Source organism: Bradyrhizobium australafricanum, assembly GCF_020329495.1.
Taxonomy (GTDB): Bacteria; Pseudomonadota; Alphaproteobacteria; order Rhizobiales; family Xanthobacteraceae; genus Bradyrhizobium; species Bradyrhizobium australafricanum.
On record NZ_JAGKJL010000063.1, the window covers coordinates 1 to 47915 of the forward strand.

The following is a 47915-nucleotide window of genomic DNA, read 5'->3' on the forward strand; positions in this document are numbered from 1 at the left end:
AGTGTCCCACCAGCTCCGTCGCTCAGCACCGGCATTGCAGAGAACGGCCCGGTCCCAGTCCCGCTCTCGTCCCATTCTCGGCCGCTGAAGGAGCCAGCGCTTCCGTCTTTATATGGCTTCGTGGTTGCTGCGCCGCTCATTATCGAACCCTGTGGTGATGAACAAAGCTATTGTAGAATTTTGCGAAGTCGTGGGAGTACGTGACCGCATCCGGATCATAGTTACCGGGCGTGTAGATCGTTCCGACCCGAATAGTTGTCGGCGGCTGACCACTGCTCGAGCCGATGTTGCCCGGCTCAAAGATTGAGTTGATACAATTATCCAAGGTTGGCATTTGCTGAAGGTCTCCTGATCTCAAACATGCAAAATTCCGTCTGCTCTATCGTCTGAATCATACGCTGAGCGGCTTTCACCAGCGGTTGCCGCGCCGATCGCCATGATCAGCGCATCAATGCCGTCGATTTTTTTCGGTGAGTCTTTGTGCTCTTTCTTCGGGAGGATCGAACCGTTCACGCGGCGATCGACGACACAGTTCGACGCCATCCAGGTCAGAACCGGATTGCCATCGAACCGGAATTTCTTGATCTCTACCCACGCCTCGAGCAGCTTCGCCGGCTCGCTATAGGTTTCTGGCTTCTTATGCACGATCTCGACCGGAAGACCGTCTTCCATGAGGTTTGCGGCGATCTGGGCGGAGCCGTAATGCTCCAGACGGATGTTCATCACCTGATGCGCCTCGCACAGCGCCCGGATCTCTTGCTCGATGGCGTTATGATCGATGAAATCGCCCTTAGTCGTGGTGATGAAGCCTTGATCGGCCCACACCTTGTAGTGCGTGGTTGTGCGATGGGCGCAGATCTCGACCAAATCTTCGGGCAGATAGAAGCGTGCGAATGCGTGATGGACGCCATCACGCTCGAAGACGATGACGAGAGCGGCGACGTCGTTAGTGTCGGCCAGGTCGACACCGATCCATGCGAGTTCGCCCGCGAAATCGTCAATCTTCAGCGTCGTGTCGCCGCAGGCCTTCCACTGCTCGATTGACAGCCAGGTGGAGTGCGAGTTCTGCCAGAGATTGAGCCGCTTGGTCCGGAATTCGCCCTCACTGGCCGGCGAGTTCTTCGCCTGCCGCGCATAGGCGCGCATCTTGTCGATGTCGACCGAGACGTTCAGATTGGGATTTGCCTTCGGCCAGGCGCTCTCATCGAACGGATTGTCGCCTTCGTCGAGCGTGTAGATGACGCCAAAATAGCTGTCGTCCTCGACCACACCCTCCAGAACCTTACACAGATAGTCCCGCTGCTCGTAGCAAACGCCAATCGTCGAATAACCGGCTGTCGTGATCATCCACATCAGCGGATTTTTTCGCGCTCCGGTGGCGGACCGAAGCACATCGAACAGCGATCGATCTTGGTGAGCGTGGAGCTCGTCGACCACCGTCAGATGCGGGTTTAAGCCATCCTGCGTCGACGACTTGGCATTGATCGGCTGAATGCTGCCGTTGTTCTGGTGGCAAACCACCGAATTCGCCATGACCTCGAGGCCGAACGCTTCCAGAAGATCCGGCGTTCCCTTGGCCATCTTGCTGGCGACATCGAACACGATGCGCGCCTGACCTCCGGTGGTCGCAGCGGTCTTGATCTGCGGTCCGATCTCGCCGTCACAGGTCAGGCAATACAGGGACACACCGGAGGTTAGCGCCGACTTGGCGTTCTTACGGGCCACCTCGACGTAGGACTGTTCGAAACGCCGGCCACCATCCGACTTGCGACGCCATCCGAAGACACACACCAGCAGCCAAACCTGCCACGGCTCCAGCGTGATTGTCGGGGACGCCCACTTACCCTCGACGTGCGGCAGCTTCTCGATGAAGTCGCACACGTCAGAGGCGTGCCACGCGCTAAACTTGTACCGGAACGCATCGTCACCAGAGCGCGCCAGATCCTGCAGGTGGCGTCGACATGCAAGCCGGGTCCACTTGCCGGCAACCAGCGCACCAGCGATGACGTCACGACAATACCGCTCCGCGATGCCCGGATAATCACGCATCGGGTTTCGTCTCAGGTTGAGACGCAAGTTCACCTTGCGGAGGCTGGCCGTTACCGGCGAACTTGCCGGCCTTGGGCTGCTTCGGCGAGCCGATTTGCGATGCCGGCGTGTCGAAGAATTCCGCCGCATAGGTGCGGTAGGCCGAGAGTTGGCTGGTCGGCGGGGTGAGCTTCTTGACGAACTGCTCGATCAGGGACGCTTCAAGCGAGCAGTATTGGGCCAGGGCGCTCTCGCAGCCGGTGACCGACTGCCCGCGATCGGCGTATGTCGCAACCTTCTCCGCCCACAGCTTGGCCGCGCGACCTTTGAGCCACGCGGGCTTGACGGGCTGGCCGTCAAGCACAGAGACCACCCTCTCCCGCCTCCTGACGGGCTGGTCAGTGCCGGAAATGACCTTCAGCTCGGGCGGCTTTCCCTTGGGGCCAGGCCGGCTCATGGCTGAATTTCCGTTTTCGTATCCTGCATGGCCGAAAATCCGCCCCCGGAACCGGTCCCAAGGCCCCCACGGAAAGTCTGCGAGGCCCCCCCCGGGGGGGCCATGACGCCGTCGCGGGCTGCCCGTTTCTCTTGGGACTGCTTGCGGCTGGCGTGGCAGGGAGACGACGCCATCGGCTGCCAGTTGCTGCGGCTCCAGAACAGACGCTGATCGCCACGGTGCGGGATCTTGTGGTCGACCATGTCTGCCAAGCGTCCGCAGCCGCAGGCGCAGCGCTGGTTCTCGGGCCGGACCAGGAACGCCTTGCTCTCACGTTCCCACTTGGTGGTGTAACCACGAGCGCGCGCTGATGGCCTGCGCTTGTCTGCCTCAGCCTTGCGTGCCTGCTGACATACGCACCGCGTGCCACCACTGACACGGCGGCCACACGTACAGACGCGGGGTGCTCGCATTGGCATGGCCACCTACCCCGTACAGCTCAGTTCGATACGGATGCACTCACCGCGGTCGAAGACCGGTTTGACGTTGGTGAGCGCTCTCTGCGGGCCACGCACGAAGATGGCATCGGAAGTGCGGGGAAAGCGCGGGTCGGTGGGAGCGATGATACCGGCCGTCTGCACTGCTGGAGTGAAGCCACCAGGCCATTGCTCACGGTCGAACAGATGCGTCGGTGAAACGATGATGAAGAGACTTTGCTGCGTGATGTTGCCGATCAACTGTTCCGCGGTCAGTGCGCGCACGATGGCTGGCACCTTGGCGCGGACGCTGGTGCCTGAGGTGGTGCGCTGCAGCCAGACAGGCTCGCCTCGCTTATCCAGCCACCGGTTCAGTTGGGACAGCAGCCGGTTCATTAGCGAACGCTGGCCCTCACGCTGAGTGCGGTGCTGCCGGCATACGTGCCCACGGTGGTGATCTTGGCGCGGAGCGCCGAGCCGAGAACGCCGTCCTGCGCCGTGTTGTCCGACATCGAACCGTCAGTCGGAACTATCGCCGTGGTTACCGGCGTCAGACCAGACAGATTGATGACCTTTACAGCGCTAGACGTCGTGAACGCAAAGCACGCGACATCCAGCCAGGTCTGGCCGGCGTCGAGCGTCGTCTGAATCCAGACCTTTGCGCTGGTGCCACCAGAGCCATAGGCGAACTGCGCCTCGATCGTCGCGGCATTCATCCCCTCAAGGTCTTGGATCGAGGTTTGCGCCTGCCCAGTCAGCGCCGTGGTGATGCCGAGCGCCGCAAGCGTGTAGTCGCCGGGATTAAGCATTTGAGAGCTTTCTGAAGGGTTCGAGCAGCGCCTCGACCTCGGGCGTGAAGCCGCCCGTGAATGGCGCGAAGTAGTCGGTGCTGCCGGCGCCCTCGACGGTCTCGCTACGGACGAGCGGATCGCGATCACCGGAGGAATAGAATTGCTTTACGAGCTCTATGGTGGCCCGCTCGACGGGTTCGGGCACGTCGGCCGGAAGATTGTAGCCGGCGCTATAGATCACCGTGACCTTGCCCTGAGGCCATCGCACTACGCATCCGGAACGCAGGCGCTCAATGATTCCTGCTTCTAGGTCAGCTTCGAAGTCGTCCGCAGACAGCTCAGTGTCGTTTTCGACGATCGAGCTAATCGCGGTGACAGGATAGCGCCCGGTGGTCAGGCCCTGAGTACCGCACCGAACGCGGAAGATCTCTTGCACGGTCTCCAGAGCAAATACCCTGTTGCAGTACGATGCGACGATGCCGCTCGCCTGGCTGATCAGCTTCTTCAGCTTATCGTCAGAGCCGCGGTCGACGATACCTAGCTCCGCCTTGACGGTATCGAGGCGGGTCAGGTTGATGTCGGTGGCAGCTACAGTGACCGTGATCATTATCTCGTTCCGAATGGACGGGGTGCGGCGTCGTTCGACATCGATCCGGCGGGGAAGACTTGAGCTTCACCGCACCCCTAGCCCCTGCCGACGCAGGGGCATTCGTTACTGCGGCGGGTTCGCAGTCGGCACGCTGGACGGCTTGCCGAGCACCCACATGCCACCGAGGAACAGGTTGCCCGTGTTGTTGGCCGGTGTGATCGTCGCCCGGATGTACCGCTTGGAGCCGATGTAACCGAGCTTCCGGACCTCGCCGTCATCGGCGAAAGTGAAGCCGGCCAATGCCTCGGTGCCGATCATGTCCTTATCGGCTACAGCAACGGCGCCGGACATGCCGGAATCGTTGCTTTCCTCGAGCAGCAGCGTGAAGGTCGCGTCTGCGTCCGACAGAGTGCCAGTGACGAAAGCCAGCGTCGCCGAGCCATAGCCGAGCACGTCGAGGATAGCGCTGACCTGGGCCGTGTTATCGGTGACGGCCGCAGCCGGCGCGAACGCCGTCTTGAGGTGGATGTTATTTGCCTGATCGCGCATTGCGTTCGTTCCTTAGCTCGTTGCGATTTTCAGCTTGCGGAGGGCTTCGGCCCTGCCGACGCCGCCAGCGACACGGCGCCGACCGTGGAAGCGGGTCATACCCTTGGTGGCTTGGCTGTACGGGTCGCGGAGGATCGACAGCGCGACGCGGTCGAAGATCCGATAGCCCTGCGTGAAGTCGCCGAAGATGATCGGATAGGCGTTGCCAGCGACGTCCGGCATGTCCGGCATCTCGACAACGGGACGGCCCAGGATGGTGGTCACCGGGGCGTTGTTGATGCCCTGCATCGCGGTCAGGTAGTTGCCCGCGGTATCCTTCAGCTTGCGGATGGCGCCCAGCGTGGCGCTGTTCATGCCCCAGACCGCATTCGCGCGGTAAGGCGACTTGAGCGCGTGGTAAAGATCGATCAGGCCATCAGCCTTGACGTTGCTGGCATCGGCGCCCGGCGTGTAGCTGAGGTTGGCGTCCTGCATGAAGCCGATCGGCGACAACTGCGAAGCACCATTGACGAAGGCCGTACCTTCCTTGGCGCCCATGTCCTCCGCGAATTCAAAGGCCAGCAGAGCACCGATGTCGAAGGTCGAGTCCTCGAGCATGGCGTTCGACACGTCGACATAGGCCGCGATCTCGCGGACCTCGTATCGATTCTCGCCGAACGTCACGGTCGTTTCCGGGCGGTCGTCGGTTTCCCCGACCCAGGCCGAAGTGAGGCCACCGGTACGCTTGGGCCAGCGGACGGCGCCGGAGCCGGTCGGCATGACGCGCGCGACGGAGCGAACGGGCGAAAACAGGACGATGTTACGGTCCAGCTCCTGCTGATAGGAATCCGGAGCCAGATAGCCGCCGGCAGTGTCGTCCGACACGCGCAGGGATTTGGCTTCATCAGCCGATAGCCCCTCGCGACCGCGTCGGATAAAGCTGTCCCAAGCCTTCTTCTCGACCTCGGCGTCCGGATTTTCGTCACCAGCGGTGGCGCCAGGCCGGTTCATCTTCGCTTCGAGCTTGTCGAGGCGGTCCTGCAGGTTCTTGTGGTCGATCGTCTTACCCTCGACCGCGGTGAAGCGATCGTTCACCGACTTGGTCAGGTCTTCGAGCGCCTTCTGCACGATCGCAGCAGGATGATCCTCGTCGCCGTCCTTCAGTTCGATTGCGCCGGACAGCATGGCGCTCTTGTGGGCGTGAAGCATTGGTTACCTATTTGAGTTTGAGGGCTGCGCTGGCCCGATGGATCGCGTCGGCCAGCGCAATGAGAGCCGCCGCGGATTTCGCCGATGTCACGCGCGCTCCCGGATGGGCCGGGACGGTGACCAATGAGACCTCGACCAGGTCGAGGGACTTGATGACGCGCCCGCCTCCACGGCGTGCACGGGCGGATTTGGTGATGAAGCCGATCGAAAGGCCGGTGACGGCGCCGGACCTCACCAAAGCCCGGACTTCCTTGGCCCGGGCGACGTCGTCGACCAGAAGCCTGCCCTTGACCTGGAGGCCCTTGGAAGTCTCCTGGAGCTCGTCCCACGCGCCCAGCGGCTGGGACGGGTCATGCGCGAACAGCAACGGCAACGGCGCCTTGGCCGACTTGAAGGCCCCCGGGGCGATCTCGTCACCTACCCGGTCCGGCGTCCCAAACGGCCAGGCGATGCCGCTGATTACCCCGGCGTCGTCAACCGCAATGTCGGCCTTGAATTCGAATTTGCCGTTCATGCGGCCACCTGCAGGTTGGGCTTGGGCGCCGGCTTGTTGTCCGGCGTGACGCCAACGGCATTTGCGGGCGGCCGGAGGGTCGCACCGCCCTCGATCGGTCCCCGGTTGTCGATCGCCCGGACCTCGTCAGGAGCCATCCACGGGCCGCCGCAGGCCTTGGCGAACGCCTCGAAGCGGGCAGCCAGGTCCGCCCGGACGAGCGTGTCGGTCAGGAATTCTGGGTAGAAGTTCTTTTGCTCGTCCTCGGTCAGGAGCCGGGAAATGGCGCCTTCCCAGAGCTTGCAGCGGCCGAGCATGGTGAAGCTGAGGAACGCCTGCCCCATCTCCTCGGCGTTCGCCCAAGTCGCCCGGCCGAGCTCGTAGAGCAGCGTCGGGGGAATACCCAAGGCGCGGCCAATCTCCAGGATCTGGAAATTCCGCATTTCCTGGAACTGCAGGTCGACCGACGAGAACGTCAGCGCCTCGAACTCGGCGCCGTCCTCGAGGATGGCGGTGCCGCCGGCCGCCTCTCCGGATTGTTCGTTGCGCCAGGATTTCTTGAGGCGGGCATAGGCGGTATCGCTGAGTTTGGTCTTGGCCTTGATGACGCCAGAAGGACGGGCACCGTTACCCAGTATCCGGGACGCATGCCGCTCCAGCGCGATTGCCAGGCCGATGGCCTCGGCGCAGTCGCGGACCGCGGACCGCTTATTCCAAGACGAGACGTGAAGGATGTCGCGCCAGCTATACTCACGCGCCGGACCAGCCGAGACTGTAACGCGGTAAGTCGGCTCCATGGTGATCAGGTCGAACGTGACGGCCACGGACGTGGGGTCGAGCCGGATCAGCTCAATGATCTTTCCGTTCACCCGATTGGCGAAGGCATACCCGTGACCATGATCGATGACGTCGTTCTCGAGCGTGGTGATGAATTCAGTGGCAGACGTCCAACCGTTCGGGCGGTCGTGCAAGAGCTGGTAGAGAGGATGATCGGTCGCTTCCTCGCTCGCGTCGCCATTGCGGCGGTAGAGCTTCAGCGACAACGTGGCCAGCGTTTCACAGCGGATGCGCTTGCCAGCGTGAACGGCCGGACAACGATCGGCAAGACGTGGAGATACGAGAATGCCCGCCGCAGTCTGCGCGCCAAAATCAATTAGCGCCTGCCAGCTTGCAGGGTCATAGAGGGACTTCGCGCCGAAGCCGAAGATGTTTTTCAGACGATCGAACAAACCAGCTATCTTCTCCGCCTACACAAGGTGTAAGGCGGAGCGACGCGTGATCGCTATTCCTGAAACCTGCCACTACCTGCCAAAACCTGACAGAACCTGACAGTCAGGCTTCCTTCTGACCCAGTCGCGCAGCTCACTCCTGAAAGCCTGGTATCTGCCGCACGGCTTATAGATCGGTGCATCCGGCTCCTCTGCTCGCCGATAAACGGTGCGAACAGAGCAGCCCATCTCGAACGCAATCGCCTTTGCGCCGATCACCTTATCGTCCTCACGCTGCATCGCGACCCCGCTTGATGCGGTTGCTGCGACGAGCCTTGCGCGCTGCCTGGCGAGCGACCTTGCGAGCCGCAGCAGCCTCGCGCTCCTCTTTCTCGATGGAGATCTGGTCGATTTGCGAGGTGTCTGGCCAAGTCGTCTTCGGACTCAGCGACAGCCAAAGCGGGGTTAACTGATCGAGGAAGCATGATCGTTTTCGTATCGATCCGTTGCTATCCACGAAAACGCAGGTTGCCGTTCCTCCGTCCTGTTCCACGATCAGCATCGGTGCTGAGTTGCCGGCGCGCACCATGTCTCCTTTCCGCATCAGTATCCCCACGTTTCAGGCACATCCGCCGACACCGAGTCGACGCGCGTCCCTTTGAAGACCGGCTCATCCAGTGATCGGTTGCGATGTCGAGAAAACATCCGGTCGTGTCGTCGAACGAACTCGCCGGCCAGCGAGGGCACGTTGCCGATCAGCACGCGACCTGAAATCACCTCTTCGACGATGTCGGAGATCACGTCTTCCCGATCGACGCGTTCAATGTGGCGAGGTAAGGCCTCATCAATGGTGCGGTAGATGTTGTTCGCGAGCAGCGATGTGCGATGAAGTTCGCCTGAGGTATCGACCCAAGCACTCACGGCGTTTTGGTAGCGCCGCAAAAGAGCTGGATCGCCTTCCGCTCGTCGCAATATCTGGCAGTAGTGGGGAAGCCCGCGCTGCGTGTGGGATTCCCGATACCGAGCATGCCCCTCAGTGCGAATGATGCCGATCGCCCGGTCGATCTGCGCGTCGGTATATGTTCTCGCGCGACCGCCCCACTTGCGATCTTTCATCGCAATTGTCAGCCGGCTTGCGAACGACGCATCACGAACCGCTCGGTACCGCAGGGCGTAATACGTTGGGCCATCCTCGAAATCCAAATCTTCTAGACGGACGGCGGGGTCACTGTTGTAGACTACCTCGAGCGACCGTTCGTATTTTTGCTCAGAGAAGGCGCGCGGCTTATACCGCCCAGCGGTTGCGGCCTTACCTGCCGCCTTCGCGACCTCAAGGCGAATTCGCCGCTCAGGATCACCACTGTCGTATACGAACCACTTGAAGGTCGGCTTAGGGGGAAACTCAGGACGGGATTTCAGAGCCTCCCGTATCGTCATCCCGCTGGCGACGAGAGCAAGGATCTCGTCAAAGCATGCCTCAACTCTGCTGACCATTAACGACGCTTCCGGCGACGAAAGCGCGGCGATCGCTTGGTCTGAATGTCCTGGTGCAACTGGTTGGTGATCTCGAAGACCGCAGCGGTGGCGTCCCGGATGTAGAGCTTGTGGACGTGGACCCTGACCGTCTGCTGCCCGTCGCCTTTCGGCCGCACGTAGACGGTCGAGTAGCAGTCTCCCCTCGTGCTCGACCATGTCCACGGGAATGCGCGCACCCAGCCGTTGCCGACGTTGGTGTAAGCGCTCGCGAGGAAGTTCGGCTTGCTGGCCGCTAGCGTGGTGCTAGCGCTGTCCACTGGACATTCCAGCGGACTGTCCGACAACGCGGCTGTTTCGATGCTCATGCTGCTTTCCTTTTGAGGTGGTCGAACCGAAGACCCACGAGAACCTGCTCACCCAGCGCGCCGCGGCTCTGCAGCACCACCAGGTTTCGGAGGTGGTCAGGATCGCGCTCATGGAGGTCCTGCACGATCAGCCAGCCATCCGGCAGCCCCAGCCGCTTCGCGATCTCGTCCAGGAGGACTTCGTCCCCCTTCATGGGCGCGTTGCTGGGTGCCGCCGCCCCGCTCGCTACGGCGCCGTGTGGGGGGCGCGCTTCGCGGGGCGGCTGTTTGGTACTCCCACCCCGAGATATAGAAGCTACGTCGGAGTTTCCGACGCGGGCTACTACGTCGGAGTTTCCGACCTGGATTTGTTCTGTTTCAGGTCGGACTTTCCGACCCGAAACCTGCGGAGACTCCGACCCGGTTTCCTGTTTTTGGCGGGCCTTCTTGGATCGCTCCACGGCCTCAACGCCTTTGGCCCGTCTGGCTTCGACGGCGACATTCTTGGCCTGTTCCTTGGTGGTGATCGATCGCCAATCGTGTGTCGGGTCGGCCCTGTCGGTGTGCAGGTAGGTCAGCCGATATTGGCTGGCCTCCCGGTATTCTCGGTTGCCACCCCGTCCTTGCTTGGTGATCTCGATTAGCTTCAACGCCGCCAGACACCGGATCGACGGCGCGACGGCTTCCCGGTCGACGCCGAAGTCGACGAACTGTTGATGGGTAACCACTAAGGCGCCGTTGCTCGTCCCGCCGTGGTGGGCGAGCTCGATTTCCAGCCGCATCAGCACACGGTGCTCAGACTGGTTAAGGACCCGCATGACGGGGGATTCCAGCATCTCGACGAGCCGCCCAATGAATTGGCCACCAATCGTCGTCTTGCGTCTCTTGCCCCGCGTCATGCCTGCTCCGGGGTACCGAATGTCAGGCGCCACATGACGGTCCGGATGGCCATCTCCATGGCCGCCAGCTCGCGCTTGATGGCAGCCGGACTGACACCGCGGCGGTGAAGAGCGTCGGCTTGGCATTGAAGCTGGCGATGGATGTGCTGCTCCGCCTTCTCAGGCTTGAGGCACAGGGCGTACTCGGCCTGTCGGTGGATGAGGTCTAGGCGCTTGGCTAAAGGAAATGGGATGACAGCCGCGCTCATGCCGCCGGCCTCGAACGGGCAGCGAACATATTCCCCGAGATTTCCCCCAGCTCTACGCTGACGTTCCAACTACGTTCACGCCCGAAGAGTGGGGGAACGTGGAGTGGTTGCGGAGCTAAGTATTGATAATGCTTGGGAAAGATGGTGCTGCCAGACAGGATTGAACTGTCGACCTCTCCATTACCAATGGAGTGCTCTACCACTGAGCTACGGCAGCATGCCCGGGAAAAATTGAATCGGCCCCGAGGGCCCGTCCAAGCGGGCGGTTCTTGCCACAGGCCTCCCTTTGGCGCAAGCGAAACAGCGCCCCTGTCGCCCTTGAAATCGGCAGAAATCGACCGCCTCGCCGATGATTCCGGCCAATCTGGCCGATTTCGGCCGGATTGGGTTCCCGATTGCGCCGAAACTATCCCGATCCGCGCTTGCCGCCGAATCATATCGCCGCAACTGGCCGACCGGGCAGGGTGCGCGGGCATCCGCCATTGGCTATGCTTGCCTCGCGCAGGGCGGCGGCGGTTCGAGAGTTTTGCAATGACAGGCGACCAGGACAGAGGCGGCGGGCAGGCCGGAGCCCGCGTGAAGGATTCACGACAGGATCGTCTCAAGCTCGCGCTGCGCGAAAACCTGAAGCGGCGGAAATCGCAGGCGCGCGGTCGCGAGGATGTGGCTTCCGAACCAGCCGATGGCTCGCTAGATGACGCCGGCGGAAACGAGCCGCGCCGTTAACCCAGTTCGTGCTGTCATAAGGAAGCGGGTCGCCGAGATGGCTGTAGATGAGACGACGATCGATCGGCTGAGCGCAACCGCCTACGCCTTCCCGCGCCATGAGCAGACCTTTCCGACCCTGACCGCGCACGAGATCGAGCGGATGCGCCGCTTCGGCGAGCCGCGCTCATACCAGGACGGCGAGGCGCTGTTCGAGACCGGCAAACCCGGGCCCGGCATGTTCGTGGTGCTATCGGGCAATGTCTCGATCACCCAGCGCGACGGCCTCGGCCATGTCGCGCCGATCATCGACCAGGGACCGGGCCAGTTTCTCGCCGAGATCGGCCAGCTCTCCGGCCGCCCGGCGCTGGTCGACGGCCATGCCGATGGGGTGGTCGAGACGCTGCTGCTGCCGCCCGACCGGCTGCGCGCGCTTTTGGTTGCAGAGGCCGATCTCGGCGAACGCATCATGCGCGCGCTGATCCTGCGCCGCGTCAGCCTGATCCAGGGCGGCGCCGGCGGGCCGGTGCTGATCGGCCCCGTCTCGGTCGGCAACATGGCCTCGCTGCAGAATTTTTTGGCGCGCAACGGCCAGCCGCACCACTTCCTCGACCCCGAGACCGACAAGGATGCCGCCGACCTCGTCGCGCGCTATTCGCCGACGCGCGCCGAGCTGCCGCTGGTGGTCTGTCCCAACGGCACGGTGCTGCGCAATCCGTCCGAGACCGCGCTTGCGATGGCGCTCGGCATGATCGGCAACAGCGCGCATGAAAAACTCTACGATGTTGCCGTGGTCGGCAGCGGCCCGGCCGGGCTTGCCACCGCGGTCTATGCGGCGTCGGAAGGCCTGTCGGTTGCGGTGTTCGATTCCCGCGCCTTCGGCGGCCAGGCCGGCGCCAGCATGCGCATCGAAAACTATCTGGGCTTTCCGACCGGCATCTCCGGCCAGGCGCTGGCCGGGCGCGCCTTCAACCAGGCGCAGAAATTCGGCGCCGAGATGCTGATCCCGGTCTCGATCAAATCGCTCGACTGCACGAAAGCGTCCGGCGCATTCGTGCTCGACACCGCCTGCGGGCATACGCTGCGCGCGAAATCCGTGGTGGTCGCCAGCGGGGCGCGCTATCGCCGGCCCGAGATCGACAATCTCGATGCGTTTGAAGGCCGCGGCGTCTGGTACTGGGCCTCGCCGATCGAGGCGCGGCTCTGCGCCAACCAGGATGTCGTGCTGGTCGGCGGCGGCAACTCCGCGGGGCAGGCGGCGGTGTTCCTGTCGGCGCATGCCCGCAAGGTCAACATGATGATCCGCGGCGGCGGGCTCGGTGCCAGCATGTCGCGCTATTTGATCGAGCGCATCGAGGCGACGCCGAATATCGAATTGATGTTCAACACCGAGGTGATCGGGCTCGACGGCGCGGAGACGCTGCAGCGGGTGCGCTGGCGCAGCCGGCTCGCGCCCGACCAGTTCACCATGGATATCCGCAATCTCTTTTTGTTTGTCGGCGCCGATCCGGCGACCGGCTGGCTTGAGGGCTGCGGCGTGCAGGTCGACCGCGGCGGCTTCGTGATGACCGGCGTGCAGACCGGCGAGGGCGCGCGCGCCGTGCCGCTGCTCGAGACCACGGTGCCCGGCGTGTTCGCGGTCGGCGACGTCCGCTCCGGATCAGTCAAGCGCGTCGGCGGCGCGATCGGCGAGGGCGCGCAGGTGGTGGCCGCCCTGCACGGCTATCTCGCTGATGCGGGTGATCACACGCTGTAGCAACGTCGATGCGACGCACGCAAACGTTTTCCCGTCATCCTGAGGAGCCGCGAAGCGGCGTCTCGAAGGATGAATCGGCCACAGTGTGGCCGTGCATCCTTCGAGGCTCGCAAGAGCTCGCACCTCAGGATGACGGATCAGATAGCTGCGACAGGTAAGGGCCGAAAAATGACGAAAGGCTGCACCCATATCGCCGGCATCCAGGATGTCACGCCGAGCGCGCTCGGCTGCGAGGAATGCCTGAAGAGCGGCAGCCGCTGGCTGCATTTGCGCATCTGCCGCACCTGCGGCCATGTCGGCTGCTGCGACGACTCGCCGAACCGGCATGCGACGGCGCATTTCCACGCCACCGGCCATCCCGTGATCGAGGGCTACGATCCGCCGGAAGGCTGGGGCTGGTGCTATGTTGACGAGGTGCTGTTCGATCTGTCGAAGCGCAAGACGCCGCATAACGGACCGATCCCGCGCTATGATTGATGAGGCTTCGCGCACGGCGCACGTGCCGCATCGTGTGACATGCGTGCGAAAACTTTCAGCAGTCGCCGGCGCCGGCAATTTTTGATGGGATGTCGGCCGTCCTGCCATCGAAGCATGTAGCAATTTTCCGTCACGCATCGTAACCTCGCACGCGGGTCTCAACGGGGAGTGCGCCACATGACGACATTGGTGCTTGTGCACGTCATTATCAGCCTGATTGCAATCGTCGCCGGCGTACTCGTGATGTTCGGGCTGCTCGGCTCGCGCGCGATGTCGGGGCTGACCGCGATCTTCCTCGTGCTCACGATCCTGACCAGCGCCACCGGCTTCGTGATCCCGCCTTTGGTGACCGAGAAGCTGCTGCCGTCGCACATCATCGGCGGGCTTTCGCTGGTGCTGCTCGCGATTGCCTGCATTGCGCTCTATGCGATGCAGCTCAAGGGCGCCTGGCGTCCGATCTATATCGTGACCGCGATGGTCTCGCTCTATCTCAACGTCTTCGTGCTGGTCATCCAGAGCTTCCTCAAGGTGCCGGCGTTGCAGGCGCTGGCGCCGGCCGTGCCGCCGAACCCGCCATCCGGGCCGGTCTTTGCCGTGGTGCAGGGCATCGTGCTGGTGTTCTTCGTCCTGGTGACCATCGGTGCCTGGCGCCGGTTCAGGCCGGTCACGTTCGCCTGATCCAATAGGACCTCGTCATTCCGGGGCGACGCGCAGCGTCGAACCCGGAATCTCGCAATCCAATATCTGGATTCGGGGTTCACGCTGCGCGTACCCCGGAATGACGAATACAGCAAGAGGAGCAATTCAAATGCCCACCATCACCACCAAAGACGGCGTCGAGATTTTCTACAAGGATTGGGGCTCGGGGCAGCCGATCGTGTTCAGCCATGGCTGGCCGCTGTCGTCGGACGACTGGGACGCGCAGATGCTTTTCTTCGTGGGTCACGGCTTTCGCGTCGTCGCCCATGACCGCCGCGGCCACGGCCGCTCCGCCCAGGTCGCCGACGGTCATGACATGGATCACTATGCCGACGACCTCGCGGCCGTCACCGCGCATCTCGACCTGAAGAACGCCGTCCATGTCGGCCATTCCACCGGCGGCGGCGAGGTGGTGCACTACATCGCCCGCCACGGCGAGAGCCGGGTGGCGAAGGCGGCGATCCTGAGCGCGGTGCCGCCGTTGATGGTGCAGACGGCGAATAATCCCGGCGGCTTGCCGAAGTCGGTATTCGACGGCTTGCAGGCGCAACTCGCCGCCAACCGCTCGCAATTCTACCGCGACCTGCCGGCCGGGCCGTTCTACGGCTACAACCGGCCCGGCGCAAAATCATCGGAAGCCGTGATCCAGAACTGGTGGCGGCAGGGCATGATGGGCGGCGCCAAGGCACATTACGACGGCATCGTCGCGTTCTCGCAGACCGACTTCACCGAGGATCTGAAGAAGATCAACGTGCCGGTGCTGGTGATGCATGGCGACGACGACCAGATCGTGCCCTACGCCGACTCCGCCCCGCTCTCGGCCAAGCTTCTGAAGAACGGCACGCTGAAGACCTACAAGGGTTTTCCGCACGGCATGCCGACGACGGAGGCCGAGACGATCAACGCCGACCTGCTGGCGTTCATCAAGGGCTGATGTGAGAGGGGTTGTGCTCTGCGCCGCGCGTCTCAACATTGCGCAGCCTCAATCCACCTCGCCCGGTGGCTTACTCCTCTCCCCACAAGGGGCAGGGCAATCGCATATGGAATGAACCGATTCTTCCGCGCCGTCATGGCCGGGCTTGTCCCGGCCATCCACGTCTTCTCTTCGCGTGGAAACGAAGACGTGGATGCCCGGGACAAGCCCGGGCATGACGCGTTTGTGGGAACTCCGATCGCCTCAAACGGCCATATGCGATTGCCCTACCACACGGGGGGAGGAGTCCGAAGCATGTGCTCGCCTTACGGAGACGATGTTTCGGAAGCGCCGTGATCGGCTCGCTCACTCAAAAACCGCGCGGATCGCGGCGAACAGGCGCTTGGCGACCAGGTCCGGCTTCTCGCGGGCGCCATCGTCGGCCCAGAGCTCGCTGCCGACGCGCATCGCGCCGGTCGTGATCATCGCGACCAGCCGGGCTTTCATCCGGTCGTTCTTGTGGTTGGCGCGCTTGAGCAACGCGTTGGCGAGCTCACGCTCAAGCCTTTCATATTTGGCCTGATCGCGCGCCTGCAGCGCTGGATTGTCGCGCTTCAGCCGCGCCAGCGCGACCGCCTCGCGCGGGTCGATCTGCTTGACCATGTCGGCGATGGCGTTCTCGGCGGCCTGCAGCATGGATTCAGTGGCCGGGCGCGCCGCAACGGCTGCGATCAGTGCCGCGGTACCGTCCTCCTGCCAGGCCAGCACCACGTCTTCCTTCGAGGCGAAATAGTGAAAGAAGGTGCGGCGCGAGACGTCGGCGGCGGCGACGATGTCGTCGAGCGTGGTCGCCTCGAAGCCGCGCTCGAGAAACAGCATCATCGCCGCCTTGGTCAGCCGCTCCCGGGTCTCCTGCCGCTTGCGTGCGCGCAGGCCCGCCGCCGGCGGCGCCGGATTCGCTTTGGATTGCATCGACTTGACCGGTCTCTTGGCCGATTTCTTGGCCGGTTTGCGCGCGGACGCCGGACGCTGCAATTTTTCACCTCTTGCAAAAATGCACTTAGTGCACATTTCGTCGGATGCGGCTGGACCCGCAAGAACCCGACAAGAACCCGAATCGTGTCGCAAGGAGATATAAGCATGACCGGCTGGAGCACTGCAGACATTCCGCGGCAGGGCGGCAGGACCGCCGTGATCACGGGCGCTACCGGCGGACTCGGCTACGAGACCGCGCTGGAACTGGCGCGCGCCGGCGCCAATGTCGTGCTCACCGGCCGCAACGGCGCCAAGGGGCAGGACGCGCTGGCGCGAATCCGCGCGCAGCTTCCCGATGCCGCGGTGACCTATGAAACGCTCGACCTCGCGAACCTCGCATCGGTTGCCGATTTCGCCGGGCGCTTCGCCGCCACGCATACCGCGCTCGATCTCCTGATCAACAATGCCGCCGTGATGTCGCTGCCGAAGCGGCAGGTGACCGCTGACGAGTTCGAGATGCAGTTCGGCACCAACTATCTCGGCCACTATGCGTTGACCGCGCTGCTGTTGCCGCAGCTCCGCCGCGGCCACAACACCCGCGTCGTCAATCTCTCCAGTCTTGCGCATCGCTCCGGCGTCATCAATTTCGACGATCTGCAGGCCCGCCGTTCCTACGCGCCGTGGCGCGCCTACTGCCAGTCGAAGCTTGCGATGCTGATGTTTGCGCTCGAATTGCAGCGTCGCAGTGCGATCAACGGCTGGGGACTGATGAGCAATGCCGCGCATCCCGGCTACGCGCGCACCGAGTTGATCCCGAACGGTCCCGGCACCGACAGCCTGTCGTGGCGGTTCGGTCGATATTTGCAGCCGATCATGAGCCACTCCGCGGCGGCGGGCGCGTTGCCGACGCTGTTCGCGGCGACGTCAGCCGCGGCCCAGCCGGGCGGCTATTACGGGCCCAACGGATTCTATGAGTTGAAGGGCCCACCTGCGCCGGCGCGCATCATGCCGCACGCCAGGGACGCCGCGGTAGCGGAGCGGCTATGGGATATCTCGGCGGCGCTGACCGGTGTATCGTTTGATCAGGTCGCAACCGCCGCCTGAACGGATCGGGCGGCAGCGGGGCAATCGAGATGAAGGTCATCCTGTTCGGCGCGACCGGCATGGTCGGGCAGGGCGTGCTGCGCGAATGCCTGCTCGATCCCGCTGTCGAGCGCGTGCTCGCGGTTGGGCGCAGCCCGACCGGGCAGCGCGATGCCAAGCTTGTCGAGTTGATCCACGACAATTTCGTCGATTACAGCGCGATCGAGCCGCAGCTTGCCGGCTACGACGCCTGCTTCTTCTGCCTCGGCGTCTCCTCGATCGGCATGGACGAGGCACGCTACCGCCATCTCACCTACGACATCACGCTGGCCGCGGCGACGCTGCTGGCGCGGCTCAATCCCGGCATGGTGTTCACCTATGTCACGGGGCGCAGCACCGATTCCACCGAGCGCGGCCCGTTGATGTGGGCGCGGGTGAAGGGCAAGACCGAGAACGATTTGCTCAAGCTGCCGTTCAAGGCCGCCTACATGTTCCGGCCCGCCGGGATCCAGCCGCTGCATGGCGTCCGCTCCAAGACCGGCTGGGTGCAGGCGATCTATCTCGCGACCTCGCCGCTGCTTTCCTTTCTGGTGCGGGTCGCCCCGAGCTACATGACGACATCGGAACAGCTCGGCCGCGCCATGCTGAAGGTCGCCCGCGACGGCTACCCAAAGCCGGTGCTGGAGAGCGAGGACATCAATCGCCTCTGAAGCGTGGTGGGCCGGTTCCCTCGAGCGGCGATTTCGCCAGGTCTCTTGGTACCCCCCGGGCCGCGAGGCGTTATAACCACCGTCATGTCCCCACCCGCGCCGCTGAAACTGATTGCCCTCGATGCCGATGACCTCGCGGTCATCTCGACCCATGTGCAGGACGCCCACGTCCAGCCCTCCGACATCGTCTGGCGCCAGGACGAGAAGCGGCTCGTGGTCGGCCTGAACCGGCTGGACTGGGAGCAGACCCTGTCGGGCGGCACCTGCTCGCGGCGGCTGATCGCCGCGCTCAGGTTCGACCGGGTGCTGGCATGCAAGTCGCGCAATATCGACCTGGAGGCCCCGGAAGCCACCCTGGAACTGCTCGGGATCGAGTTCTATGCCTCCGACCCGCCGGGCGGCAGCGCGCTCCTGATGTTCGGCCATGGCGGGGCGCTGCGGCTGGATGTCGAGTGCCTGGAGTGCGAATTGACTGATCTGGGCATCGACGATCTCGGCGTGGCGCCGGGGTGATTGGGCACGTCATTCCGGGGCGGTCCCAACGGGTCCGCGCAAAGCGCGGCCCGATGACAGGCTCCGGACCGAACCCGGAATCTCGAGATTCCGGGTCTGGTCCTTCGGACCATCCCGGAATGACATCCCCCAAGGGTTGACGGCCATTATCCGTCGCGCCATTGAGCAGGGACCCGAATTCCTCCTAAGAAAGCCGTCATGCCCGTTCGCCTGGACCGACAGAGCGCCGATTTCGAGCAGCGATTCCGCGATTTCCTGGCGGCCAAGCGCGAGGTATCGGCCGACGTCGAGCGCGCCACCCGCGCGATCGTCGACGACGTGGCGGCCCGCGGCGACGCGGCGCTGCTCGAGGCGACCAAAAAGTTCGACCGGCTCGATATCGAGGCGGCCGGCCTGCGCATTACCGCAGCCGAGATCGACGCCGCGGTTGCGGCCTGCGACCCCAAGACCGTCGAGGCCCTGAGGTTCGCGCGCGACCGGATCGAGACCTTTCACCGCCGCCAGTTGCCGAAGGATGAGCGCTTCACCGATGCCGCCGGCGTCGAGCTCGGCTGGCGGTGGAGCGCGGTCGATGCGGTCGGGCTCTATGTGCCCGGCGGCACCGCGGCCTATCCGTCCTCGGTGCTGATGAACGCGGTGCCGGCCAAGGTCGCCGGCGTGCCGCGGGTGGTGATGGTGGTGCCGGCGCCGGACGGCAAGCTCAACCCGCTGGTGCTCGCCGCCGCCCATCTCGGCGGCGTCTCGGAAATCTACCGGGTCGGCGGCGCCCAGGCGGTGGCGGCGCTGGCCTACGGCACCGCGACGATCGCGCCGGTCGCCAAGATCGTCGGCCCCGGCAACGCCTATGTCGCCGCGGCAAAGCGGCTGGTGTTCGGCAAGGTCGGCATCGACATGATCGCCGGCCCCTCCGAGGTGCTGGTCATCGCCGACGACACCGGCAGTGCCGACTGGATCGCGGCCGATCTCCTGGCGCAGGCCGAGCATGACGTCAGCGCGCAGTCGATCCTGATCACCGACAGTGCACGGCTTGCCGCCGACGTCGAGCGCGCGGTCGAGGCGCAGCTTGCGACCTTGCCGCGCGCCGAGATCGCCCGCACCTCGTGGAACGACTTCGGTGCCGTGATCAAGGTGGCAAAACTCGACGACGCGGTCGAGCTCGCCAATGCGATCGCGGCCGAGCATCTCGAGATCATGACCGCGGACGCCGAGGGCCTGTCGAACAAGGTCCGCAACGCCGGGGCGATCTTCCTCGGGGCCCATACCCCGGAGGCGATCGGCGATTATGTCGGCGGCTCCAACCATGTGCTGCCGACCGCGCGCTCGGCGCGGTTCTCCTCCGGCCTCGGGGTGCTTGACTTCATGAAGCGAACCTCGATCCTGCGGTGCGGGCCGGATCAACTCCGTGCACTCGGGCCCGCCGCGATGACGCTCGGCCAGGCCGAGGGTCTCGATGCCCATTCACGTTCCGTCGGATTGCGCCTCAACCTCTCATGAACAAGCCACCAGACGACGAGGATTCCAACAATCGCATCGTCGCGGTGACGCTCGACGAGGAATCGATCGGCCGTTCCGGGCCCGATATCGAGCATGAGCGGGCGATCGCGATCTACGATTTGATCGAGCAGAACCTGTTCGCGCCCGAGGGCGCCGCCGGGCCGGGGCCTTACACCCTGCATATCGCGATCACCGGCAACCGGCTGATGTTCGATATCCGCAAGGAGGACGGCGCGCCGGTGGTCGCACATCTGTTGTCGCTGACCCCGTTCCGCCGCGTCGTGAAGGACTACTTCATGATCTGCGACAGCTATTATCAGGCGATCCGGACCGCGACGCCGGACAAGATCGAGGCGATCGACATGGGCCGCCGCGGCATCCATGACGAGGGCTCGCGCACGCTGCAGGAGCGGCTCAAGGGCAAGGTGCGCGTCGATTTCGAGACCGCGCGGCGGCTGTTCACGCTGATCACTGTGCTGCACTGGAAGGGTGAAGGCGCATGATCCCGAAAAGTGGATACCGGTTTTCGGATCAGATTATGCGCCAATCGAAGTGGCGCATGATCGGTGAAGCGGTGATTGACGGGGGCGTACCCCGATCGAAAAAAGCCTGATCGCATGGAAGCGCCGCGCGCGCGCAATCCCCAGGCCGTGCTGTTCGCATGCGGCCTGAACAGCGTGCGGTCGCCGATGGCCGAAAGCCTGCTGCAGCAGATGTTTCCGCAAGGCCTCTATGTTCGCTCGGCCGGCGTCAAGAAGGGCGAGCTCGACCCGTTCGCCGTCTCGGTGATGGCCGAACTCGGCCAGGACATTTCCAGCCACAAGCCGCAAACCTTCGAGGAGCTCGAGGACTGGGAGGGGCTGAACTTCGATCTCATCATCACGCTGTCGCCGGAGGCGCACCACAGGGCGCTGGATCTCACCCGCACGCTCGCCGCCGATGTCGAATACTGGCCGACGCAGGATCCGACCGGCACCAGCGGCAACCGCGAGCAGAAGCTCGCCGCCTACCGCGAGGTCTGCGACGGCCTGTTGCTTCGCATCCGCCGCCGCTTTGCCAGGGCCGGCGCGGCAAACCTGTGAGGCTCGGCGAGGCGAGCGGACCAGCGTGTTCCGATTCGCAGAACCGCCGCTTGTCGCCAGACTGACAAACAGCTGTGCTTATGGGGCCTGGTCTCCAGGCGGGGGCGCGATTCGCAGCCGGTTCCAAGGTTGTGCATCCATGCCCCATCCGATAGGTTCCGCCCGCGTCCGTCCCCCCGATTCAGCCCAAAAGCCCGCATGCTAGGCCGTCCCAAATTCGTTCTTGCTTCCGGTTCGCCGCGGCGGCTGGCCCTGCTCAACCAGGCCGGCATCGAGCCCGATGCGCTGCGCCCGGCCGATGTCGACGAGACCCCGCGGCGGGGCGAGTTGCCGCGCGCCTGCGCCAACCGCCTGGCGCGCGCCAAGGCCGACGCGGCGCTGAAATCGGTGCATCTTGACGACGACCTGCGCGGCTCCTTCATCATTGCCGCCGACACCGTGGTCGCGGTCGGCCGCCGCATCCTGCCCAAGGCCAATCTGGTCGACGAGGCCGCGCAGTGCCTGCGGCTGCTGTCGGGCCGCAATCACCGCGTCTACACCGCGATCTGCGTGGTGACGCCGCGCGAGGCATTCCGTCAGCGCCTGGTCGAAACGCGCGTGCGCTTCAAGCGGCTCAGCGAGGACGACATCCAGGCCTATATCGGCTCCGGCGAATGGCGCGGCAAAGCCGGCGGCTACGCGGTGCAAGGCATTGCCGGATCGTTCGTGGTCAAGATGGTCGGCTCCTACACCAATGTGGTCGGGCTGCCGCTCTACGAGACCGTGACCTTGCTCGGCGGCGAGGGCTTCCCGATCCGTCACGGCTGGCTCAACTCCGTCGCGGTGTGAGGTATCCACTTTCGTGCATCGAAGATGCGATACGGGTGGGCTCTTTCCTCGTGAACGACTCGCGATGAGACCCCACCCCAACTGCTCCACATCGTCATGGCCGGGCTATGCAACGAGGCCGATAGCCGGACGCGATAGCTTGCCGCAGGGGCGCGCTGCCAAAATATCGAAAACAACCCCATGCAAAGTAGCCGGCGGCTGCCGGCGTTCGACACGACAACTTGACTCGTCGGGCAAATCAGCGGCATTCTTCCATTATCCAGAAATCGCGGAGACGCCCCTCGCTCCGAGGCTATCGCCCTGCGCTTGCGGGCGAGATCGCCGTGTCGAGCCACGAGGCCAAGCACCTGCGCGCCGGCGAAGACGCATATGCGATTGCCCTACCCGCAAGCGGAGAGGGAGCGCAGCGGAACATGCGGCAGATGATGTAAACTCCGGCCCAGCCATGACCGACCAAGCCCGAAGGCCCAAGGCCATACCCTCTGCCACCCCGCGCGCCTGCCCGATCTGCGGCAAGTCCGTCGAGCAGGCCTTCCGCCCGTTCTGCTCGGCGCGCTGCCGCGACGTCGACCTCAACCGCTGGCTGACCGGCCGCTATGTCGTCCCAGGCCGCGAGGACGACGCGGAGGACCCGGAATAGCCAAGAGTTCCCAACAAGTTGGGGAAAGGTCAAAAGCCGGGCTCGCCGCACCGAAGCCTTTGGCGAAGGCGGGTGGACACGACGCCCCGACCTCTCTATAAACCGCCCGCTCGCTCCGGCCTTTTCGGCCCCGCGGGTATGCCCAGGTAGCTCAGTTGGTAGAGCATGCGACTGAAAATCGCAGTGTCGGTGGTTCGATCCCGCCCCTGGGCACCAAATCTGCGCTTTTCCACGCTGGAACGCGATCTTGTACGATCGCGTTCGCTAGATGATCGGCGCGAAGGGCGCTCCCGCGGTTGCGGCGAAGTTCTCAAGCACATTTAGATAGCAACGTCGTTCATGTTTCGCTCCACGCTGATCCTGGTCTGCGAAGGAGACTCACCGAAGTGCTGCCGGTAGGACGAAGCGAACCGACCAAGGTGTGAGAAGCCGTTTTGGATCGCCAAGTCCGCAATCGTATCGTGGACGTTCGGATCGTTCAGCGCGGTGCGAATGTCGCAGAGCCGCTGATAGCGCAGGAACTCGATCGGCCCCATTCCAAGCACTTCGTGAAATGCGCGATGCAGCGTGCGCCGCGGAAGCTTGAGTTCTGCGCACAGGTGAGAGACATGCACCGGCTTGCCTTTCCTGCCCTCGAGAAACTCTTCCGCCCGCCGAACGACTCTCGCCGCCGATGTCAGCGGGCCTTCGGCCAGCGCCGGCTCTCCGTTCCGGATGCCGACGGTCATGTCCTCGATGATGGTCCGCTTCCAAAAGTCTAAGGTCTCAGCGCTCATTGGCGCTTTCTGCTTACCGAGCGCGACAAGCAGCGACTGCGCGTTTGACCCGATGCGTGCGGCGAGGGCCGAATCTCCTTTGAAGAGATTGCGTCGCCAGCCAGCAATGTGACCCCAGCGTCCTTCCGTGCCGAAAATCCCCGCCAGGTCGGCCTCCGAAAAGGAGATGGTCAGCAGCGAAGCGGCGCCGTGATAGTTGCCCTCGTGCTCGGAGCGCGGAGGCGTGATGAGCATATCGCCGGGGGTAGATTCGTATGAGGCGCGTATGACGCGGTCGCTCGAATCCATCAGCATACCGACGATCACGCGGCCATCCGCCGATCCGCCAGAAGTTCGAATCCCGAGATTGAAGGAAACGAAGTCCAGGGGCATGCCGGCAATCGATGCGTGAACCAGGACGCCACGGAGAAGACCACGCTCGATCTGGACGATGTGCCGGTTTGTGCCGGTGACCACCTCGTTCAGCTGCTCGAAGCCTTCAACGCGATGCTCCCGAAGCGCCACGAACTGCCCATGGCTCATGTCAGTGCAACCTCTAAGGGCAATTGCATAGACTTTCCCGAAATCGTAGCGCTAACTGCGGTGCAATTGTGACAGTTATAACTGGACCGCGCGGCCTGCGGCAAAACACAGCAACGGTCGAAGCTTATCGCCAAATTCCTCGACACATTGCGAGATGCCCTCCGGCTCTGGCCACGACGCTAGGCACCTTATTTGCACCTTCGTTTTTGGCACAAACTGGACATCACGTTTGGCGCGAAATCTCCTATCCTCCCAGTTCAACGAGAGATAGAGCGCTGCCAAGGCGACGAGACCGGACCAGCGGCATCGAGCCTATCGCCATTGATTGGTTGCAATCGGAATGGCAGCTCTCGCGTGAGAAGGGGCAGTACAATGTCGGGATTAACGAAGGATTTCAGAGGTTTCTTTCGATTTGCAATTGTCGCAATTGGCGCGTTGGCGCTGACCACAGATAACGCCGGCGCGATGAACCTCGGGGCCGCAGGGTTTCTCGCCCAGCAAAGCCAAATTCAGGACAGCAACATTGTCCAAGTCCGCGCGGTCGCACGCGGAGGGCGCGCTGTCGTCGGGCCGCGCGGTGGCGCGGTAGTTCACCGCGGCGGCGCGGTTGTGGGGCCACGTGGGGCTGCCTATCGCGGTGGCACGGCCGTCGTCGGTCCACGCGGCAATGTAGCCGTGCGTAGGACGACCGTTGTGGCGCCGGGACGATGGGCGCGACCGGGCTGGTATCGCTGGCCCCGAGGCGGCGCGATCGCCGCGGGGGCTGCTATCGGCTTTGTCACCGCTGCGACGGCGGCGGCCTGGGCGGGCGCAGCGCCAGCGCCGGGCATGTGCTGGTACTACACCGACGCGTCCCGCACCCAAGGATTCTGGGACTACTGCCCGTAAGGCTATCGCGCAGGCAGGAGCAGACTTATGCAGCGGGCGGACATCGCGTCGCGGACGGATGAGCGCCAGACCGGCGAGACGGTCTGGATTGAGGGTGGCACCTTCCGGATGGGATCGAACGATCACTATCCGGAGGAGGCACCTGCGCACCGCGTGGCCGTGGATGGATTCTGGATCGACCGCACGCCGGTGACCAACCGGCAGTTCAAGCAATTCGTCAAAGTGACAGGCTACGTCACCACAGCACAAATTCCGCCGGACCCGAAGGATTATCCCGGCGCACTGCCACACATGATCTATGCCGGCTCTCTGGTTTTCTCGCCGCCGCGCCGCGTCACCGACCTGCGTGACTGGAGTCAGTGGTGGACTTTCATGAAAGGCGCCGACTGGCGGCACCCTTACGGGCCGAAGAGCAACATCAATGTGCTCGACAACCATCCGGTCGCGCACGTCTCCTTTGTCGACGCGATGGCATACGCAAAATGGGTCGGCAAGGATCTGCCGACGGAAGCCGAGTGGGAATTCGCCGCGCGCGGCGGACTCGACGGCGAGGAATATGCCTGGGGCGATGCACTCGCGCCCGGCGGCAAACACATGGCCAACACCTGGCAGGGCAACTTCCCGGTCGAGAACCTGAGCGAGGACGGCTACGAACGCACCTCGCCGGTGACCGCGTTTCCGCCGAACGGCTACGGCGTGTGCGACATGATCGGCAACGTCTGGGAATGGACTTCCGATTGGTGGTCGAGCAAGCACGACGGCGACGCACCGAAAGCCTGCTGCGTGCCAAGCAACCCACGCGGTGGCCCGGAGAGCGCGAGCTACGACCCCTGCCAGCCCGCAATCAGGATCCCGCGCAAGGTATTGAAAGGCGGGTCGCACCTCTGTGCGCCGAACTATTGTCGCCGCTATCGCCCGGCCGCTCGGCATGCCGAGCCGGTCGATACGTCGACGAGCCACGTCGGATTCAGGTGCGTGATTAGAAATGGGAGTGAACGATGAGTAAGAAGGATCAACTATTTCCTGACCGCCGCAGCGTTCTCCTAAGTGGGACGGCGCTCGTTGCAGCCACGGCAACCGACGCGTTCGCGCAGGCGCAGAAGACGGCACCGGCGCCGGGCGCTCCGGCCGCTACCCCAGCTCCGTCCGGCCGCAGGCCAAACATTCTCGTGATCTTCGGCGACGACATCGGGCAGACCAACATCAGCGCCTATTCGTTTGGGCTGATGGGCTACCGCACGCCGAATATCGACCGGATCGCGCGGGAGGGCATGATGTTCACCGACTACTACGCTGAGCAGAGTTGCACTGCGGGGCGGTCGTCCTTCATCACCGGCCAGTGCACCTTACGCACAGGTCTATCGAAGGTGGGAATGCCGGGCGTAACTGTCGGTCTTCAAGCGAGAGATGCGACCATTGCCGAACTGCTCAAGCCGCTCGGCTATGCGACCGGTCAATTTGGCAAAAATCACCTTGGCGACCGCAACGAATATCTGCCAACGGTCCATGGCTTCGATGAGTTCTTCGGCAATCTCTATCATCTGAACGCCGAGGAAGACCCGGAGTCACGCACGTATCCGCGCGACCCCCGATTCCTTGCAACGCTTGGGCCGCGCGGCGTCCTGCGCTGCAAAGCCTCTGATCGAGACGATCCGACTGAGCAGCCGCGGTGGGGCCGAGTCGGGAGGCAGACCATTGAGGACACCGGCCCGCTCACCAAAAAGCGCATGGAGACGATCGACGACGAGACGTCGGCTGCTGCGATTGACTTCATCCAACGTCAGGCGCGCGCGAATACGCCATTCTTCTGCTGGTTCAATTCGACGCGCATGCATTTTCGCACGCATGTACGGGAGTCACATCGTGACCAACCCGGATTGGCGTCCAGGACGGAATACGCCGACGGCATGATCGAGCATGATGCGACGATCGGAACGATCCTCAAGGCAGTGGACGATCTCGGGATCGGCAACGACACCATCATGATCTACACCACGGACAACGGTCCGCATCAAAATTCATGGCCGGATGCCGGCACGACGCCGTTTCGCAGTGAAAAGAATACGAACTGGGAAGGCGCGTTCCGCGTGCCGTGCATGATCCGCTGGCCGGGCCGCATCCAGGCCGGTTCGATGTCAAACGACATCATCAGCGGCCTCGATTGGCTGCCGACGTTGATGGCAGCGGCCGGCGAGCCGGATATCAAGAACAAACTGCTTCAAGGTCATGAGGCTGGCAGCAAGAGGTTCAAGGTCCACCTCGACGGTTACAACCAGCTTCCTTATCTCACGGGGCAACAGCCGCTCAGTGCGCGCAAGGAGTTCATCTACTTTGATGATGACGGCGATCTCGTCGCCATGCGGTACGAAAACTGGAAGATCGTTTTTGAAGAGCAGCGCGCCACCGGCACCCTGCGGATCTGGGCCGAGCCGTTCACCAAGCTGCGCACACCGAAAATGTTCGACCTGCGGTCGGATCCTTATGAACGTGCCGACATCACGTCGAACTCTTACTACGACTGGTTCATGTCGAACCCGGCGCCGTTTCTGGCCTCTCAAGCCGTGGTCGCGCCATTTCTGGCGACGTTCAAGGACTATCCCCCGAGCCAGAGGCCGCCGAGCTTCAGCATCGACCAACTCGTTGAGAAGATGCAGCGGAGCCTTGAACCGCCACACTGATGTGCAGTGTCAGCCGGCGAGCGCGTCGCTGGCCTCAGCGGCTCGAAGTAACAAGCATCGAGGGAGACTGTCGTGAAGAGGATAGTGCTCATAACTCTCGCCCTGGTATGGTTCGCCACGCCTGGAGCCGGACAAACCTCCTCCGCCGCCGAACTGAACGATCGATTCATTCAGAGCCGCGCCGTCGAAGCGGTTATCTGGGGCATGCCGGCGGTCAACTACGACCTGATGTTGCAGGCGGCGCTCAAGATCGGCGGCAAGGAGAACCAAATCGTCTACCAAATCGTCTATTGGTCGAACCTTCTCGATTGGAAGAACCAGACGCTCCTAATCCGAACACGATCTACTTCATGCCCTTCATCAACATGAAGGATGTGGGACCGGCGGTGGTCGAAATTCCGGCCGCCGACGAAGGACAAATCACAGGCACGATCACGGATGCGTGGCAGGTGGCGCTGGAGGATGTCGGGCCGGCCGGGGCAGACAAGGGCAAGGGCGGCAGATACCTCATTCTGCCGCCCGGCTACAGCAAGAACGTGCCGGAAGGCTACATCGTGCTCCGATCGCCGACCAATGCGGTCACCGGACTTTTTCGCTCGAACATCGGCAGAGGCAGCGACGCCGATATCGCCAAGGCGGTCGACTACGGCAAGCGGATCAAACTCTATCCGCTCTCCGGCGCTGCCAGCCCGCCGCCGACGACTTTCATCGATGCGCTCGGTGTCGAGTATGACAGCACGATCCCCTACGACATTCGGTTCTTCGAGTCGCTCAACCGGTTCGTCCAAATGGAGCCATGGCTCGAACGGGACAAGGCGATGATCGACCAACTCAAATCGGTCGGCATCGAGCAGGGCAAGCCGTTCAACCCGAATACCAAAACGCGGAAGGTCCTTGAAGAGGCGGCGATCGAAGCCCGCTCCGTGCTGGATCTAAAATACGAGGCGCTCTTCACGCCCTACTATCAGGGAAGCCAGTGGGCTCTTCCGGTGGCCCCCGCGGTTGTGGAGGGTCTGGCCAATTCGTTCACGACACCCGACGTCTACCCCGTGGACGACCGCGGCACATTTTTCTCCTTCGCATTCTCGAGTGTTAAGAAGTTGGGGTCGGGCCAGTTCTATCTGGTGGCCCTCCGCGACAAAGCGGGTCAGCCGCTCGATGGTGCGGATACCTATCGGCTGACGGTGCCGGCGAACGCGCCCGTTCAACTCTACTGGTCGGCTACCGTTTACGACCGCATCACTCACGCCTTGATCCGGGACCAGAAATGGCCGAGTCGAGCCTCGACCTCGCCCGGTCTGCAGACCAATGCCGACGGCTCGGTCGATCTCTTCTTCGGACCCAAGCCGCCGGCGGGCAAGGAGTCCAATTGGGTGCCGACGCAATCCGGACGCGGATGGGAAATCATGCTCCGCTTTTACGGGCCGGAGAAACCTCTCTTCGACAAGACGTGGCGAGTGCCTGAAATCGAGAAAGTAGGATTGCGATGACCCGCATCAGGAAGCTGGCCTCGACCGCCACGCTCCTGTTGGCGTGCTTTGCGGCACCGACACTCGCGCAAACACCCGTGCAGGTGACGGTCGAGAACTTCGTGCGCGCCGAGACAGACCTCTACTTCGGCAATTCCGTGAGGGAAGGCGGGTTCAACGGCTGGCATCATATCCGAGAACTCCTCCCGATCGAACATCAGACTGTCATCCGCGGCAATCGGGACACACTGTACTCGACGCACGTATTCGATCTCGATGCCGGGCAGGCGACGATCACACTGCCGGATTCTGGACAGCGATTCATGTCGCTGCAGATCATCAGCGAGGACCAGTACACGACGACAGAATACGGCGCAGGACCGCATACGCTCGACAAGACAAAAATCGGCACGCGCTACGCGCTGGCCGGTATCCGCACCCTGGTTGACCCAAACGATCCCGACGATCTCAAGCGCGTCCATGCGCTGCAGGATGCCATTCAGGTTTCACAGCCGGGCGGTCCCGGCAAGTTCGAGACTCCGAACTGGGACAAGGTCAGCCAGAAGAAAGTGCGGGATGCCTTGCTGGTTTTGGCGAGCACGGTCATGGATACGCGGCGCGCCTTCGGCACAAAGGACGAGGTCGATCCGGTTCAGTATCTGATCGGCGCTGCTTCGGCCTGGGGCGCCAACGCACCGCGTGATGCGATCTATCTCAATGTCGTTCCGGCAAAGAACGACGGAGTCGTCAACTACAAGCTAACAGTCAAGGATGTGCCCGTCGATGGATTCTGGTCGATCAGCCTCTACAATGCGGAGGGCTACTACGAGAAAAATCTATTTGATGCCTACACGCTCAACAACATTACGGCCAAAAAGGACAAGGATGGCTCGATAACGGTCAGGTTCGGCGGCTGTGACGGCAAGGTTTCCAACTGTATGCCAATCATGAAGGGGTGGAACTACATGGTCCGGCTCTATCGACCGCGCGCGGAGATTCTCGATGGCAAGTGGAAGTTTCCGGAAGCCGAACAGGTGAACCGATGAGCGGCCTCGACATCTTCGCCTGGATCGTGCTGATCATCGTGCTCGCCGTCGCGGTCCTGGTGTTCTGGTTGATGGGCTCGCTGCCAGGCCACGTTGCGAGATCGAGGGGCCATCCCTGGGCTGACGCAGTGCAGGTCGCCGGATGGATCACGTTGATCTTCGGCTTTGCGCTGTGGCCTGTGGCGCTGATCTGGGCCTATGTCGACGTGCCCGCCCGACGAGTTGCGGAGCCACGGCCATGATGATCGCGTTGATGGCGCTGTATCTCGCGCTGCTCTTCACGCTGGTCTGGCTCGGCATCATCCGCCTCAATGCGTTCTGGAAGGCCTCACCGCTGATCGTGCTGCTCCTGCTCAATATCGGCCTGTTCATCCCGATGGGGTGGGGCGCGCCGCAGGGCTCGGCGCTCGTCGGTCGTAACGCTGTGTCGATCGTGCCCTCGGTCGCGGGCGAAGTGACCGACGTTCCCGTCATGGCGAATACGCCTCTGAAAGCGGGAGACGTGCTGTTCAGGATCGATCCCACGCCGTATGACGCCCAGGTCAAGGCGATCGAGGCGCAGCTCAAGCTCGCGAGCACGCGCCTGTCGCAGATGACGACGCTGTATGAGCGCGATGCCGGACGCGGCTTTGACGTCGAGCAGCGGCAGTCCGAGGTCGATCAGCTGAAGGCGCAATTGCAGACAGCGCAATGGAATCTCGACCACACGGCGGTCCGAGCGCCTGCCGATGGCTACGTCACCAACCTCGCGTTGCGCAAGGGCGCGCGAGTTGCCAACCTGCCGCTCTCGCCGGTAATGGCCTTTATCGACACCGCGGAAACCATCATCGCCGTCGAAATCGACCAGATCGACGCTCGCTATGTCGCGCCGGGACAAGAGGTCGAGATCGCATTCAAGTTCGCGCCTGGGCAGGTGCTCACCGGCAAGGTCGAGAGCATCCTGCAGGCGGTGGCAACCGGCCAGACCCAGGTCTCAGGCCAGGCTGTGGCCCCCAAGGAGATCGCTACCGTCCCCTTCGTCGTGCGCGTCAGGCTCGATGATGCGGAGTTCGCCAGGCGCCTGCCGGCAGGTGCGACCGGCACGGCCGCGATCTTCACCGATCATGTCAAGGTTGCGCACCTGATCCGGCGCGTGCTGCTGCGCCAGATCGCGATCCTGAACTACGTCGTTCCGTTTTGAGGCAGGGGAGCACATGAGAAGAACATCATCGTGTTTGGCGCTCGCATCGCTCGGATTTGCCGTTGCCGCCCAGCCCTCGCAAGCCCTGGCCGATGCCGGCGGTGTTGGCTTCTGGCTGCCGGGAATATTCGGCAGCCTTGCCGCGGCGCCGACCGTTCCAGGTTGGGCCTACGCGACCATCTATCTGCATCTACAGGCCAACGCCGGCGCAACGCAGAACTTCGTCACCAGTAGCGGCGCACGCGGCTCGGTGGTGACCGGTCTCAACGCGCATGGCGATGCGCTCGCTCTGGGCATCACCTACACCTCTCCGACTCCCGTGCTCGGCGGCCAGGCGGCGTTTACAGTGCTCACGGCCCCCGGCAATGTCGGTCTCGGCATCGACGCCACACTGACCGGCCCGCGAGGCAATGCCATCTCGGGCACCGCGACCGACAATCGAACCACGCTCTCGGACGTGTACTATCAAGGTACCTTGAAGTGGAATCAGGGTGTCAACAACGAGATGGTCTACATCACCGGCAACATCCCGAGCGGCACCTACGATCCAAACCGGCTCGCCAATCTCAACCTGGGCTTCGTCGCATGGGACGTTGGCGCCGGCTACACCTATTTCGACCCGAAGACCGGGCACGAGTTCTCCGTGGTCGGCGGCTTCACGTACAGCCTGCCCAACCCATTTCTGCAGTACCAGAACGGAATCGATTTCCATGTCGACTGGGCCGCTTCGCAGTTCGTAAGCAAGAACGTGCAGATCGGGTTGGCTGGATATTTGTACCAGCAGATCACGGATGACAGCGGCCCCGGCGCGAAGCTGGGCGGTTTCAGAGGACGCGCGATCGGTATCGGCCCGCAGATTGGGTTCATCATCCCGCTGTCCGAGGGCTACCAGGGATATCTCAATCTGAGGGGGTATAAGGACCTCGAGGTCGAGAACCGGGCCTCGACCTGGAGCACGTGGGTCACGTTCGCGGTATCCGCAGCGCCCCCTGAACCCGCGACGAAGCCGACCTTGCGCAAATGACCGCCCGGCATCGTGTTGCAGCAGATCGCGATTGACGAGATCACGCGCGTAATCAATCTGGCGACCGCGCTGGACCGGATGTTGTCATTTGAGCCGACGAGCCGGATATTGTCCTCCGACGCGATGATCGCGTCGACCACGCTTGCGAGATAGGCCTTCCGAGCAGCGACGTCGCCCGACACGAGTTGCTGACGCATCAGGCGGGTGAACCGATCGATAGCGATCGGGTCAATCTAGATGGGGGTTGCACTCGACTTCTTCGCATAATGGAGAGCCACAACGGCCCTACCCCGGCTTGCCATCAACGCGGCGATCCGGTTCTTGAGGGATCCGGATCCATCGGCACCGTCGATAGCGCCGGTCTCAATGGCCGCATAAAGGCGCTCCAGCCGTTCCTCGGCCTCGGAAGTTTGGCGTGCTAGCTAGAGCCTATCGCGCGAAAGGATCTTCATAAAGAGTCCGTCCAGCTGTCTCCGGCATGAAGCGCAGCGCGATCAGCCCAACAACGCATGTAGCCATCATGTAATAGGCCGGCATCAGCTCGTTCCCGGTAACAGAGATAAGGCCGCTGTTGATTGCCGGCGCCGTGCCGCCAAAAATGGATGTCGAAATGTTGTAAGCGCCGGCGAAGCCGGCGAAGCGCACATGGGTGGGAAACATGGCCGGGAAAGTCGCCGAAATGGTCGCGAGTTGCGGTACGTAGAGCAGCCCGAGCAGAATGAAGCCGACACAGGCGCCGACGAGGCCCGTGCCCATGAGCATGTAGAGAGGGGCCACCAGCAGAAACAACCCGATCAGGGAGAAGCTCCACATCGGACGGCGCCCGATTCGGTCCGAGAGCCGGCCAGCAAATGGCAGGAACAGCATCATGAACAGCATGCCGAGGAGCGGCACCGCAAGCGCCTCATCCGGCGACAGGCCGATGCGGCTCTGAAGATAGGTTGGCATGTAGCTGAGCAGCGTATAATTGACGACATTGAGCGCAACCACCAGGCCGCCGACGACGAGCATAGGACGCCGGTGACGTGCCAGAAGGGCGATCAGGCCTGGTGAGGATCGTGCCTGGCTTGCGGCTTCGTGGGCACGGAAGACCGGCGTATCTTCCATTCTCGCGCGCAGATACGCGCCGACGAGGCCCATTGGCGCGGCGACCAGAAACGGAACGCGCCATCCCCAGTCGTGCATCGCCTGATCACCCAGAAAGAGCGAGAAGGATAACATCAGAAATGCGCCCAGCGAGAAGCCGGCCAGCGTTCCGAACTCCAGGAAACTCCCATAAAAGCCGCGTCGGTCATCGGGAGCGTACTCGGCCATGAACGTCGCGGCGCCGCCGTATTCGCCACCGGTCGAAAAGCCCTGTACGATGCGGAGAAGAACGAGCGACAGTGGCGCCCAGAAGCCGACGCTGTTGTAGGGGGGAATAAGCCCGACGCACAGCGTCGCGCCCGACATCAGCAGTATCGTTAGCGCCAACACGGATTTTCGGCCCACCCGGTCTCCCAGCGATCCCCAGAATATCCCGCCTAGCGGCCGTATGAGGAAGGAGATCGCGAACGTGGCCAACGCAAAAAGCACCGCTTCCCCGACGTCGCCGGGAAACAGTGCCGCGGAAATGTACGTCACGCCATACGCATAAATGCCGTAGTCGAACCATTCCGTCGCATTGCCGACGGCAGAGGCGGCAATCGCACGGCGCAACGTGGCGCGATCAGCAGTTCGATCAGGTGCGGAAACGGGGGCATTCACGATTGCTGTTCTCCGATCACCGCTGCGTCGGGCGTATTGGGGTCAAGCAGCGATGCAATCGGCGTCGTGCGTGGAAGAATCTGAAAGTCCTGCTGCTCGGGTGCAGGAACAGGTGGGGTTGCCGTCTGCCGCCACATGCCGAACGCGGCCGCGCCGCCGGCGCAAAGGCCGATGAAAAGGAAAAGCCCGCCGCTGCTCCAGCCTGTCATGAATATCGCTCCACCGATCGGCCCGAGCGCGGCGCCGACGGAATACAACAGCACCAGCCGTCCGCTTGCGGCGATACGTTGTGCGGCGTGCAGACGGTCGTTGCAATGGGCCACGCAGAGTGGATAGAGCGCAAAGCTGAGGCCACCAAACATTGTTCCGAGGATCAGCAGCCACGGGCCGACCGACGAGAGAAAGGAGATGACCAAGCTGATACACAGGGTTGCCGCGAAACTGAGCACAATGACCTGGCGACGATCATAGCGGTCGGAAATGCGTCCGAGCGGCCATTGCAGGATCACGCCGCCAAGAATCACGATCATCATGAAGTGGGCTGTCTGCGATAAATCGAACCCTAGGCGTCGAACCTGCACTGCGGCCAATCCGTAAAATGCCCCTAACATCAAGCCGGTCGTCATTGCTCCGACAGCACCGAGGGGTGATGCGGCAAAGAGTGTTCGGGTTCCGAACGCCGCGGCTTCGGCAGGCGGCGGCGCCGAGTTGCGTGTGAGACAAAGTGGAATGATCGCGAGCGAGATTAGCATTGACGCTAGTTGAAACGGAACAGCAGGCAAATCACCGCTGGCTCCTAGCAGCAACTGTCCCACCGCCTGTCCGCAATATAGTGCAACCATGTAGGCCGCTAGAATGCTGCCGCGCGAGGCCGCGTCAGCGCGTTCGTTTAGCCAGCTCTCGAGACAGACGAAGACGCCGGCGACGCAGAAGCCGTCGATCAGCCGCAGTCCCGACCAGAGCAGAGGATGGATGATTTGCGCGTAGCCGAGCGTGCTCGCGGAGAGAAGCGCAACGAACGCCGCAAAGGCGCGGATATGTCCCACGCGCCGGACGATACGCCCCGAGCGCAGGGCTCCGACGACCAGCCCGGCAAAATAGGCGGTCGCCACCGCGCCGATCACGATCGTGCCCTGTCCCGCCCGCTCGAGCCGCAAACTCAGGAGCGTCGCCATAAACCCGCTTCCCGCCATGAGCATAAAGATGGCGAGCAGCAGGCTACGAACCGGGGAGATTGCTGCAAGCATGACGATTGCGACGCGCGCCGTCAGGCCGCGCGCCGGCCTACCGCTTCCCCGTCGGCCTCCACCGGGACACGATGCAGAACCCTAGCGCTAGCATCGAAGTGGCAAACGGTCACGACGAACTGAACGTCAGCATTGCGAATCTGATGCCGCGTCGCAATCACGTCGATTCGTGCGTTATCGAGGGCTCGCAGCGCATCGAACACCAAGCCTGGCCAAGCGATGTCGCTGTCGGCCATCGCTTGACGCCATCCGTCCGCGCCGTCATCGGCAACAAAGCGTGCATAGATACCAGGCTCGTAGGTCTTCTTGTGCCCCAGCAGCAGGTCAGTCATCCCGGCATAGGCGGAGACGACAAAGGCGCGATTGTAAAGGTCCTCGCCCTTGCGCTCCGCGATCGGAACGTCGTCGAATAGCGTGCCAGTCGCGGCCATCGATGTGCCGCCGATCTTCTCGACACTATGAAAACCGCTCATGCGAGAGCATCCTCCATCAACGGGCCGTGCTGAGGCACGAGAGCTTTCGGGTCGCTGCGCGCGGCAACGAAGCTCGGCCGCGGTTTTTTGACGCCGAATGGCGCCTGCAGCCGGTTGCTCACGGCGTTATAGACGAAGAACGCGTTAGCGCGTGGAAATGGCGTGATGTTGCCGTTCGATCCGTGCATCGTGTTGCAATCGAAGATCACCACCGTGCCCGCCTTACCGGTCGGCGCCACGATGCCGTGGCGGTGCGCCAACTCGGTCAGACTTTGCCGGTCGGGCACGCCATACTCCTGCTTCTTCAGTGACGTGCGATAGTGGTCTTCCGGCGTCGCGCCAATACAGGTCAGGAAGACGCGGTGCGATCCGGGCATCAGCATCAGGGGGCCATTGTCCGGCGTATTTTCCGCCAGCAGGACTGACATGGAGAGTGCTCGCATGCGCGGCATGCCGTCTTCCACGTGCCAAGTCTCGAAGTCGGAGTGCCAGTAGAACTCCTTGCCTTCGAAGCCGGGCTTGTAGTTCAGGCGTGACTGATGGATGTAGACCTTGTCGTTCAGCAGGAACTGAGCGATGCCTGCCAAGCGTGCGTCGGCGGCGAGGCGCCCGATCACTCTACTCTGAGAGTGGATCTCGAAGACCGAACGGATTTCCTGGCTGTCCGGCTCGGCGATGATCGTTTCCGGATTGAGGCCGTTAGGGCTCGATAGCAGTTTCTTTGCCTGCGTCTGCAGGTGGTCGACTTCCTCGGGAGAGAGGACATCCTTGAGCACGAGGAAGCCATCGCGATCGAACTGCTCGGCCTGCTGCCGCGTTAGCGGTGCGCTCTCGCTCCAGTCGCTATGAATAACGGGATCGAGACGCGGAAGCATCTGGGCCTCCGAGGTGAGACGGGATGGGTAAATGTCTGTCAATGCCTTTCCCTCTTTCAGTTGTTTCAGGTGTTAACGGCCGCCTCGCGCGGCGCTTCGACATCAGTCGGATAGGCACCAGTCTCGTCGTGCACTTCCTGGCCGGTGACCGGCGGGTTGAACACGCAGGCCGTCAGGAGGTCAGTGTCCGGGCGAACGATATGCTGGTCGTTCTTGTTGAGTGCGTACATGATGCCCGGTGCGAGCTTGTGCGTTTCGCCGGTCCCGAGGTCTTCGATGGTCCCGGTTCCCTTCAGTATGAAAACCGCCTCGAGATGGTTCTGGTAGTGCATCTTGAGTTCTTCGCCCGCGTACATCGTCGTAATGTGGAAAGAGAAGCCCATGCCGTCGCTCTTGAGCAGAAGGCGGGCACTGTCCCAGCCCTTCGATTTGACGAGACGATCGGTCTTTCGAATGTCGCGGAGTTGACGAACGATCATTGTTCTTTCCCTTCGTTATTCGGCTGCAATGCCGTAGCTGCCGGTCCGCACCGCGCGGACCGACTCCTCGATGATGTCGAGGCCGGCCGAGAGGGCGGCGTCGTCGATAATGAGAGGTGCAAGCACCTTGACGATTTCGTCGTGTGCGCCGCTCGTTTCGATGATGAGTCCGGCGGCAAAACAGGCGCTGGTGATGGCATCGGCAGTTTCACCGGACCCGACGTCGATGCCACGCATCATGCCGCGGCCGCGTGTCGAAAGGCCGAATCCAGAAGCGATGGCATCCAGGCGTCGTGCGAGCAATCGTCCCTTGCGCTGGACGTCCTGCTCGAACTCATCATCCTTCCAGAAGTTCCGCAGAGACGCGGTTGCCGTGATGAAGGCGTGATTGTTGCCCCGGAACGTGCCGTTGTGTTCGCCGGGCAACCATTGATCCAACTCGGGTCGGAACAGTGTCAGCGCGAAGGGAAGCCCCATGCCGGACAGCGATTTTGCCATGGTGACGACGTCGGGCGTAAAACCCATGCCTTCAAAGCTGAAAAACGGACCGGTGCGCCCGCATCCGGCTTGAATATCGTCGACGATAAGGAGTGCGCCGTGGCGTTTTGCGATATCGGCGATTGCACGCAGCCAATCCGGCGATGCGGTGTTGAGACCGCCTTCGCCCTGAACCGTCTCGACTAGAATCGCGGCCGGCGCATCGAGCCCGCTGGAAGGGTCGGACAGCCGCCGTTCCAGTAGCGCGGCGGTGTCGAGATCCGGGCCGTGATAGCCATCGTAAGGCTCGTGGCTGACATGGCAGAGTGGTACGCCCGCGCCGGTGCGCTTGGCGGCATTGCCGGTGCAGGCCAGCGCACCGAGGGTCATGCCGTGGAAACCGTTCGTGAAAGCGATCACCAGTCCACGGCCGGTCACCTTGCGGGCCAGTTTGATGGCGGCCTCGACCGCGTTAGTGCCGGTCGGTCCGGTGAACATCACGCGGTAGTCCAGCCCGCGTGACTTCAGAATCAGCGACTCGAATGTTTCGAGGAACTCCGCCTTGGCGTCGGTATGCAGGTCGAGCCCGTGCGTGATGCCGTCAGTCGAGATGTAGTCGATCAGCGCTTGCTTCAGCGCGGGATGATTGTGTCCGTAATTAAGCGTCGAGCATCCCGACAGGAAGTCCAGATAGCGTCCGCCCTGATTATCATACATCCAGACATTGTCAGCTCGGCTGAACTGGCGCGGCATGGTGCGCGCATAGCTCCGCACGACCGACTCCCGGCGTTCGTAAATGGATCGGTCCGGGATATGGCTGGTCGGCTTGGGTCGTGTATGGCGACCAAGTGTGGTTGTTGTGGTCATGTCGTCAGTTCTCCTGATCTCTGGCTCCGGGCTGTCGGTTTGGCAGGGGGCCAATGCGGGCCAGCCACTCTGTGGCGTGCTTACCGGCGAAATGCGCGTCGCACTCGAACATCACACTGCGGATCAGCGGAGCGCCCCACGCGCGGGCCAGTCCGTTGAACAATGCCCAGGATGGAGCGTTGTCGTCGGTCACTGTGGTGAGGAGATACTTGGCACTTTCGGCGGAAGGGCGATCCAGCAGCGCGTTGATCATGCGCTGAGCAAGGCCTTTGCCGCGCGCCGCCTTCGCGACCGCGACCTGCCAGACGAAGAAGCTGTTCGGTTCCGAAGGCGGGCGATAACCTGAAACCCATCCTAGAATTTGCGCGTGACGTTCCGCAACGAGGCAGGAGTCCGTGAAGTGCGTGCACTGGAGGAGGTTGCAATAGGCGGAATTGGAGTCCAGTGGCGCGCAGGCTGCGACCAGGCGGGTAACCGCAGGGCCGTCAGCGGGCGACGGCTTTCTCAACTGGAACGCTTCGCTGACATCCGGAGCAGCGTCGAAAGCCACTGGCGAGAATCCACCGAAAGCGTCGACCCGACGGCCGGCTATTGCTTCAGATTTCGAATTAATCGCTTCATTCTCCGAAATATATAGCGCTTTAGCTTATAGGAAAATAAGTGGCGAAATCTTGAAAATTGGCTTGAGATCTCACATCAAAAGCTTCGTAGGTATTTCGTTATGCGAATAAAATTTGAAGGACTGACTTGGAACCGGTTACGATTCGCCTCGGCGCGGCCGTAGCTATAAGAAAAGCCACATGAAATCAGAGATCGCCTCACTGACGCTGCGCGCCCTGCGAAGAGTGCTGCGGGCAACTGAGATTGGCAGTCGCCAGCTGGCCATTGCGACCGGGCTTACGACATCGCAATGGCTCGTGTTGCGAGAGATCGACGCGCGCGAGAAAACCACGCCGGGTGTCATTGCGCAGGCGCTTCAGTTCGGTCAGGCAACGATCACGACGATCGTCGATCGGCTTGTGGCGCTCGATCTAGTGCAGCGCCAGCGTAACGCAAACGACAAGCGCCAGTTCCTTCTGACGGCGACGCCGGCAGGCAGGGACATCGTGGCCAACGCACCCGACTTGCTTCACCTGACGTTTACAGATCGCTTCGTCCAGTTGCCGCAATGGGAGCAGGCCATGATCCTTGCTGCAGTAGAGCGGCTGGCCATGCTGATGGACGCGCACAACATCGATGCCGCGCCATTGCTGGACAGCGGGGCCATCGATCGATCCCAACCCAGATAGGTCGATTGCCTCGACTGCGTGGACGGCTCGACAGAGCCGGATCTTCCCGCGCAGGTCACTTCCCCGGCTGAACCAATTGCGGGTGCGGGCGTTTCCTTGGTGGCCGACATATCGTCAGAAGCCGACGTCGGATCGGATGATTGCGGAGTCGGACGAGCCGCTCGGGCCGCTCGATATCCTGGGTCAATAATGCTGGCGTCGCAGAACCGATCGTTCGTACCATCGATCAGAAACTCTCTGAATGGGAACGTGTCATGGACGTGAATCTCCGTGGCACCTTCCTCGCTTGTCGAGCTTCTTGCCGCGCGGCAGCGGAGGCGCCATCGTCAATATCGGCTCGTTGGCAGGGCTGGGTGGCATTCCGGTTCCAACGGGTACGGCGCTTCTAGGGCAGCGATCGCGCATCTGACACGAAATCTTGCCTGCGAGTGGGCCGCGAAAGGCATTCGGGTCAGTTGCGTTGCACCTGGCTATATCGAGGCGGAGATGTTCGCCGATTCACGCGTCGAACCGCGGCCGGATCGAGCAGCGATTGCCAATGCGGCGGCTTGGCGCCGCGGATGAAATCGCGGCTGCCGTCGCTTTTCTCGTGTCCGATGATGCGTCCCACGTGGGTCGGGCGTCGTGCTCCCGGTTGACGGGCCGTAGGAGTTGCCGGCTGGTAGTGGCTACAGGCATCTTTTGACGGCGAGTCAAGCGCCAGGCGTGGCGGCCTTGGAAACTACATGGATATTTCAATGACATACGAGTTCGCAGGTTTGTTCTGAATGGCGCACCATTTCCGTTTGACAAGCGCCCGGTGCTCCCCGCGGCGCCTCAACTCGCGTACAGATAGTTCGGCAGCCACAGCGTCATGCCCGGCCAGAGATACATGATCACCATGCACAGGATCACGATCAGCATGTAGGGCATCATGCCGGCGAAGATCTGGTTCAGCGTAACGTGCTTCGGGGCGACGCCCTTGAGATAGAACGCCGACATCGCGACCGGCGGCGACAGGAACGCGGCCTGCAAGTTTACGAACACCAGCGTGCCCCAAAGGATCGGATCGATGTTGAAGTGCTTCAGCATCGGCAGGAAGATCGGCACGAAGATGATGATAATCTCGGTCCATTCGAGCGGCCAGCCCAGCACGAAGATGATCGCCTGCGACAAGATCATGAACTGCACGGGCGTCATGTTGAGCGAAAGCACCCAGCTTTCCAGCAGCGCCTGACCCCCGAGAATGGCGAACACCGCCGAGAACAGCGCCGAGCCGACGAACAGCCAGCACACCATCGCGGTCGTCTTTGCGGTCAGGAACACCGCTTCCTTGGTGCGCTTCCAATCGAGCGTGCGGGCGTGGAACGCGAGGATGAAGGCGCCGGCGGCGCCGACGCCGGCGGACTCGGTCGCGGTCGTGATGCCGAACAGGATCACGCCCAGCACCACGACGGTGAGGATGCCGAGTGGCATCACCGACGACGTCAGGAGCTTCAACACTTCGAAGCGTTCGCCGTCCATGCGCAAGTAAGAGCGCGCCGTCCACGCCGCCAGCACGGCGACTGATATCGCGAACCAGATGTAGAACTGGGTGTCCGGTCCCTTTTCAGCGGGCGACAGCTCCTTCGGCTCGACCGGGCTGCCGAGCTGCTGCAGGCCTTCGACGGCTCCGCTCGCGGCGCCGGGCTGCTGGTGGATCACGACGTACCACCAGACCGTGCCGAGCGCGGCTGCGGTCGTCAGGAACGGCACCAGCGAAATGAGGAAGTTCTGCACGATCGCGCCATAGCCCATCGGCTTGCCGTCGATCCGGAGCGTCTTCGCCTTTGCGGGCGAGAGCAGTGCCTTGAACAGGCCGACGAACAGGTTCGGCGAATACAGCGCCGCGAAATTCCTGATCCATTCGGGCACGTTGACGCGGGTCTGTTCCTCCGGCAGCGGCGGGGCGATCTTCGGGTTGATCATCGCCCAGCCCACGACATAGACGAGGTAGAGGAACGCCAGGAAGAAGCCGGGAAGCATCGCCGCTGCATAGAGCTTGACCACGGACTGGCCGGCGACCGCGGCATAGACGATGATCATCACCGAAGGCGGGATCAGGATGCCGAGCGTGCCGCCCGCGGTGATGACGCCGGAGGCGAGCTTCACGTCATAACCGGCGCGCAGCATCGGGTTGAAGGCGATCACGCCCATCAGCACCACCACCGCGCCGACGAGCCCGGAGGCGATGCCCCAGAACGTGCACACGATCAGGGTCGCAACCGCGAGCGAGGCGGGGAGGCGGCGGAAGGCGAGCTGGATCGAATAGAACATCTTGTCGACGAGGGCGCCGCGCTCCATCACATAGCCCATCAGCACGAACAACGGGATGGAGATCAGCACGTCGTTGGTCATCGCGCCGTAGGTGCGCTGGACCATCAGCTCGAAAACCTTGTTGTGCGTCCAGTTCTGCGACGGATCGTAGAACGCGATGAAGCCGAAGAACATGCCGAGGCCCATCAGCGTAAACGCCGTGGCAAAGCCCATCATGATGACGACGACGATGAGCGCCAGCATCAACAGGCCGAGCGCGGGATCGCTCATGTGTTCAGGTCCCCGCCCATGCCGCGCTGCCGCGCCATTTCATCGATGCGCGCCGCGCCCTCGATGGCGAGCTTGCGCGATTCCTCGTCCACGAATTCAGAGTGCGCGAGCTGCTCCCCGATAACGTCGGTCTCGGCGACGTCGGCAAGCCTGCTCGGCCATTCGCCGGTCTTCAGGCAAACGATGCAGCGGATGATCTCGCCGATCCCCTGCAGCATGATCAGCGCGCCCGCGATCGGGATGACGGTCTTGAAGTGGTAGACCGGCGGGCCGTCCGCCGTAACGTTGGAATGCTCGTTGATGTGCCAGGAATCCGCGGCGTAGAAATAGCCTGCATAGATGAGCGCGGCGATGCCCGGAATGAAGAACACGAAGTAGAGAACGAGATCGAGCGTGGCCTGCGTGCGCGGCCGCATCGAGGAGTACAGGAAGTCGCCGCGGACATGGGCGTTCTGCGCCAGCGTATAGGCGCCGCACAGCATGAATAGCGACCCGTACAGCATGTTCTCGGCGTCGAAGATCCATGCCGTCGGCATGTTGACGGCATAGCGCTTGAACACTTCGATGCAGACAACGCTCATCAGGAGGATCATCAGCCAGGCGGTCGCCTTGCCGACCCAGGTCGAGATGCCGTCGATCTTGTACAGTAAACTCTGGACGCTCATATGATATGGTTCGGCATAAAAACGATCCCAACGTAACACAAGGCACCGTCCGGAGGGTGGTCCGGACGGCGCCCGTGCCGGGTTTATTTCGGCATCAGAGTTTCTTGGCCGCGGCGTTGGGCCCGAAATAGTGGTCGTAGGCCATGCGGCGGTTCACCACCGTGTCCTGCTCCCATTGTGTCGCACGCTTGGCGAACGCGATCTGCGACTGCACGATCTCCTTGAACAGCGGGTTCTCGGCCGCCTTCTTCTGCACCACGCCGTCATAGATCTCGAGCTGCTGCTTCAGGATGGTATCGGGGGTCTTGTAGAACTTGACGTTGTCCTTGGTCTGCAGCTCCACATAGTCCTTGGAATAGCGGTCGATCGCCTTCCAGGACATATCTGCCGAGGCTGCGTCCACCGCGTTGGCGATGATCGCCTTCATCTTGTCCGGCAGCGCGTTGTACTTGTCCTTGTTGAAGGTGATCTCGAACTGCTCGGCGTTCTGATGATAGCTCTGCAGCATGCAGACCTTGGAGACGTCGGGGAAGCCGAGCACGCGGTCGGAGGTGGCATTGTTGAACTCCGCCGCGTCCAGAAGACCGCGGTCCATGGCAGCCACGATTTCGCCGCCGGGCAGCGCGTTCACGGCAGCGCCCATCCCCGAATACACATCGATCGAGATGCCGACGGTGCGGAATTTCAGACCCTTGATATCCTCGGGCTTGGTGATCGGCTTCTTGAACCAGCCGAACGGCTGGGTCGGCATCGGACCGTAGGGGAACGAGACGACATTGGCGCCGATCGATTCATAAAGTTTTGCGAGCAACTCCTTGCCGCCGCCATAGCGGTGCCAGGCCAGCAGCATGTTGGCGTCCATCGCAAAGCCCGGTCCCGAGCCCCACAGCGCCAGCGCGGTCTGCTTGCCGTAGTGATAGACCAGCACGCCATGGCCGCCGTCGAGCACGCCCTTGGAGACGGCGTCGAGCAGGCCGAAGGCGGGCACGACAGCGCCTGCCGGCAGCACTTCGATCTTGAGCTCGCCGCCGGTCATGTCGTTGACCTTCTTGGCGTAGTCGAGGGCGTATTCGTGGAAAATGTCCTTTGAGGGCCAGGTGCTTTGCCAGCGCATGCTGATCGGCCCCTGGGCGCTTACGACGCTCGGCGCGGCTACTGTCGCGGCGGCCCCCGCAGCAGCGACCTTGAGAAAGCCGCGGCGGCTCGAAGTTCTGCCCCTGTTTGATTTGGTCATGGCTGCCTCCTCCCCCCTGGAATAGCGATCCTTTGCGGATCGGCCTTTTTTATTGGGACAAGTCAAAGTCTTGCGCCGGGGTTTGGCAAGAATGTTCCGAATGATGCGACGCTACGACGCGGACTGCAGTGATGACGCGCCGCAAGACGACCAGACCACGGAAGCGTAGCCGCCTTTCGGAAGAGCAGATCATCGGAATTTTGAAAGAGCATGAGGCCGACGTTTCGGCCCGCCGATCTGCCGCAAGCATGGCGTCAGCGACGCCAGCATCTACAAATGAAGAGCGAAGTTCGGCGGGATGGAGGTGTCGGAGCCAAGCGGCTGAAGACGCTGGAGGACGAGAACACGGCTGAAGCGGTTGCTGGTCGACGCCATGGTCTGGTCGGCATGTGTGGTCCACCCCATCCATGCATGGTGTCGTGACGTCGTCGGTGCCGCGACCTGCAGCCGCGCCGGTGACGATGCTGCCGCTAGCGACAGGGCAGGAAGCAGGCGGCCCCTGCGGGCCGCCTGGGTAGATTAGCCTGAGAGCAGAAGAGCCCTATTGGCAGAGATGCTGGAGTCCGTCGGACCCCTTGAAATAGGTGCCGGGCCTGCAGACGATGCCGTTGTGCGACGCGTAACTGTTCCAGTCGCCGTTCCACGCATAGTAGTCGCCATACGCGGCGGGCCGATCGTAGGTGCCGTATGCGGCGTAGGAATTGCGCCAGCCGCCGAAGGGAGCGGTCGCGATCGCCGCGGCGGTTCCGACGGCAGCGCCGGCCACGCCGGCAGCGGCCCCCACCGGCCCCACGGGTTCGCGATAGGCGGCTCGCCGCTGATAATAGCCCCTCCTGCTGTCGTACGGGCTCCCGGCTCCTCGGTTGAGGCAGTTGGCGCTGGCGAATTGAGATGAACAGGCGGCCGGGTTGGAGAAGACCGCTTGCGCCGATGCGGGGCTCGAAACTGCCGACGCCACAATCACAGCCGCGCCAAGAACTCTTAGACTCATCATGGCTTGCTCCCTGGATTTGGTTTGCTTGCGAACCTTGCGAAGCTTGGCATGACTGAATGCCAGGTCCGCAAGTTCCCGTTTTCTCGCACCTAACCAAATGCAACCTCCGGAAGTGGTTCCTGTGCATCTCGTGCGCGGCATCAAATCGACGTGACTTGTTGAACGATTGGAGTGTCGATTTCCGTGAGGCGTCACCCGCGGATGCCGCGATCAATGTCCAGACGTGACGGAACTCCATTCGTCCACGACTCCGAAAGGAGACGCGTGAATGCAAATTGATGAAAGGTTGCATCATCGGGAACGGCAGGGCTGCGCGACGACCACGACAAGATTCGTCGCACGCAGAGAGGCAGACCTTTGGCGCAAGCTGCATAAGTTGTGTGATGCGGAAGCATCAACTGCCAACAAACTGCAACGTGCACTTCTGAACGTCACATTTGAGCCGACCTACGTGTTAATTGTCAGTAGTTGATTTGCGATCTTAAATTGCAGCGACTGCTACGTTTTGTGCCGAGGTTGGCCAATCTGTTCCTTATCAATTTGTTGTTGAGGACCAACAGGTTGGAGGGGCGCAAATGAAGTATGTGACAGGCTCGGCTCTTCCGGGCTCTTGCGTGGACAATCGCACGGAGGACTTGTCGACAGGCGGCGCGCTGCGGTCGTTAGCCAGGCTCGTCGGGCAGCAGAGACCATTTGCTGCGACCTACTATAATTGGTTCAAGCTCGCGGCCCTTGCCCTGATCGCATCGGGCGCCATGGTCGATACGGCCGCGGCCCAATCCTGCATCGTTGCGCCCGATTCCACCGTCACCCTCGCGAGTGGGGCAACTTGCTCAATCGCTCAGAATACGACGCTGACGGGGACGCCGGCCGTTCACTCAAGCACCGGCGCCCATATCAGCACCAATAATGTCACGATCAATTCCCTGAATGCCGGCAGCATCGGCGGGTTGGCGGATACGTTCGGCAGCATCGTCTTCAGCTCTGGATCGAGCATCAACGGCAACTGGACTACGGCGGCTTCGGCGCAAGACGGCCAGATCGTTTTTAACTCAGGGTCGGCCATCAACCCTGCCTCCAGTGGAGGGGGAACTGCACTGCTTGCGAACGGAACAAGCGGAGCGATCAACGCAGCAGGGCTCACCGTAAATCTCAACGGCCTCGGCAATAACGTGGCGGCGAGGGCGACGAACGGTGCCACCATCGCTCTGAGAGACACCTCGATCAGCTATGCTGCCGGCGGCAGCAACAATACGGGCCTTTGGGCAACCGGTACCGGCAGCCTGATTTCGGCGACGGACTCGACGGTCTCGATGCCCGGTGGCGCCGGCACTGACATCGGCGTGCGTGCTGATGCAGGCGCCACCGTCAGGCTCGTTGATCAGGGTAGTGTCAGCGTTCAAGGCATCGGCGCCGGTCAGATCGGCCTGTTGGCGCAGTCGGCCGGAAGCAGCATCACGGCAACCAACACGGCGATCACGGTCTCCGGCGCTGTCGCCAATATCGGCGCCAGCGCGCTCGACGGCGGCGCAATCACGTTGAGCGGCGGCAGCGTCTCCATGTTGGGCAGTGACGCGGAAGCCGGGCTGCAGGCGAGCGGCAGCGGCAGCACGCTCACGGCGACCGGCGTGACGGTGAGCCTTCCGAACAGCAGCGGCGGCCAAGGTGCCTTGGCCGGATCCTCCGGCACGGTCGTGCTGCACGGCGGCAGCATCAGCGCCGGCGGCGATCACGCGATCGGGGCCCATGCGAGCGGAGCCGGCAGCTCCCTGACCGCCGATGGGACCGCGATCAGCACCAGCGGCGGGAGCGCCGTCGGCGTCCAGGCGAACACTGAGGGCCGCGTCACGCTCACGGGGGGCACGACCGTCAGCACGTCAGGCGCTTTCGCCACTGGCTTGCTGGCGAACTCAGCAGGCTCGATCACCGCGACAGGCGTCGATATCACCACGACGGGTTCGAGCGCTCCCGCCGCCGGGCTGGGTGGGGACAGCACATTGACCATGACCGGCGGTACCTTGACCGCCAATGGCGCCGACTCGGCTGCGCTCCGCATGGGCGGCGGCACCGCGACGCTGACCGGCGTGACCCTGACCAGCGCAGACGCTTCGTCAATCATCGCCCCCGCCGGCACCAACACCGTGAACCTGACCGGCGCGACGGCGGTCGCCAACAATGGCCAATGGCTGAACGTCAGTGGCGGCGCCACGATCAACCTTATCGCTGATAGTTCGACCTTGCAGGGCGCCGCGCTGACCACCGTCAGCAGCACCTCCAATGTCACGCTGCAAAACAATTCGCTTTGGACCATGACCGGCAACTCGAACGTCACCAATTTGATCAACGCTTCGAGCGTGATCCAGTTCACGTCGCCTGTCGGCGATCCGACGCAGCTGTCGAGCTACAAGACGCTGACGGCAGTGAACTATGTCGGCCAGGGCGGCACCATCGGGCTTCATACATATCTTGGCACGGACGGTTCGGCGTCGGACAGGCTCGTCATCAATGGCGGCACGGCAGGCGGCAACACGTTCCTGAAGATCAGCAACACCACGGGCGGCGGCGCGCTCACCACCGGCAACGGCATCCTCGTCGTCGACGCGATCAATGGCGCGACGACGACGGCTGGCGCCTTCAGCCTGTCTCACCCGGTCCTGGCCGGCCCTTACCAATATTCGCTGTTCCGTTCGAGCGTAGACTCCAGCAACCCGCAAGCCTGGTATCTGCGCGACACCCTCGACTGTGTCGCGCATCCCAATCTGCGTGCCTGCGGCGGTGGCGGTCTTGTCAACTGCTCCAATCTGCCCAACGTGCCTAGGTG

At 62.7% G+C, this 47915-nt stretch carries 53 protein-coding genes, 2 tRNA genes and 2 pseudogenes; 29 read left to right on the top strand and 28 right to left on the bottom strand.

Going from position 1 to position 47915, the window contains the following annotated elements; all coding sequences use genetic code 11:
- Positions 1 to 354: 354 nt before the first annotated feature.
- From J6525_RS36920 to J6525_RS36995, 15 genes are all read right to left on the bottom strand, one after another.
- A complete protein-coding gene (locus J6525_RS36920; protein ID WP_225648321.1) occupies positions 355 to 2049 on the bottom strand; it encodes a terminase large subunit in 1695 nt (564 codons plus the stop codon).
- Positions 2042 to 2485, bottom strand: a complete 444-nt coding sequence (locus J6525_RS36925) for a hypothetical protein (RefSeq protein WP_225648322.1) — start codon at positions 2483 to 2485, stop codon at positions 2042 to 2044. The genes J6525_RS36920 and J6525_RS36925 overlap by 8 nt, the downstream gene beginning before the upstream one ends.
- A 464-nt stretch (positions 2486 to 2949) precedes the next feature.
- Positions 2950 to 3336, bottom strand: a complete 387-nt coding sequence (locus J6525_RS36935) for a hypothetical protein (RefSeq protein ID WP_225648323.1) — start codon at positions 3334 to 3336, stop codon at positions 2950 to 2952.
- Entirely contained in the window at positions 3336 to 3749 is a 414-nt protein-coding gene (locus J6525_RS36940; RefSeq protein WP_225648324.1) for a hypothetical protein, read from the bottom strand. Before J6525_RS36940 ends, J6525_RS36935 begins: the two co-directional genes overlap by 1 nt.
- Positions 3742 to 4338 (bottom strand): head-tail connector protein, encoded by a 597-nt coding sequence (locus J6525_RS36945; RefSeq protein ID WP_225648325.1) that lies wholly within the window; start codon positions 4336 to 4338, stop codon positions 3742 to 3744. Before J6525_RS36945 ends, J6525_RS36940 begins: the two co-directional genes overlap by 8 nt.
- A 105-nt stretch (positions 4339 to 4443) precedes the next feature.
- Positions 4444 to 4869 carry a hypothetical protein gene (locus J6525_RS36950; protein WP_225648326.1) on the bottom strand — a complete coding sequence of 142 codons (426 nt, stop codon included), beginning with the start codon at positions 4867 to 4869 and terminating at the stop codon, positions 4444 to 4446.
- A gap of 12 nt (positions 4870 to 4881) precedes the next feature.
- The gene (locus J6525_RS36955; protein ID WP_225648327.1) at positions 4882 to 6033 is read right to left on the bottom strand and encodes a phage major capsid protein; all 1152 of its coding nucleotides are present in this window, start codon (positions 6031 to 6033) and stop codon (positions 4882 to 4884) included.
- A gap of 31 nt (positions 6034 to 6064) precedes the next feature.
- Positions 6065 to 6571 carry an HK97 family phage prohead protease gene (locus J6525_RS36960; protein WP_225648328.1) on the bottom strand — a complete coding sequence of 169 codons (507 nt, stop codon included), beginning with the start codon at positions 6569 to 6571 and terminating at the stop codon, positions 6065 to 6067.
- Entirely contained in the window at positions 6568 to 7779 is a 1212-nt protein-coding gene (locus tag J6525_RS36965) for a phage portal protein (RefSeq protein WP_225648329.1), read from the bottom strand. Before J6525_RS36965 ends, J6525_RS36960 begins: the two co-directional genes overlap by 4 nt.
- 268 nt (positions 7780 to 8047) lie before the next feature.
- Positions 8048 to 8347 (bottom strand): hypothetical protein, encoded by a 300-nt coding sequence (locus J6525_RS36970; RefSeq protein WP_225648330.1) that lies wholly within the window; start codon positions 8345 to 8347, stop codon positions 8048 to 8050.
- 14 nt (positions 8348 to 8361) lie between these two features.
- The gene (locus tag J6525_RS36975) at positions 8362 to 9252 is read right to left on the bottom strand and encodes a hypothetical protein (RefSeq protein ID WP_225648331.1); all 891 of its coding nucleotides are present in this window, start codon (positions 9250 to 9252) and stop codon (positions 8362 to 8364) included.
- Entirely contained in the window at positions 9252 to 9599 is a 348-nt protein-coding gene (locus tag J6525_RS36980) for a hypothetical protein (RefSeq protein WP_225648332.1), read from the bottom strand. Before J6525_RS36980 ends, J6525_RS36975 begins: the two co-directional genes overlap by 1 nt.
- Positions 9596 to 10477, bottom strand: coding sequence for a hypothetical protein (locus tag J6525_RS36985; RefSeq protein WP_225648333.1), 882 nt, complete (start codon positions 10475 to 10477; stop codon positions 9596 to 9598). The genes J6525_RS36980 and J6525_RS36985 overlap by 4 nt, the downstream gene beginning before the upstream one ends.
- Positions 10474 to 10725 (bottom strand): DUF6074 family protein, encoded by a 252-nt coding sequence (locus tag J6525_RS36990; RefSeq protein ID WP_225648334.1) that lies wholly within the window; start codon positions 10723 to 10725, stop codon positions 10474 to 10476. Before J6525_RS36990 ends, J6525_RS36985 begins: the two co-directional genes overlap by 4 nt.
- 142 nt (positions 10726 to 10867) lie before the next feature.
- Positions 10868 to 10942 (bottom strand) — tRNA-Thr (locus J6525_RS36995).
- A gap of 546 nt (positions 10943 to 11488) precedes the next feature.
- Here J6525_RS36995 and J6525_RS37000 point away from each other — a divergent pair.
- The 4 genes from J6525_RS37000 (at position 11489) to J6525_RS37015 (ending at position 15296) form a co-directional block, all read left to right on the top strand.
- Complete coding sequence (locus J6525_RS37000) at positions 11489 to 13186, top strand: FAD-dependent oxidoreductase (RefSeq protein WP_225648335.1); 1698 nt, start codon at positions 11489 to 11491, stop codon at positions 13184 to 13186.
- A 168-nt stretch (positions 13187 to 13354) separates the two neighbouring features.
- Entirely contained in the window at positions 13355 to 13663 is a 309-nt protein-coding gene (locus J6525_RS37005; protein ID WP_137482431.1) for a UBP-type zinc finger domain-containing protein, read from the top strand.
- 177 nt (positions 13664 to 13840) lie between these two features.
- Positions 13841 to 14341: a hypothetical protein gene (locus J6525_RS37010; RefSeq protein WP_225648336.1), complete on the top strand. Its 501-nt coding sequence runs from the start codon at positions 13841 to 13843 to the stop codon at positions 14339 to 14341.
- A gap of 130 nt (positions 14342 to 14471) precedes the next feature.
- Positions 14472 to 15296, top strand: a complete 825-nt coding sequence (locus tag J6525_RS37015; RefSeq protein WP_225648337.1) for an alpha/beta fold hydrolase — start codon at positions 14472 to 14474, stop codon at positions 15294 to 15296.
- Between the two features lie 345 nt (positions 15297 to 15641).
- Here J6525_RS37015 and J6525_RS37020 read toward each other — a convergent pair whose 3' ends face one another.
- A complete protein-coding gene (locus J6525_RS37020; RefSeq protein WP_225648338.1) occupies positions 15642 to 16247 on the bottom strand; it encodes a TetR family transcriptional regulator in 606 nt (201 codons plus the stop codon).
- Positions 16248 to 16415: 168 nt separating this feature from the next.
- Between J6525_RS37020 and J6525_RS37025 the strand changes: the two genes are divergently transcribed.
- The 9 genes from J6525_RS37025 to J6525_RS37065 all read left to right on the top strand — a co-directional run bounded on the left by J6525_RS37025 (position 16416) and on the right by J6525_RS37065 (position 22816).
- Entirely contained in the window at positions 16416 to 17354 is a 939-nt protein-coding gene (locus J6525_RS37025; RefSeq protein ID WP_225160832.1) for an SDR family oxidoreductase, read from the top strand.
- A gap of 29 nt (positions 17355 to 17383) precedes the next feature.
- Positions 17384 to 18043: a Rossmann-fold NAD(P)-binding domain-containing protein gene (locus J6525_RS37030; protein ID WP_225648339.1), complete on the top strand. Its 660-nt coding sequence runs from the start codon at positions 17384 to 17386 to the stop codon at positions 18041 to 18043.
- Positions 18044 to 18127: 84 nt separating this feature from the next.
- Entirely contained in the window at positions 18128 to 18556 is a 429-nt protein-coding gene (locus tag J6525_RS37035; RefSeq protein ID WP_225648340.1) for a DUF2948 family protein, read from the top strand.
- Positions 18557 to 18754: 198 nt separating this feature from the next.
- Positions 18755 to 20050, top strand: coding sequence for a histidinol dehydrogenase (gene hisD / locus J6525_RS37040; RefSeq protein WP_225648341.1), 1296 nt, complete (start codon positions 18755 to 18757; stop codon positions 20048 to 20050).
- Entirely contained in the window at positions 20047 to 20553 is a 507-nt protein-coding gene (locus J6525_RS37045) for a UPF0262 family protein (protein WP_016841326.1), read from the top strand. Before hisD ends, J6525_RS37045 begins: the two co-directional genes overlap by 4 nt.
- A 114-nt stretch (positions 20554 to 20667) precedes the next feature.
- Positions 20668 to 21132 carry an arsenate-mycothiol transferase ArsC gene (locus J6525_RS37050; RefSeq protein ID WP_076828053.1) on the top strand — a complete coding sequence of 155 codons (465 nt, stop codon included), beginning with the start codon at positions 20668 to 20670 and terminating at the stop codon, positions 21130 to 21132.
- Between the two features lie 198 nt (positions 21133 to 21330).
- Positions 21331 to 21960: a Maf-like protein gene (locus J6525_RS37055; protein ID WP_018269043.1), complete on the top strand. Its 630-nt coding sequence runs from the start codon at positions 21331 to 21333 to the stop codon at positions 21958 to 21960.
- Between the two features lie 445 nt (positions 21961 to 22405).
- On the top strand, positions 22406 to 22600 hold the full coding sequence (gene yacG, locus J6525_RS37060; RefSeq protein ID WP_225648342.1) for a DNA gyrase inhibitor YacG: 195 nt from the start codon (positions 22406 to 22408) through the stop codon (positions 22598 to 22600).
- A 140-nt stretch (positions 22601 to 22740) separates the two neighbouring features.
- Positions 22741 to 22816: transfer RNA gene (locus J6525_RS37065), tRNA-Phe, on the top strand.
- Between the two features lie 104 nt (positions 22817 to 22920).
- Here J6525_RS37065 and J6525_RS37070 read toward each other — a convergent pair.
- A complete protein-coding gene (locus J6525_RS37070; protein ID WP_225648343.1) occupies positions 22921 to 23898 on the bottom strand; it encodes a helix-turn-helix domain-containing protein in 978 nt (325 codons plus the stop codon).
- Positions 23899 to 24573: 675 nt separating this feature from the next.
- Here J6525_RS37070 and J6525_RS47615 point away from each other — a divergent pair.
- The 10 genes from J6525_RS47615 (at position 24574) to J6525_RS37115 (ending at position 32336) form a co-directional block, all read left to right on the top strand.
- Positions 24574 to 24786, top strand: coding sequence for a hypothetical protein (locus J6525_RS47615; RefSeq protein WP_376708611.1), 213 nt, complete (start codon positions 24574 to 24576; stop codon positions 24784 to 24786).
- 27 nt (positions 24787 to 24813) lie between these two features.
- On the top strand, positions 24814 to 25788 hold the full coding sequence (locus J6525_RS37080) for a formylglycine-generating enzyme family protein (protein WP_225648344.1): 975 nt from the start codon (positions 24814 to 24816) through the stop codon (positions 25786 to 25788).
- The gene (locus J6525_RS37085) at positions 25785 to 27464 is read left to right on the top strand and encodes an arylsulfatase (RefSeq protein WP_225648345.1); all 1680 of its coding nucleotides are present in this window, start codon (positions 25785 to 25787) and stop codon (positions 27462 to 27464) included. The genes J6525_RS37080 and J6525_RS37085 overlap by 4 nt, the downstream gene beginning before the upstream one ends.
- Before the next feature lie 72 nt (positions 27465 to 27536).
- A complete protein-coding gene (locus J6525_RS47330) occupies positions 27537 to 27833 on the top strand; it encodes a hypothetical protein (protein WP_312010029.1) in 297 nt (98 codons plus the stop codon).
- Positions 27815 to 28954 (top strand): DUF1214 domain-containing protein, encoded by a 1140-nt coding sequence (locus tag J6525_RS37090; RefSeq protein WP_312010030.1) that lies wholly within the window; start codon positions 27815 to 27817, stop codon positions 28952 to 28954. The genes J6525_RS47330 and J6525_RS37090 overlap by 19 nt, the downstream gene beginning before the upstream one ends.
- A complete protein-coding gene (locus J6525_RS37095) occupies positions 28951 to 29979 on the top strand; it encodes a DUF1254 domain-containing protein (RefSeq protein ID WP_225648346.1) in 1029 nt (342 codons plus the stop codon). Before J6525_RS37090 ends, J6525_RS37095 begins: the two co-directional genes overlap by 4 nt.
- Positions 29976 to 30221 (top strand): DUF3302 domain-containing protein, encoded by a 246-nt coding sequence (locus J6525_RS37100; protein ID WP_225648347.1) that lies wholly within the window; start codon positions 29976 to 29978, stop codon positions 30219 to 30221. The genes J6525_RS37095 and J6525_RS37100 overlap by 4 nt, the downstream gene beginning before the upstream one ends.
- A complete protein-coding gene (locus tag J6525_RS37105; RefSeq protein WP_225648348.1) occupies positions 30218 to 31159 on the top strand; it encodes an HlyD family secretion protein in 942 nt (313 codons plus the stop codon). Before J6525_RS37100 ends, J6525_RS37105 begins: the two co-directional genes overlap by 4 nt.
- A gap of 13 nt (positions 31160 to 31172) precedes the next feature.
- On the top strand, positions 31173 to 32183 hold the full coding sequence (locus tag J6525_RS37110) for a SphA family protein (protein ID WP_225648349.1): 1011 nt from the start codon (positions 31173 to 31175) through the stop codon (positions 32181 to 32183).
- 12 nt (positions 32184 to 32195) lie between these two features.
- Positions 32196 to 32336 (top strand): hypothetical protein, encoded by a 141-nt coding sequence (locus J6525_RS37115; RefSeq protein ID WP_225648350.1) that lies wholly within the window; start codon positions 32196 to 32198, stop codon positions 32334 to 32336.
- A gap of 276 nt (positions 32337 to 32612) precedes the next feature.
- On the opposite strand, the gene J6525_RS37120 is transcribed toward J6525_RS37115, so the two are convergent.
- The 7 genes from J6525_RS37120 to ectA all read right to left on the bottom strand — a co-directional run bounded on the left by J6525_RS37120 (position 32613) and on the right by ectA (position 38897).
- Positions 32613 to 33929 (bottom strand): MFS transporter, encoded by a 1317-nt coding sequence (locus J6525_RS37120; protein WP_225648351.1) that lies wholly within the window; start codon positions 33927 to 33929, stop codon positions 32613 to 32615.
- Positions 33926 to 35176: an MFS transporter gene (locus J6525_RS37125; RefSeq protein ID WP_225648352.1), complete on the bottom strand. Its 1251-nt coding sequence runs from the start codon at positions 35174 to 35176 to the stop codon at positions 33926 to 33928. The genes J6525_RS37120 and J6525_RS37125 overlap by 4 nt, the downstream gene beginning before the upstream one ends.
- A gap of 20 nt (positions 35177 to 35196) precedes the next feature.
- A complete protein-coding gene (locus J6525_RS37130; RefSeq protein ID WP_225648353.1) occupies positions 35197 to 35649 on the bottom strand; it encodes a hypothetical protein in 453 nt (150 codons plus the stop codon).
- Positions 35646 to 36524, bottom strand: coding sequence for an ectoine hydroxylase (gene thpD / locus J6525_RS37135; RefSeq protein WP_283809490.1), 879 nt, complete (start codon positions 36522 to 36524; stop codon positions 35646 to 35648). The genes J6525_RS37130 and thpD overlap by 4 nt, the downstream gene beginning before the upstream one ends.
- A gap of 65 nt (positions 36525 to 36589) precedes the next feature.
- Positions 36590 to 37003, bottom strand: a complete 414-nt coding sequence (locus tag J6525_RS37140) for an ectoine synthase (RefSeq protein ID WP_225648354.1) — start codon at positions 37001 to 37003, stop codon at positions 36590 to 36592.
- A 15-nt stretch (positions 37004 to 37018) separates the two neighbouring features.
- Complete coding sequence (gene ectB, locus J6525_RS37145; protein ID WP_225648355.1) at positions 37019 to 38347, bottom strand: diaminobutyrate--2-oxoglutarate transaminase; 1329 nt, start codon at positions 38345 to 38347, stop codon at positions 37019 to 37021.
- 4 nt (positions 38348 to 38351) lie between these two features.
- Positions 38352 to 38897 carry a diaminobutyrate acetyltransferase gene (gene ectA / locus J6525_RS37150; RefSeq protein ID WP_225648356.1) on the bottom strand — a complete coding sequence of 182 codons (546 nt, stop codon included), beginning with the start codon at positions 38895 to 38897 and terminating at the stop codon, positions 38352 to 38354.
- A gap of 250 nt (positions 38898 to 39147) precedes the next feature.
- On the opposite strand from ectA, the gene J6525_RS37155 reads away from it, so the two are divergent.
- The 3 genes from J6525_RS37155 (at position 39148) to J6525_RS47625 (ending at position 40200) form a co-directional block, all read left to right on the top strand.
- Positions 39148 to 39636 (top strand): MarR family winged helix-turn-helix transcriptional regulator, encoded by a 489-nt coding sequence (locus J6525_RS37155; protein ID WP_057017678.1) that lies wholly within the window; start codon positions 39148 to 39150, stop codon positions 39634 to 39636.
- Between the two features lie 140 nt (positions 39637 to 39776).
- Complete coding sequence (locus J6525_RS47620; protein WP_092080277.1) at positions 39777 to 40025, top strand: SDR family oxidoreductase; 249 nt, start codon at positions 39777 to 39779, stop codon at positions 40023 to 40025.
- A complete protein-coding gene (locus J6525_RS47625; RefSeq protein ID WP_176936773.1) occupies positions 39907 to 40200 on the top strand; it encodes an SDR family NAD(P)-dependent oxidoreductase in 294 nt (97 codons plus the stop codon). The genes J6525_RS47620 and J6525_RS47625 overlap by 119 nt, the downstream gene beginning before the upstream one ends.
- 252 nt (positions 40201 to 40452) lie before the next feature.
- On the opposite strand, the gene J6525_RS37165 is transcribed toward J6525_RS47625, so the two are convergent.
- From J6525_RS37165 to J6525_RS37175, 3 genes are all read right to left on the bottom strand, one after another.
- On the bottom strand, positions 40453 to 42201 hold the full coding sequence (locus J6525_RS37165; RefSeq protein ID WP_092080283.1) for a TRAP transporter large permease: 1749 nt from the start codon (positions 42199 to 42201) through the stop codon (positions 40453 to 40455).
- Entirely contained in the window at positions 42198 to 42866 is a 669-nt protein-coding gene (locus J6525_RS37170; protein ID WP_092080286.1) for a TRAP transporter small permease subunit, read from the bottom strand. Before J6525_RS37170 ends, J6525_RS37165 begins: the two co-directional genes overlap by 4 nt.
- A gap of 94 nt (positions 42867 to 42960) precedes the next feature.
- Entirely contained in the window at positions 42961 to 44100 is a 1140-nt protein-coding gene (locus J6525_RS37175; protein ID WP_092080289.1) for a TRAP transporter substrate-binding protein, read from the bottom strand.
- Positions 44101 to 44231: 131 nt separating this feature from the next.
- Between J6525_RS37175 and J6525_RS37180 the strand changes: the two are divergent.
- A pseudogene (locus J6525_RS37180) lies at positions 44232 to 44479 on the top strand (transposase); the annotation flags it as partial.
- 162 nt (positions 44480 to 44641) lie between these two features.
- On the opposite strand, the gene J6525_RS37185 reads toward J6525_RS37180, so the two are convergent.
- Complete coding sequence (locus J6525_RS37185; RefSeq protein ID WP_092080292.1) at positions 44642 to 45094, bottom strand: hypothetical protein; 453 nt, start codon at positions 45092 to 45094, stop codon at positions 44642 to 44644.
- A 268-nt stretch (positions 45095 to 45362) separates the two neighbouring features.
- Here J6525_RS37185 and J6525_RS37190 point away from each other — a divergent pair, with 268 nt between their 5' ends.
- On the top strand, positions 45363 to 45566 hold the full coding sequence (locus tag J6525_RS37190; protein ID WP_225648357.1) for a hypothetical protein: 204 nt from the start codon (positions 45363 to 45365) through the stop codon (positions 45564 to 45566).
- A gap of 103 nt (positions 45567 to 45669) precedes the next feature.
- Positions 45670 to 47915: pseudogene (locus tag J6525_RS37195) on the top strand (hypothetical protein); the annotation flags it as partial.

Bases quoted from the DNA above. Each gene is read 5' to 3' on its own strand.
- J6525_RS36990 (WP_225648334.1), bottom strand. From the start codon at position 10,725: ATGAGCGCGGCTGTCATCCCATTTCCTTTAGCCAAGCGCCTAGACCTC.
- thpD (WP_283809490.1), bottom strand. From the start codon at position 36,524: ATGCTTCCGCGTCTCGATCCCGTTATTCATAGCGACTGGAGCGAGAGC.
- J6525_RS37080 (WP_225648344.1), top strand. From the start codon at position 24,814: ATGCAGCGGGCGGACATCGCGTCGCGGACGGATGAGCGCCAGACCGGC.
- J6525_RS36975 (WP_225648331.1), bottom strand. From the start codon at position 9,252: ATGGTCAGCAGAGTTGAGGCATGCTTTGACGAGATCCTTGCTCTCGTC.
- J6525_RS37005 (WP_137482431.1), top strand. From the start codon at position 13,355: ATGACGAAAGGCTGCACCCATATCGCCGGCATCCAGGATGTCACGCCG.
- yacG (WP_225648342.1), top strand. From the start codon at position 22,406: ATGACCGACCAAGCCCGAAGGCCCAAGGCCATACCCTCTGCCACCCCG.
- J6525_RS37070 (WP_225648343.1), bottom strand. From the start codon at position 23,898: ATGAGCCATGGGCAGTTCGTGGCGCTTCGGGAGCATCGCGTTGAAGGC.
- J6525_RS37130 (WP_225648353.1), bottom strand. From the start codon at position 35,649: ATGAGCGGTTTTCATAGTGTCGAGAAGATCGGCGGCACATCGATGGCC.
- J6525_RS37090 (WP_312010030.1), top strand. From the start codon at position 27,815: ATGCCCTTCATCAACATGAAGGATGTGGGACCGGCGGTGGTCGAAATT.
- J6525_RS36980 (WP_225648332.1), bottom strand. From the start codon at position 9,599: ATGAGCATCGAAACAGCCGCGTTGTCGGACAGTCCGCTGGAATGTCCA.
- J6525_RS37035 (WP_225648340.1), top strand. From the start codon at position 18,128: ATGTCCCCACCCGCGCCGCTGAAACTGATTGCCCTCGATGCCGATGAC.
- J6525_RS37185 (WP_092080292.1), bottom strand. From the start codon at position 45,094: ATGATGAGTCTAAGAGTTCTTGGCGCGGCTGTGATTGTGGCGTCGGCA.
- J6525_RS37100 (WP_225648347.1), top strand. From the start codon at position 29,976: ATGAGCGGCCTCGACATCTTCGCCTGGATCGTGCTGATCATCGTGCTC.
- J6525_RS36940 (WP_225648324.1), bottom strand. From the start codon at position 3,749: ATGCTTAATCCCGGCGACTACACGCTTGCGGCGCTCGGCATCACCACG.
- J6525_RS37045 (WP_016841326.1), top strand. From the start codon at position 20,047: ATGAACAAGCCACCAGACGACGAGGATTCCAACAATCGCATCGTCGCG.
- J6525_RS36960 (WP_225648328.1), bottom strand. From the start codon at position 6,571: ATGAACGGCAAATTCGAATTCAAGGCCGACATTGCGGTTGACGACGCC.
- J6525_RS37105 (WP_225648348.1), top strand. From the start codon at position 30,218: ATGATGATCGCGTTGATGGCGCTGTATCTCGCGCTGCTCTTCACGCTG.
- J6525_RS37015 (WP_225648337.1), top strand. From the start codon at position 14,472: ATGCCCACCATCACCACCAAAGACGGCGTCGAGATTTTCTACAAGGAT.
- J6525_RS36950 (WP_225648326.1), bottom strand. From the start codon at position 4,869: ATGCGCGATCAGGCAAATAACATCCACCTCAAGACGGCGTTCGCGCCG.
- J6525_RS37155 (WP_057017678.1), top strand. From the start codon at position 39,148: ATGAAATCAGAGATCGCCTCACTGACGCTGCGCGCCCTGCGAAGAGTG.
- J6525_RS37095 (WP_225648346.1), top strand. From the start codon at position 28,951: ATGACCCGCATCAGGAAGCTGGCCTCGACCGCCACGCTCCTGTTGGCG.
- J6525_RS36945 (WP_225648325.1), bottom strand. From the start codon at position 4,338: ATGATCACGGTCACTGTAGCTGCCACCGACATCAACCTGACCCGCCTC.
- J6525_RS37050 (WP_076828053.1), top strand. From the start codon at position 20,668: ATGGAAGCGCCGCGCGCGCGCAATCCCCAGGCCGTGCTGTTCGCATGC.
- J6525_RS37170 (WP_092080286.1), bottom strand. From the start codon at position 42,866: ATGAGCGTCCAGAGTTTACTGTACAAGATCGACGGCATCTCGACCTGG.
- J6525_RS37140 (WP_225648354.1), bottom strand. From the start codon at position 37,003: ATGATCGTTCGTCAACTCCGCGACATTCGAAAGACCGATCGTCTCGTC.
- J6525_RS37175 (WP_092080289.1), bottom strand. From the start codon at position 44,100: ATGACCAAATCAAACAGGGGCAGAACTTCGAGCCGCCGCGGCTTTCTC.
- J6525_RS36985 (WP_225648333.1), bottom strand. From the start codon at position 10,477: ATGACGCGGGGCAAGAGACGCAAGACGACGATTGGTGGCCAATTCATT.
- J6525_RS37000 (WP_225648335.1), top strand. From the start codon at position 11,489: ATGGCTGTAGATGAGACGACGATCGATCGGCTGAGCGCAACCGCCTAC.
- J6525_RS36925 (WP_225648322.1), bottom strand. From the start codon at position 2,485: ATGAGCCGGCCTGGCCCCAAGGGAAAGCCGCCCGAGCTGAAGGTCATT.
- J6525_RS37110 (WP_225648349.1), top strand. From the start codon at position 31,173: ATGAGAAGAACATCATCGTGTTTGGCGCTCGCATCGCTCGGATTTGCC.
- J6525_RS37020 (WP_225648338.1), bottom strand. From the start codon at position 16,247: ATGCAATCCAAAGCGAATCCGGCGCCGCCGGCGGCGGGCCTGCGCGCA.
- J6525_RS36955 (WP_225648327.1), bottom strand. From the start codon at position 6,033: ATGCTGTCCGGCGCAATCGAACTGAAGGACGGCGACGAGGATCATCCT.
- J6525_RS37165 (WP_092080283.1), bottom strand. From the start codon at position 42,201: ATGAGCGATCCCGCGCTCGGCCTGTTGATGCTGGCGCTCATCGTCGTC.
- J6525_RS36920 (WP_225648321.1), bottom strand. From the start codon at position 2,049: ATGCGTGATTATCCGGGCATCGCGGAGCGGTATTGTCGTGACGTCATC.
- J6525_RS37055 (WP_018269043.1), top strand. From the start codon at position 21,331: ATGCTAGGCCGTCCCAAATTCGTTCTTGCTTCCGGTTCGCCGCGGCGG.
- J6525_RS37085 (WP_225648345.1), top strand. From the start codon at position 25,785: ATGAGTAAGAAGGATCAACTATTTCCTGACCGCCGCAGCGTTCTCCTA.
- J6525_RS36935 (WP_225648323.1), bottom strand. From the start codon at position 3,336: ATGAACCGGCTGCTGTCCCAACTGAACCGGTGGCTGGATAAGCGAGGC.
- J6525_RS37125 (WP_225648352.1), bottom strand. From the start codon at position 35,176: ATGCTTGCAGCAATCTCCCCGGTTCGTAGCCTGCTGCTCGCCATCTTT.
- ectB (WP_225648355.1), bottom strand. From the start codon at position 38,347: ATGACCACAACAACCACACTTGGTCGCCATACACGACCCAAGCCGACC.
- J6525_RS37030 (WP_225648339.1), top strand. From the start codon at position 17,384: ATGAAGGTCATCCTGTTCGGCGCGACCGGCATGGTCGGGCAGGGCGTG.
- J6525_RS37025 (WP_225160832.1), top strand. From the start codon at position 16,416: ATGACCGGCTGGAGCACTGCAGACATTCCGCGGCAGGGCGGCAGGACC.
- hisD (WP_225648341.1), top strand. From the start codon at position 18,755: ATGCCCGTTCGCCTGGACCGACAGAGCGCCGATTTCGAGCAGCGATTC.
- J6525_RS36970 (WP_225648330.1), bottom strand. From the start codon at position 8,347: ATGGTGCGCGCCGGCAACTCAGCACCGATGCTGATCGTGGAACAGGAC.
- J6525_RS37190 (WP_225648357.1), top strand. From the start codon at position 45,363: ATGCAAATTGATGAAAGGTTGCATCATCGGGAACGGCAGGGCTGCGCG.
- J6525_RS37010 (WP_225648336.1), top strand. From the start codon at position 13,841: ATGACGACATTGGTGCTTGTGCACGTCATTATCAGCCTGATTGCAATC.